Origin of the sequence: Lactiplantibacillus sp. 30.2.29 (assembly GCF_018991255.1) — a bacterium.
Taxonomy (GTDB): domain Bacteria; phylum Bacillota; class Bacilli; order Lactobacillales; family Lactobacillaceae; genus Lactiplantibacillus; species Lactiplantibacillus pentosus.
Genome location: NZ_JAGYGU010000025.1, coordinates 1 through 44,032 on the forward strand (window position 1 = coordinate 1; position 44,032 = coordinate 44,032).

Genomic DNA, 44,032 nt, shown 5'->3' on the forward strand with positions numbered 1-44,032 from the left:
CGACGAAAAAAGCACGACCAGCCTAGCCAGTCATGCTTCACACTTACCTAATTAATGATTTAATTCGAACGCTTGATTATGAGTCGCGTCTACACTAGCAGCATCACTAGCCGCTTGTTCTTCGGCCATCAAACGAGCCCGTTCATGCTTGTTGTACCAAGGTGAGACCGTGAAGGCTAAGATATCGTTGATCAAATAAATTGAACTGTTGATAAACATCGCCAACGTTGCGGAACCTTGACGGAACGAAATGAACCAGAGTACCATCTGAGCTAGCCCTGAAGCAATCCACCAGAAGTACTGGTTGTTGTAACGGAGGAAGCAGATGACCCCTGCCGTCAAACAAATGGCGAAACTGATGGCATCGACCCACGGCCGCGGATCATCAGTCAACGCACCAATGAGGTAGCCAGAGATGGCGTAAACGACGAGGGTTGCAACAATTGCGACGACCCAAGTCTTACCGGTGAATTTCCGAATCTTGGACACCATGTTCACGTTCCAGTTAGCACTCAGTAACACTGGGATATCGAGCGTCACAACGTAGGCTAATTGTTCGCCGATACTTAAGTAGTTTTTGGCTGAAAAACCAACCACGATGAAGCAAGCTGCTGAAATAACACCCAATAATCCATTGACTGATTTGGCGGCGTTAATGGCTAACACGCAAAGAACACCCAAAGTTGTCCCAATAAATGTTAGAATAGACAATGCTGTGATTGGGGCACTGACCAAAGTCATCACTTGACATCCTAAGCTAAAATAGAATAAGTAGTAGTTCTGTTGTGGCCAACCCTTCAGTTGGTGTGATAAGAATTTAAAATAATTACTCAAAATCATGCTCCTCTTTCCGTTCATCATATGCGGTTGTAGGTGTCTAGTTGGCCAACCAGTCACGTCACACTACTACATGTAGTGTTTCCGTTCGAAACAACACAATATATTGTATCATTATCTCAGCCGATGAAAAGAGAAAAATTCCATTTTTATATTAGATTGTTCGCAACCAATCCGTTTCCGTCCCGCCAATTTGGCTTTTTTGGCGTGGCAATTTTTTTCGCTTTTTTTAGCGTTAAGTCACTGGAAACGCTATCATTAGCAAGTGCAGACAATGGCTTTTGTCGGACCACCTCGCTTGCAGTATACTGGAGGAGAACAATCTTTTAGCTTTACAATATAATTAATTTTTTGGAGGAACCTCATGATTACGCTTAAATCAGATCGTGAAATCCAAGGGATGCAAGCTGCCGGCGACATTATGGTGGGCTTGTTCCACGCCCTTGAAGATTACATCAAACCAGGTATCACGACTTGGGATGTCGATCACTTTGCTTACGAATACATCACCGCGCACGATGCGACCCCTGGTGAACTTAACTTTGAAGGCTACAAATACTCAACTTGTGTCAGCGTCAACGACATGATTTGCCACGGCTGCCCAAGTAAGGACATCTTAGTTAAGGACGGTGACTTACTAAAGGTCGATACGGTTATTAACTACCACGGTTACCTCAGTGACTCTTGCCACGCCTTCGTTGCCGGGACCCCTGCACCAGAAGTTAAGAAGTTAATGGAAGTGACCCACAAAGCGCTATACCTGGGTATCGACCAAGCCGTTGTTGGCAACCGCATCGGTGATATTGGTTGGGCAATTCAAAACTACGCTGAAAACGAAATGGGTTACGGTGTCGTTCGCGAATACATCGGCCACGGCATTGGACCGACGATGCACGAAAAGCCCGACGTCCCTCACTATGGCGAAGTAGGTCACGGCACCCGTTTGAAAGCCGGCATGACCATTACGATCGAACCCATGGTCAACATTGGCGACTGGCGCTCCGGCGAAACTGCTGATGATGGCTGGACCGTTCGGACGTTAGACGGCAGCTTGAGTTGCCAATACGAACACACCTTGGTTGTCACGGATGACGGTCCTAAGATCTTATCTTCATTCGATAACGACTTCGACGCTAAGTATTTATGGCATAAATAATCATCACTTTATTAGATAAGAACACCACCCAAAGCCATTTTGGGTGGTGTTCTTATCTAATAAACTTCATTTACCTGTTAAGTGATATTAGACAACATTTTTAAACAATGTTGCGTGACCTAATGATTCGTTCATATCCCAAGTTAAATAAAATCAAAATTATGATATAAAACAACAAAACAGAGAGGCCAAAACCAAATGTTAATTGTGCATTGTCTGTTGTATACGATAATTGTTGATTCACAATTTGATAACTATTAAAGTAAGTTCCTGGCAAAAATTGTAGAATCCCATTCATAAAAGAAAAATTAGACGGGGCAACTGCCTGCAATAAGGAAAGGCCTGTCGCAATTAGTAAAGTTAGATTTTGATTTCTAGTTACATTAGCAAGGAGCTGAATCAGGGCCATAGTAACTACAATTGATAATAATTGTAAAACGATAACTTTAATCAGTAAAACACCAATGCTAACTGTACTCACGATTTTGTCTGCTTCTAATACGACTGGATAATTAAATTCGCCAATGCCATGGGTTAGTGCGGCTATGCCAAATACAAGTATTACAATCATCAGATAAGCGAAAGCTGCACCAATAATAGCCGTAGTTAACCTATTGCCGTCTAAAAAGGCCAACGACCGAGGAATCAATTTGTCCATATTTCTTTGTCCTTGATACTTCTCAATAAACAGTGGTGAAAACATGAAAATTAGGAATAGCAAAATAATCTCTGGAAAATATATATTCAAAAAGTCTCCCAAGAAATTAAATCCCTGCACCCCCAAGTCTTGTGTGTTTGGAAATGCATTATGCTTTACAGAATAAGCCAAAGTAATATTTTCGAGTTGCATCGCTTTAGCAGAATCCTGATCACCAGAAAGTCGACTAGTCTTGATATCTTCGTTATTTATAATAATCTTGTTTTTTGCTGCTTTGCTCCAATTACCATGATTATAATTTTTTACAATTTCAAGCTCTGCATTCAATCGTTTACGGAGCGCTGCAGGAACTTTCTCTTGTCTGTTTATAAATTTTTGCTTTTGAGTTTGATTATTAGTTATATCACTAGCAACAATGCTAGCCATAGACAATTTATTCGAAGCGTGGTCCGTTGCGATAAAAATGCCTACTGTCCCAACTACCAAAATGACTAACGGAACTATAAAGCTTTTTCGAAAGGTTACAGACTTTGCGTTAAACAGTAAGAACTTATGCCATGCGTTCATGTAAGGTTCCCCCAGTCAAATCAACAACTATATCCGCTAAACGGCTCACATCGTCGGTCTGATGTGTGACAAACAATATGGTCCTTTGGGCTTTCTTAGCGATTCTCAATTGTTCAAGTAAAACATTCAAGTTCTCGTTGTCCAGTCCATTATTTAACTCATCCATCATCCACAACTGAGTATCTGAGACTAAATATAGGCCAAGCACAAACAGCTGCCGCATGCCCAGAGAGTATTCTGAAATTTTTTTATTAATAAAATCATTTATTTTTAGTGCTGTTATAATTTCAGTTAAGTCCGCCTTACTCTCCCAAAGGCTCCAATACAAGTTATAATAATCCATTCCTGTCATATGAGGGATAAATTGATAGTCGTGGGGAATATAGAAAAAATCATCTGATTTTAATCTAAAAGTTATATCGCCATTATATGGCACTAAGTTAGCTATCGTATTGAGCAAAGTTGTTTTCCCTGCCCCATTCCTTGCAGTAATCAGATAAAATAAATGATCTTCAAAGACGTAAGAAACATCTCTTAATATTTGTTGCTCGTGAAACGAGACCTGCACATTTTTCAAGGTAATCATCAAGATTCCTCCGCGCATTTTTGAGACGTCGTTTATCCAACCGCTAATTGAATGCCACATTTTTTAATGCTTTATCTCTCGCCAGTAAGTATCATTGTGACCAATATCGGTATTATCAAGACATCCGCCATATGAGCCCATAGCCCATGAATATCATTGGTCCCATCTAGCATAAACTCAACTTGAATCACGCTATTGTCAATCACATAATTATCTTACAATATAAAATGTATTATAGCACTGTAAAACTTGACAGCCACAAAATCAACTTGTATAGTTATCATCAACCAAACCAGAGGAGGATCAGACATGACTCAATTAACTAGCAATGCTTTGAATAACTGTTGTTGCCGAACCGCGCGCTTATTGCGATGTTCGGCCTGTTAAGCATTGACTTTTTGAGGAGTGTCATCCTAAAAATCAATGTCCAGCATGGCTGGATATTGAACTGGGCGCGACGAATTCATTTGAATTCTCGCGCCCTTTTTGTCGTTTTTGGCACCCCCGCCAACAAACCTACTGGGAGGAATTTTCATGCTCGTACACCATATCCAAGAACTAATCGGTCACACCCCATTAATTGAACTACCCATCGCCGTTCCTAACGACAGCCATATTTATGCCAAACTCGAGATGTTCAACCCGGGCGGCAGCATCAAAGATCGGTTGGGCGATTACTTGATTCAAGATGGCTTGCAAAGTGGCAAAATCAACGCCACGACCACCATCATTGAGCCCACAGCTGGCAATACCGGAATTGGGTTAGCCCTAGCTGCTCAACATCACCAACTCAAAACAATTCTAGTCGTTCCGGAAAAATTCAGTATGGAAAAACAGGTTTTGATGCAAGCACTCGGCGCCGAAATCGTCCACACGCCTAGTGAACAAGGGATTCAAGGCGCCATCAAGAAAGCAACTGAACTGGCTGTCAGCATTCCAAATAGTTACGTCCCGATGCAATTCAAGAATCCTGCTAATCCCGCGGCCTACTACCACAGTCTGGCGCCGGAGATTCTCGCTGATATGCCGCACCCGGTCACTGCCTTTGTCGCTGGTGCCGGTAGTGGTGGCACGTTCGCTGGCGTCGCGGCCTATCTTCAGGCACACGACGCTGCGACTCAGGCCGTGGTTGTTGAACCAGAGGGCTCGATTCTAAATGGTGGCCCCGCGCACGCTCACCGGACTGAAGGGATTGGTGTCGAATTCATTCCGCCATTCTTCGAGCAAGTCCGAATCGACCAGACGTTGACCATCGCGGACGACGATGCCTTTGCGGCCGTTCGCCAGTTAGCCCGCAAACACGGCTTATTCGTCGGTAGCTCGAGTGGTGCGGCGCTGGTTGCGAGCCTGAAATTAGCTGAAACTTTGCCACACAACAGCCATATCGTCACTATTTTCCCAGACAGCAGCGAACGCTATCTCAGTCAAAAAATTTATTCGAAATGAGGCCTTTTAAAATGAAATTTGAAACGCAATTAATCCATGGTGGTATCAGTGAAGACGCAACGACCGGCGCGACCTCCGTGCCAATCTACATGGCGTCGACCTTCCGTCAAACTAAGATTGGTCAAAATCAATACGAATACTCCCGGACGGGTAATCCGACCCGAGCAGCCGTCGAAGCACTGATTGCGACCCTGGAACACGGCACTGCCGGCTTCGCGTTTGCATCCGGTTCAGCGGCCATCAACACGGTCTTCTCCCTGTTTTCCGCTGGCGACCACATTATTGTGGGCAATGATGTCTACGGTGGGACTTTCCGGCTGATCGATGCCGTCTTAAAACACTTTGGCATGACATTTACCGCCGTCGACACCCGCGATTTAGCCGCAGTATCAGCCGCGATTACCCCGGATACCAAAGCGATTTATTTAGAAACACCGACTAATCCGCTGCTACACATCACGGACATTGCCGCCATCGCGACGCTTGCGCACCAGCACGGGTTACTCAGCATCATCGACAACACCTTTGCTTCGCCATACGTGCAAAAGCCCCTTGATTTGGGCGTCGACATCGTCTTGCACAGCGCATCCAAATATCTTGGCGGCCATAGCGATGTCATCGGCGGACTGGTAGTCACAAAGGATGCGGCATTGGGTGATAAGATTGGCTACCTCCAAAACGCCATCGGCAGTATCCTCGCGCCCCAAGAAAGTTGGTTACTCCAACGTGGCATGAAGACCTTGGCCCTACGTATGCAGGCACACCTGGCCAACGCCGAAAAAATCTTCGCGGCACTCAAAGCAAATCCCGCCGTGGCGAAGATTTACTACCCTGGCGACCCAGACAATCCCGATTATGAAATCGCGAAGAAACAAATGAATGGGTTTGGCGCCATGATTTCATTTGAACTCCAGCCCGGGATGAACCCTCAGACATTCGTGGAACACCTGCAAGTGATCACCTTAGCTGAAAGTCTTGGCGCCCTTGAAAGTTTGATTGAGATTCCGGCCCTGATGACTCACGGCGCAATTCCACGTCCAATTCGGCTACAAAATGGCATTCAAGACGAACTCATTCGGTTGTCCGTGGGCGTTGAAGCCATCGACGATTTATTAGCTGATTTAGACCGTGGATTTGCCAGCGTCGAAGCGGGGTAATGCGATGTGGCAGACAGCACGTGCAATTCTAAAACGCGACCCCGCGGCCACTAATCTCCGCACGGTCCTACTCACCTATCCCGGCTTACACGCGCTCGCTTGGCATCGCCTAGCCCACTACTGCGAGCGGCACCATTGGTCGTTACTGGCTGCCCTCATTAGCCAACACGCGGCGCATCGGACGGGTATTTTGATTCATCCGGCTGCTCAGATTGGCCAGCGCGTCTTCATTGATCACGGCATCGGTACCGTCATCGGGGCAACAGCCGTCATCGAAGACGATGTCACCCTACTGCACGGCGTGACGCTCGGCGCACGCCAGGCTGGGCAAACTGGGCAGCGTCATCCGCATATTGGGGCCGGTGCCTTCATCGGTGCCAACGCCCAAATCTTAGGTCCAATCTCGATTGGCGCCCACAGTAAGGTCGGTGCTGGCGCAATCGTCTTGACCAACGTCCCAGCTTACGCCACAGCAGTCGGTAATCCCGCTAGAATCATCAATGCACAACTCCACGCTTATCATCAGGCCGTACAGTGACAGCTAATTTTAGGAACTGACGAATTAGAACTGACGAATTAGAACTGACGAATTAGAACTGACGAATTAGAACTGACGAATTAGAACTGACGAATTAGAACTGACGAAAAGGCGATTCAGCTTATCCTGAATCGCCTTTTCGCGTACAATCTTCACGATACAAAACTACTCACCTGAGTCTCAGTACAAGTCCGTCCGGCAGCCCAATCTGAGGTTAACCTTCAGTCACTGGTCCGTGACGCTAACCGTGCAGCTGACAAGGCTCAACAGACCCGCAATACCCGTGCCGACCTGAATCTGGCATCCAGCAAACCGCTATGGTCCCGTAGCGAATCAAATCAGCCGCAGTTATCTGAATCAGCAACTCCCCTAGTCAGCGGCGACAAACGCAAATTTCGCCCAAGGGCCAACAGCGTCTAACAGAACGAGTTGGTCTGGCGCAATCGTCGCGACTAAGTTCTTGCGCTGATCTTGATGGGGTTGTAACACGATTTGAAGTTCATTTTGATACTTGCCAAATTGGTCGTTTCCGATGACGACATCACCGCGTTGAAACGTGTGCCGGTCCTCATTGACTGGATTGGCGTCATGATACCGTTTGCGGACCGCTGTCGACCGAATGGTTAGGTCATTAATATCCCCGCGCCGTTCATGCAAGTTATCCAGTAAAATCTGTCGTTCCACCGGATGGCTCGCCGCGGTGGGTGTACCGTAAACGTCAAGTGGTAGCGGTTCAGTCGTCCCAACTGTTGCAAGTCCGTCTGTGAAGCGTAGGCGTTCCCAATAATGGCACTGTCGATCAGTCCGGTCGAAAATAAATGCTGGACCTGCACTGCCAGTGGCCAGTCACGATGCATTTCTAAGGTCGGTAAGCCGTCATTGATGTCCCACGGTCCGATGGTCGCTCCCGGTGCTGTAACGAAAGCTGCTGTCTCAATGCCCGCACGTTTGAACCGCTGGGAACACGCAATGAAGAAATCAAGGGGCAGACCAGTTCCGCGCTGCGGATAAAAGTTATGGCAACCATAAAGAAACGGCTGATTCGCACCGTACGTCAAAATATTAGGTAAGTACTCGACGTCGTTACTCATGTTCAGCTCCAAATCGAGTCCTGGTGGGTTGTAAGACATCAAGGCTTCTTCATGCCCATCAAAGCCCGCATCTAGTCGCAGCGCGTCCGCTCCCAGTGACGCAAAATAACTCAAATCCTGATACGATACGCCTAGCTGGTCAAAGATATTGGGCGCGACATCGAGCGTCGTCTTGAAGCCGAGCTGGTGCGCGTGCTGAATCAGCCGTTGATATTTTTCCGTAACACGTGTTTTACCGTCTTGTACTTCCAGCATGCTAACGAACAAACGTGTAAAACCAGCCTGTGCGGCAATGTCTAAGTAAGCGCGATCCTGCTCAAAATCACTGTGGTCTGGATATAGCGAAATTCCTAAAGTCCGTTTCGTCATTCACGTTTCCCCCGTTCTAGCGCCTCAAAGGCTTGCAAGTAGCGATTCGCAATCACAGTAGCCAAGTAAATCGTCGTGACGACCGTTATCATCACTGGCAGGTGCCACCAAGCGACCAGCCCAACCACGACCAGTAGACTCGCTAATGCCCGCCAGACAATGTGCCGGTGTCGCAAGTAACCCGGAATCAACCCCCGATTGACCAGCCATTCGCTAACAATCAGTGGCGTAGCTAACATCAATAATCCCAACACGTGCATGAACCCCCTATTCTTTGCTCAATTGCTGTTTTTCAAACACTTTGAAGAATGGATAGTAGATGATTAGGTCAATCACAAAATTGACACAGGATAAAATCAGCGCCGGCACGCTCCAGTTAGTACTGACAAACGCGCCAAGCGGTCCCGGAACGGTAAATGGCAGTCGCGCCATCATCATCGGCACTACGCCGGTAATCGTTAAGACGTAGCTCAACGTACCCGTGATGAGTGGACCAACAATAAAAGGAATCCCTAAGATCGGGTTCATCACGATTGGCGCCCCAAATACAATCGGTTCATTAATATTGAATAGGCCGGGCAACAGGGATAGTTTGCCCAAGTCGCGCAGATAGGTCGATTTGGAGAAGATGAACAACACCACCAGGGCCAAGGTTCCCCCGGCACCCCCAATCCAAATGAACCACTGTAAAAATTGCTCGGTAAAAATCGTGGATAAGTTATGCGCGCTCGTCCCGCTCGTAAATTCACTCATATTTTGGGCAATCGACATTTCCCAAAACGGCCGAATGACCGGGTCCATGATTGCTGCCCCGTGAATCCCAAGGGTCCAAAAACCGGTAATCAGGAAAATCGTCAGTAAGCCACCAAATAAGCTATTACCGACTAACACCCCTTTTAAAGGCATCAATAGTGAACTTAAGAATGAAGAAATATTGAAATCAAAGACATAGCGAATGACCCAAAACAGTATCAAAATCACCGCGGCAGGCACCAGCGCGACAAACGAATTCGAGACTTCTGGTGGGACACCTTCTGGCATTTTGATCGTAATATTGCGGTTTTTCAAATAGCGAAAGATTTCGACGGTCAATAGGCCGGTAATAATTGACCCAAAGAGGGACGACGCGCTCAGGTTCGCAATGTTGATATAACGACCAGTACTGATGACATCGCTCACATTTTTGGTCACGTGCACTGGAACCGCTGTCGACACGAGGAAGGCGAGAATCGCCAAAATTCCGTTAGTTAACTTATCTAACTGATAACTTTCAGCTAGTGACGACGCAATCCCAAACGTTGCGTATAGTGCTAAAATCCCGACCGTATAGCGAAATGGCACGTCGAGAATTTCTGCATAGGGTGCTAAAAAATTAGCCACTGCTTCAATCGGCATATTGTTCAGAATGGTGAAGAACGACCCAACGATCGTTAGCGGTAGCGTGGAAATAATTCCTTTCCGAATCGCTGTCATATGGCGCTGGGTCCCCACTTTATTCGCCACTGGCAGTACTTTGGCATTCAGTAAATTGATAAAGTTATCCATATCGTTCCTATTAGCCAACTATGGTGAACGCAAAATGCGTCACGCTATTTTGCGTCAAGAAAGATTGCATCCTCTCTTTTAATCATTTATACCCATCAAGTTGATTGACGAAACCACTCCAACGGTCCTCACCGTGACACGGATTGCTCCCCTTCAATCCGCCACCATATCACTTTCTTATGGATTGTTTGGCATCCGCCCCGGCAACGTTGCGACCACGACATTGCAGAATTTACAGGACCTCCTTTTGTCACACATCATATCATGTGACCGTTACCGCGTAAAAGATAGTGAAGCCTAAATTGTACACCAGTCTGATGGGTCACTAAATCGACCAAAGATCCGGCGATCAGTCGCTTCTGCCATCATTGATGACGCCCCAAAAAAGCTCCCGATAATCAGCGATCGATTATCGGGAGCCTAATATTAGTCATTTTCTGTAATCAGCAGTGACCGTCTTTCAATGTTAAATCCGGCTTTAACTAGTCCACGAACTTAGCAGCAAATTCGCTAAATTGCTTCCCGGCACCAGCTAAGAACTTTTGAGTGCCTTCATTCGTGATTTGGCCGTTTTCATCCGCCAACTTGTCGGTGTTACCAATGTATAATTCCGGTTGTTGCATCGTTGGCATGTCTAAGAAGACTAAGGATTGACGCAAAACATGGTGTGCCAAAACGCCGGAGATGCCGGAAATTGATTGTGAAGCAACCAAGGCTGGCTTGCCACCCCAAACACTTTGACCCCATGGACGTGACGCAACATCCAACGCATTCTTCAATGCTGCGGGGATGCTACGGTTGTGTTCTGGTGTGACAAAGATGAAGGCGTCTTGAGCAGCCACGGCTTCACGGAATTCCGTGTATTCTGCAGGTGAATCTGCATCGTAGTCTTGGTTGTACAGTGGTAATTTAGCGATGTTGAGATAAGTTACTTCTGCATCAGCTGGTAAGCCAGCAACGATTGCATCCGCAACCCCTTTAGAATAAGAATTTTTACGAATAGAACCTACGATTACACCATATTTAGTCATTATCAAACAATCCTTTCAAAAGTAATTTCTTCATTTCACTTACTAATAGTAAGTATATCAAGTTGATTCAAAAGTGCAACCTTTTTCACCCATTAATTTTAACAGTCAGACCCATCATTCGTCACAAATGTTGATATATCAATATTTATCAGCATTAAAAAAAGCGGCCCACAACGGTCTGACCCGGTGAGTCGCACTAATCAACATGTTTGGCGTTATCCTTCTAAGAAATCTTGATAGTCATTATCGACCTGCGTCACGTAAGCGGCCGCCCATTTCGCCATGGCTTCATCAAATTTGGTCGAGTGACCAACGTAGCCGCGAATCATGGCTGCCGTCGGACTTTGGGCATGGGCTTTCGCCAGAATCATGGCACAAGTGTTGGCATAGGCCTGGAATTGGCCCCAATCCAACGTTGGAATGTCGATTGACTCCTTCATGTCCCGGAACTGACGCACATAGAAGCTCTTGTCTCCCACTTGGAAATAACCTAAAAACGCATCCGACGTCGCTTGCAAGATTCGCTGGGAGCTCACGATCCGTTGTCCTTCCGTCAATTCCATCGCTGCCGTCAATGCTGGCCGTGACCGACTACCGACTTGCCGCGTGGGCAGCGCTTCCTTGATTTGAAGGACCAAATGGCTGCCGTCCGTACTCGTCAATAAGACTAAGTAGCACAAGGAACCGAAGCTACCGACCCCGACACTATGCCGAATGATGTCCGTCACTTCGTATTGTGAGAGCAACAAGGCGACATCCGTTCGCACATTCAACAAATAATCCTGAATCCCCACTTTCAAATCATGGGTCGTCTGACGATCAACATGGACCGAGCGCGGCGCATTCTCCTTAAATTGGCGTTCACCACGGCTATTGGTCACGGTAAACTTCCGAACGACTTGCTCGGAATTCCGTTTTTGAGCCTTTTTGACCAGCCCCGCAATCAAGTCAGCGGTATCTTCTGGTGCCCCACCAAAATTCAGGACGGCTTGCACTTCATTGTCGCGATAAAAGCGGTCGAGCGTCGTCTGGTCAAACATCCGTTGAAGTGCGTCTCGGTAACTCGCACTTGCGGCTTGAACCAGCTTTTCAACTTTTTTGGGTTTAAAATTGGAATCGCGAGCCGCGAGAAAAATGCTCACGAGTAAGCGCCATAAATCCCATTCCCAGGGATGGACGCCAGCTTCATCGAAGTCATTCAGGTCAAAGACCAAGCGGCGTTCCGGTGAGGCGTAGAAGCCAAAATTACCGAGATGGGCATCGCCACAAACGACGGCCGGAATCTCGGTCGACGCCTGGTAGTCCAAGTCATAATCCATTAATTCCACGGACCCCCGAAAAAAGGCAAAGGCCGACGCCGACATGCGTTCACGCCGTAACGGCAGCAGTTCAGGAACTAGCATCTCACGCACGTGGCGGAGGTAGTCACCAGCGTTCCGTTTTACTGGAGTGAAAACACCTAATTGTTCAAATGACGTGACTTGGCGCCGGGCCTTCCCAAGCGCAATCAATTCGGCGACCGTGTGATGTTGCCGAATATGTGTTAAATCAAGTGGTGGCATGGTATCAAATCCTTTTAAAATTGTTTTAATTGTAAGTCGTCATTCGACGTCGCAATATGTTATTATTGCGGTGGTCGCGTCCTAATTATTAAACAGCTTATCTTAATTTACAAGCGATTTTCATCATAAAACGGTGATTCTAGTTGACGTGTTCCCTAAAGTCACCTACAATTTAAAGTATAAATGATACCGCTTTCAAAAAGCGAGGAGGTCACGTATTATGGCAAATTCTGAAAAAACACTAGTCCTAGTTAAACCCGATGGTGTCAGTGAAGGACACATCGGTGAGGTCATCACTCGGTTAGAACGTAAAGGTTATCAAATTGCCGCCTTGAAGGTGATTAAAGCGACTGCTGAACAACTCCAACAACATTACAGCGAAAAAGTCGGCAAACCATACTTTAAGGAAATCGAGACCTATATGATGGAAGGCCCAATGGTAGCCATTATTGTGAGTGGCTCCGGCGTCGTCAAAGCCGTCCACCGGCTTGCTGGGAGCACCCGGCCAGCTGAAGCGCAACCCGGCACCATTCGGGGTGACTACGCTCATGAATATCCAGATGGTATCTTGAGAAACATCATTCATACCTCAGATAGCCGTGAAAACGCCCATCACGAAATCGCCATTTGGTTCCCTGAACTGGCGGTTAAGGCGCGTAAAGCTGAAGCCAAAGTGAAGGCTTAACTCGCGCACCAATCAAGTTAGACTGATAAGATCAAAACCCGCGTCCAGCACCACTCGGACGCGGTTTTTTTGTTTGCTGATGGCGACCAACTGCCGCTACGTTAGTAAAGCTTCCGAAGCTAACCGGTAAAGTAACCCAACTAACCGTCCCAATCCGTCGAAATCTTCGCACTAATTGTTCGTACTGGTTATGATTAAACCAATCAACTAATTGGTTTGGGGGAATCATTATGAATTTAGTCGTTGGACCATACGTAAGGCGGCCACGTGCCACCAAGACAGCCACTATCAATACGAGTAAGTTTTCGATGTTCAACTCACTACGGCGCATCGACGAATGTCTGGCACTTATCAAACGAACCGGTACACCGGGCCTGACCGATTCCACTGCAACACTCGGATTGAATCTGACCCATTTGATGGGCTTAAATGTCATCGTGACTAGCAATCATCGGAGCTTCACAATTATTGTCCAGGGCCGGCAGAATACCTTTACTTTGACTGGCTGCATCATTGAAGACACCTTCCACAACATGGCACACCCGCTGCGGACGGATTACCTTATTTCATTGAACCGGCAACTCATCACTAATAGCGATGACTTGATTGAGCAATTGTATGACCACTATTAATCAGCACCACCTCATCAATTAGGGACAAGCAACCGCCGCTCAGCTCTTTCTGAGTCCGGCATGGCTTGTCCCTATTTTTGTGTGTAGCACTTTCAGAGTGCGAGGTTCAGACGGGTTGGGATTGAGGATTAGCCTAGCTAGAACGTTAAGCGGTGACTTTCTGCTTGGCGTTCTGGCGTAGCCAACCGGAAGTCCCAGTCTGACCGAACACGTTTCGGCAATACCACATCGGACGTGGAATATTAATATTTGAGAGGCGGACTGTCTACTTGACACTAAAGACGATTGAGGCATGCCAGTTTGGATTGTTATTCGTCAGCCGGTGCTCTCCTTATTCCGCCTTCCGGGGCCGGCTGACAACGCTGGAACAGGGCGGACATCGATTTGAACTCACGCAGAAGTTCGCTGCGTAATTTCAAATACGAGTCTTCTTCTAGCCCGGGAACCCCACCCGGACAAGAAGAACTTCGCCCTTGAGCATTGTCAGCCAGCCCCTCCAGTCGGGAAGCCGTTCGAATGGCGGATGAACGGCCACCTATCTGGGTACAATTGGACATTGAATTTTGAAAGACTGATCTTTCAGGCAAAGGCCTAATCAGTATCGATAATAATTTATGGTATTTAAATGCTAGGAAGATTATTCATCAACTTCAATAGCAACTAATCTCGAACCCAGTCAATAGAATTGCCTTTCGTTTAACGTGCAGCCTTTGCTATTTTAGGTGATTAGACAAAATCCATATAACGTTTCGGCAACGCTGCTGTTTCACCAACACAAGTCTGCCAACATGCAACTAGTGGGCCAAGTTTTACAGTTAGATGTCAGATAGCTGTTTACTTAAGTGTCAACGGCCAGCTCCTCAAAGGTTGGGTCCGCACATGTCCGCCTTTCGAATACCATCTCCGGCTGGAAGGCGTTTCTGACAATGCTCAGCGATGAAATTCCACTTAGCAAGCGTTTTTGGCTTGGTTAGTGGAAGACCAGTATTTAAGACGTGGTTTGTCGGCTTAAATCTGTGTCCATCGCGTTCCAGCGTTGTCAGAAATGCCTGGAAGCCGACATAGGACGACCCTATCACTGCAGATTTACGCTGACTCGAACCGTTTCCAGCGCTCCTAAGCTGGCCGCCTTTGAACTTAAGAACTATCATACTTTTAACTATGGTTCATAACAAATCAAATCGCCTAATGCACATTAGACCGTCTAAATAATGAGTTGTACGACCTTGAGTAGTGTCGTGCGGTGTTTTGGGCTTGCCTGCGTATTGACGCGCACTGCTTGGGATTTCGCTGGGCTTGATTCCATGGGGGTAATCATCACCGTATTATCCGCATTGTGGGCATAGGTCACGCGATTATTCATGTCTTGGTGGTCGTCGCTATAGACTTGAATCATCGGCTTATTGTAGACAGCGCTACGCGGGTTTTCGGGCTGGATACGTTGCCCGGCCGCAATCTGTCGAATATGTAATGGTATGTCTTCGTCAATGACCCGGGGGCCTTTCACATGCAACCAGACTTGGGCCGCTTCAACCTTGGTGGCAGAAAAGTCACTCAGTTGGCGTGGACGAACGATTTTAAGATGATTCGCTTCACGATGGCGTGACTGGCGCTGTTGACTGATGCGCTGGCCGCTGGCAACTTGCCGATTATATTGTACTTGTTCCCACACTAATGCGACCCCAAATAAGACGATTCCCAGGCGTAATGCCCATATTAATTTCTTCATGTTAACCCCTCTCGTCGCCGTTTTCATTCCTACTAACTTAGCATAGCTCAACGAATTATATGGGCCGCCTCACTGACCGTTTAATTATTAACAACGTCGCTCCCGTTAGCTCGCGGTTAAGCGACCACCCTCACGCTAAACTATTAACGATTCCTAACTTGACAGACTTTGAAAATTATCATGAAAATTAGTTTCTCAATCCCGACTTTCTTAATAGGATTACAAATGAATTGATGACTGTGTTACGCTGGTATTAGCGAGGTGTGTTCACTTGATTAGCCAGTCGTGTCGATTCGGTTATTGCCAGCGCGCAACCATCGTTTTTTAGCAATTGTGTCATTCAATCGAGCTGGTGAGCCGAATGCACCGGCATCTTACAAGTTACGTTAAGTCGTGTACCGACTCCGAATGCCCCCGACACAGCTACCGATTACCCACACCCCGCAAACGACAACGTTTAACCACGAGGAGGAACAAGATGACTACGTTCAAGAATCCCTTAATCTTCATGCCCTATCTACTCGCTATTCTAGGCATCCTATCGATGCTGATCAATCCAGTTGTGACCATCGTCATTTCAATTCTGATGTGGTTGGTTTCAATCATCATTCCGTGGCACCATCGCGAACAGCCGGTACTCAAATATCAATTAGCGCCAGTCTGCCTGGCTGCATTGTTGCTCGAACAGTGGGCCTTCTACCCAGTCGTTAGACCGCTGTGGCACACGCTGTTAATCGACCTTGCCATTCTGGGCGTCGGAAGTTTCGCCATCTGGATGCTGTACCAAACTCGCAATGATTCTAAACATTAAGTGGTACACCCCAGCTCAACTCATGCAGGCACGTGCCGAAGTTCAACTGAGCTAGCAGTCTGAACCTGAGCTGACTAACTAGGCCGTGTCCCAAATGACGTCCTAATGACGCTATTCACTAAATACCAGTATCGCTGGTCACTAAAAAATCGCCGTAAGCACTTAGCTTACCGCGATTTTTTAGGTAATTATTCGGCACACGACGCTGGCTTCATCCTAATCCGCAGTGACTTCCGCCAGCTTCTGATCCAAATATTTTTTCAGAGCTGCTTGTGGATGAAACCCGACTACTTTTTCAGCGGGCTTGCCATTTTTAAAAATCACGAGTGCGGGAATACTCATAATTTCAAACTTTTCGGCAATTTCTTGATGCTGGTCCACGTCTAATGACGCAAACTTGATTTGCCCGTCATACGCGTCGTCGAGCGCTTCAAGCACCGGCTCCTGCATCTTGCACGGGCCACACCAATCAGCCCAGAAATCAACCACGGTCAGCGCCGTATCGGCCGCCACGGTCTCAAAGGTCGTCTTATCTACTGGTTCAATCATATCGTAATCCTCATTTCCATTGATTTCCGTTCTATCATAGCATGTTTTGCACCTTCGAGCGGTGTTCGCGGTCTGAATCCCGAACATGGGTCACAATTTCCCTGTATATCAGTGTTTTTTACGATTAAAATTCGATATAATAGCGTTATGGAAACGATATAGGCTAAAGGAGGAATTTTTGTGTCCACACAAACACTCAGTCCTGAGCAGGACTCAGAATTAGTCGCATCGGTCGCCGCTGAACAACTCGGCATCAAGGCAGTGACGTTGCGCAAGTACAGTACCATGGTTGAAAAACAATTAAACGACGAGAACCGCTTCCGCCCGGCCGATAATAGTCATCGGTTATACAGCCCCGCGGATCTAAAAACGTTCCAAGCTGCCATCGATTTGGCAGAACAAGGTACGACGCTCGCAACGGCGCTGGGACGCGCTTTTGGAACTAAGCAAGCTGAACCGGCCACAACAGAAAAGGCTCCCAAGGCTCCGGCTGCAGCTGCTGAACAGGCTGAATCCGTTGCTGAAAAGGCCACTAAGCCTGAGACGGCCACCACATCCGTTACCGATGACAAACGGGTTCCGACCGCGCGACCATCCGGCCCAACCAACACGGAATTGTATAAGCAACAGGAAATCATCATTCGCCGCCTGGACTCATTGAGCGACCGTTTGAACCAGGTCATGGCCCAGTTGGACCAACAGTCCCAGCAAGCTGCCAAACCCTGGTGGCACTTCTGGGAACGCTAATCTCGTTGGATGGGACGTTAGGCTAGGTGCATTTATGCCTCAGCTCGCATCATCAGTGCGTCTGAACAGCGTGCATTATTTTCGAAACGACTTCAACCAACACACGCCACGACGCCTATCCGTAAGTCTGCGCGGCCACTGACTACCATTAGCTACATTAGCAGTGGCCGCAACCAACAACTGACAACAACTCAAGCCGCGAGCACAAAAGGACGTGCATCCCATCACAGGGTGCACGTCCTTTTAGGCTCCTAATCACTATGGCGGTTTGTGATTAGGCCCTTTTTAAATTACTTTACAGCAGCCAAATGCTTTTCGTAAGCTGCTTTGATTTCATTGATTAAATCTTCATCCTTCAAGTCGGTCGTTTCACGGATGACTTGTTCGATTGGTTCATCCTTCAACAATTGTTGTAGCTTGACGCTTTCGCTGTCATTTGGATAGTTGAAGAAGAACATTTCGCCAACCGTGTCAACCAAGGCGCTGTAGTCGCGACCGCGGTCTTTTAATTCACGGATTGGACGAATAAAGCGTTCGTTGAAGCCTAGCTTGCGGATTGGTGTCCGGCCGACCCGTTCGATATCATCTGAGATATATGGGTTTTCAAACCGGCTCAAAATCTTCTTTTGATAAGCATGGTGGACTTCAGGATCAAAGCCCCACTTTTGAATCAGCAGGTCCCCAGTCTCACCTAAGACGTGCTTAGCTTGGTCCACAACACTGTTATCCTTGACCGCTTCACCGATCGTCTTGTAGCCCTTCATGTTACCAGTGTAGGCAACCGTAGCGTGACCAGTGTTAACGGAGAAGAGTTTCCGTTCAATATATGGTTCCAAGTCGTCCGCGTAATCAACACCCTTTAATTGGATCTTAGGGTTCTTCATTTGTGACTTGTCGATGACCCATTCCTTGAATGGTTCAACAGAAACGAACAATGGATCGTCGTGCTTTTGAAGTGGCACGATCCGGTCGACCGCTGCATTTGGAAAGCCGGCATTTTGATCGGCCCACGCTTGTTCGTCAGCATTCAATGATTCGTAGACGGACTTCTTCAATGATTGGCTCCCACCAATCATGTTTTCACACGCAATAATGTCGATTGGCGTGGTGTTGTTATTGGCTTGCCGTAACTTTAACCCGTCGGCAATCAATGGTGCGATGAACTTCAGAATCTTAGGTCCAATCGCAGTCGTGACCATATCGGCTTGGGCAATTTCTTCAGCAACCGCCTTAGGATCCTTACCGTTGTTAATGCCTTTAACATCGTGAACTTCAATGTGTTCTTGGCCTTCTGCAGCCAATTCAATGGTGTAACCATTCCGTTTGTTCAATTCGTCAATCAAAGTATCATTAACATCAACGAAAGTAATCTTAAACCCGTTGTCTGCCAAGGTTTCGCCAATGAAGCCCCGACCAATGTTCCCTGCGCCAAAATGTACGTCTAACATGCTAATCAACTTCCTTTAATAGATTTATGATTTCATCTTCAGATTGAGCGTCCGCTAACTTGGCAACGTTGGCTACGTCGCTGCAGTATATCGCAATCTGAGATAAGAGGTTCAAGTGTTCGCCGTTCAAACCCGCGATACCGAAGATGACCGTTACAGTCTTATCATCGTCGTCATCGTCTGGATTTCCCCAGCTCACACCCATTGGTACTTGGACCACTGAGATCCCGGTCTTTTTAATGTACTTCATGCCATCTTCAGTACCATGGGGGATGGCAATGAAATTACCCATATAAACGGAAACATCTTGATTACGTGCCTGCATGGCATCGATGTATTCCGGTTCCACACAACCGCCATCGACCAATAGTTGACCGGCTAAGCGGATGCCTTCTTCTTGCGTTGCGACTTGTTGGTTCAACGCAATCATTTTCTTATCTAAAGCTTCCATTATTTTCACCTACGCTATTTCGTTAGTTCGTTCAAAAATGCTGTACTAATTAACTGATAAAGTTGCTGGCGGTCACCGGTCATAAAGGTCTGCGTGTTCTTGCGGCTTTCGATGACCAGCGCACTCAGCTTACCCATCAGCCGATTTTCAAAATCACTGATATTAGCGGGGCCGAGCATTAACACGATCCGCTGTAACCGAATGGATTGGTTATCCATGCTCTTAAAAGGTAACGGTTGGTCGAGTTCGAAGATCGCACAATAGGGTGCGGTGACTTCCTGACTCAATGTGTGCACGAGCGCCAAATTCGTATTCGGAATGCCCACTGGCGCTAGTCCTAAACGGTGTAACAACCGCCCCGCTACCTCTAAGGGGTCATGAATCAGATTGGGATCAATATGCCGCGTGATTTTGACCAAGGTCTCCGCAATCGTCTCATCGTCATTTCGAATCGGCGTGATGGTGAAGCGGTCTAGGATTTGCTTGGCGACCGTCATTTGTTGGTAGACGGTATCAAAATCAAGCGTGGTGGTCGTTGGTTCATCGGTTGGAGACTCGACCACCTTGGTACTTGGAAAATACTGATGAATATATTCCCGCAAGGCCGTGACTTCGTTCTCCAACAAGAGCGGACTGACCACCCGGTAGTTCAACTTGAATCCTGGTAGACTCGTCGTCGAGAGGATCATGTCGAAATCTTGCAGATGAATCTGCCCTAAGCTACCGATACGAGCGACCTCAATCGACGTAATCTCTGGGACTAACCGGGCCAAACGCGTCTTCAAGATGCGGGCGGTCGTCATCCCATTGGGACATAGCACCAAGACTTTGAGCGATTGATGGCTCAACTGTTGCTCATAGGTGCTGGCAAAGTGAATCAGCAAGTACGTCAGCTCATCAGTCGTGAAGTTCTGGTCGGTAAAGACTTGGAAAAAGCCGCGGACCACCGCTGAATACAACTTCGGATATTGCTCCCGAACTTCTTGGAGTTCAGAGCTCGGTGGTACCGGTCCGCTGACCCCGTTGCGTTGCAAAGCAATCTGCATGTGCGCCGTGAGGTTATTCAGCAAGCGGTCATCCGTCCCAAACGACCAATCGAAGTTCGTCGCAACCGCATCAATGAATTGTTTGACCTGATACGTGAGTTGCAAATCGTAATTCGATAATGAGGCGTCCTGGTCGATGCGGAAGGTCAGTCCCTTGATCTGCTGGGCCAAAAAGTCAATTTCTGCACCCGTGACCAACGCTTTGATCTGCTCTGGTAACTGCGTCATAATCGCCAACGCGATCCGCTGATACTTCAAGAAATCATCGCGGTTGATGCCCCGCAAGTACGTCACCCGCTGCTGATGTTGCAGGCGCATGATGCCCGTCGTCAAGGTGATGATCAACTGTTGGAGCTGACCATCGGGGACCGACGCAAAGTACTTCTTCTTCAATCCACGAACGGCTTGGTAGCACGTAATCAATGATTGCGCATCTAGTAAATTCAAGAAATACGACTGTTCATCACTCGATGAAACGGCAAGTCCCTGATTCAACTTCCCAATCGTTTTGAAAAACTCATAGTCGTTGATTTCATTATTTAAAATGGTGGCAAAGAGATTACGAATGCTGCCCTCGGTCCCGGCAACTTGGATGCCCCGTGACTTCAGTCGTTCAATAGATAATTCGTAGTCTGCAAACGGCGTCGTCAAGGCCGTTAAATCATTTGAGATCGTCGCCACACTCACATCAAAATCAAGCGCAAGTTCTTTTAATTTTACGGCATGATCCGTCATCAACAACCGACAAGCTAAGGCATTCTGGCGCGTCTGCGAATCAAACGCCGGCGCTAGTTTGCGTCCTGCCGCCAATTGGCCTTGAAATTCAGCCAATGCCGCTGGGGACCCAGTCAGCTGAAAATGATGTTTTTCATTCACAATCTTCAAATCAGCATTCGCTAACACTAATTCCAGATTGCTAAATTCCCGATAAATCGTGCGCCGACTACTGTTGAGACCGGTTTCAATCTGACTCATTGAAAGTCCGGTGGGATTCGCCAGCAACAACTGTAACAACTCGTCTTGACGTTGTGTGAACTTAACCATGGTGCCCACCTCATAATATAAATGGTATTAATATCATTTTATTTCAATTCTGATACCATCTTATCATACTTCGGTGAACTCAATAGGTCGTCAGTAATGAGGACTTGAACTTGTGTGTAGCGGGTCTTCAAGTTCTTGGCCGCTTCGGCACTGGAGACCACTAACAAGCTGTTGCTGTCCGTCAATTCATCGATTCCTAAGTTCTTAACACTAACATGTTTGTTGGCCTTCTTGACGCGGTCCTTCATTAAGGACGTTGCCATCGTCGCTGTTCCCAAATGACCGTCATGGTGAACGAAGACGATTTCGTCAACAACACTTAAATCTAAGTTAGCTGGCAATGCATCCGGCGTATCTGTAGTTGCTTGTGGTTCAGCTGCTGCAGATGCTGGGGCATCACTAACTTGGTCGCGCGCCTTCAAGTTAACAACGACTTGATCATATTTTGGACTGCTCAAGAAGTTATCAACGGCAAGGCGTAATGCATGGGGTGCTTTTTGAGCTGCCCGGTCAGCCAATTCGTTTTGCGTAATCACTAATAAACCTGGTTCGTCTTTCAAGTTGCTAATCGCCGTGTTCGTAACGGACATGTTGATTCCGGCCTTCTTGACCTTATCCCGTAAGAGCGAAGCGCCCATTGCGGATGAGCCCATTCCGGCATCGCAGGCGAAGATAATGTGGTCAACATCCTTATATGAAGCAATCACATCAGCAGGTTCAGCATCTGTTGCACTAGCAGTCGCCGTGTTACCACCCTTCATGTCGCTCATCTTACCTTGAGCAGCGGCCAAATCATCCGTATCCGTTGACTTGTCACGTTTCAAGATAATGGCGGCAACGATGAAGGAAGCTAAGGTGGCTAGGATCACGCCAACTGCTAAGCCAATATAGTTACCAAGATTCTTTGGAGACATAATGAATAACATTAAAATTGAACCAGGTGATGGCGTTGATTTTAGCCCAACATTTAAAAGACTAAACGTTGCAGTACCGGTAACCCCACCAGCAATAACGGCTAAGAACAATGCTGGCTTCATTAAAACGTATGGGAAGTAAATTTCATGAATCCCACCGAAGAAATGAATAATCATGGCACTAGGTGCAGATGCTTTAGCCGTCCCTTTACCAAACAAAGCAAAGGCTAACAGAATCCCAAGACCTGGACCTGGATCAGGTTCGAGCAAGAACAGAATTGACTTACCTGCACTAGCCGCCGCTTGAATCCCAAGTGGGGTCAAAATTCCTTGGTTAATCGCATTGTTCAAGAATAAAATCTTCGCTGGTTCAATGAAGACGTTCGCCAATGGCAACAGCTTCATTTGGATAATTCAGTTAACCCCGGCAGCCATTAATGCACTTGCACCGGCAACGACTGGCCCAATCGCGTAATAGCCTAAAATAGCTAATAACATCCCGATGATCCCAGCGGAGAAATTGTTAACTAACATTTCAAATCCGCTCTTGATCTTATCGGAAATGGCTTCATCCCATTTCTTGATAACCCAGCCGCCTAAAGGTCCCATAATCATGGCACCAATAAACATTGGAATATTTGACCCAACAATCACACCAATCGTGGCAATCGCACCAACGACCCCACCACGGTGACCGGCAATCATATTCCCACCGGTAAACGCGATTAATAATGGCAATAAATAATGAACCATTGGCTGAATCATTTTGGCCAAATCAGCATTTGGCCACCACCCACCAGCCATGAAGATGGCGGTGATTAAGCCCCAAGCAATGAAGGCACCGATGTTCGGCATAACCATGTTGCTCAGTGCACTCCCAAATTTTTGAACGCGAGCCTTGACGCCCACTTTTTTCTTTGCAACAGGAGCGCTTTGGGTTGCAGTTGTATTTACATTTTCACTCATCAGGTAAAGCTCCTTCCTTTTTCTTAACAACTTAATCATATCTATCGTGGTAAGCGGTTTCAAGAACATCTAGGTAGACCCGTGGCACAACAAACTGTGCCAGAATTAAACTCACTAATTCACAAAAATTGAATTTGGCACAGGTCCGATAAACGCCGACACAACGACAAGTAAAGTGTTTTTATTCGGAAGGACTTTTCGAACATGATTGCGGTTTCACAAGTTGATTTGAGGATTCATCACCCATTTCGGCGCATTCAAGACTCACCGTTTTCTCATTTTAAACGCTGGAAAATCAAATTGCCGTTGTAATCCCTGGTCAAGCTCCTATACTTATACTTAACTAAGGAGTGACTGATTAGAATGAAAAAAGACACAGATTGTACCGAAATATTAGTTGGGAAAGCTGCCAGCATGGATGGTTCGACCATCGTAGCACGTAACGAAGACGGCTATGGCCCAATTAATCCCATTAAGTTTATTGTCCACGAAGCCCACGACCAGACGAACGCCAGCTATACGTCCGTAACGACCGGGGTCACCGTACCGCTACCGGACCACGCTTACCGCTATACCGCGACGCCACAGGCCGACCAGCACGATGGCCGTTATGAAGAAGCGGGCATCAACGAATTCAACGTTGGCATGAGCGCAACGGAAACGACGGCGACCAATGCCCGCGTTCTCGGCTACGATCCACTGGTCCACGATGGTGTCGACGAAGAAGCCATGGTCACCCTGGTCTTGCCTTACATCAAAAGCGCTAAGGAAGGCGTCCAACGATTAGGCGCCCTCATTGAAAAATACGGCACTGGCGAAAGTAACAGTATCGCCTTCAACGACCATGACGATATTTGGCTATTGGAAACTGCCGGCGGTCATCATTGGGGCGCGGTGCGGATGCCAGAAGACACTTACGCTATCGTTCCTAATCAGACGGTTTTGCAGGAAATGGACCTCAACGACACCGCGAACTACTTAGCCGCTAGTGATTTAGCCGACTTTGTTAACCAGTATCATTTAAATCCCAATCCAGGCCACTTTAATTTCCGTGAGATCTTTGGCACGCAAAATGAGGCGGATGCTTACTACAACACCCCTCGGACTTGGTATGGGCAAAAATTATTCAACCCAGAAATCGCGCAAAATCCGACCGACCAAGATATGCCGTTGTTCCGGCACCCAAGTAAAAAACTAGCGATTGAAGACGTCCAATTCTTCCTGTCTTCACATTACAATGGGACCCCTTACGACCCATTTGGCACTTTTGCTTCGGGTGACCACCGCGAACAAACGCGGTACCGGTCAATTGCGATGGACCGCAACCAATGCTCGTCCATTCTCCAAATTCGCAATGACGTCCCTGCTGAGCAGGCGGCTATTCAATGGATCGCGATGGGCTTCTTCGCCTACGCACCTTATGTTCCATTCTTTACGAATATCAACGATACGCCGCTGGACTACCGTAACACGACTGGCACCGTCGACGTCGATAATGTGTACTGGCTGTCGAAGACCCTTTCCGTTCTAATCGAACCGCACTGGCATGAATTTGCTGAGACGGTCAATGCTTATCGCGACGGCTGCCAATCCTATGCACGGGGCCGGGTCGCCGCAACCGACGCCGCGCTCACTGGCGATGCCACGACATTTTTAACCCAGGCCAACGCTGAAACAGCTGGTGAAATTTCAAAGCGGACCCACGCTTTGTTCGACACGCTGGTTAAGCAAGGCTTATTGTTATCGAAGACGACCTGGGAAAAGGGACAGAACTTGTAAGGCGTACTGTTCGGATATCTCCGCCGTATGCTGACTTGTCATGGCCCTGTCACATTAGATTAGAAGCCAATTTAAAAACGACCTTCAATTTTGAAGGTCGTTTTAGTTTGTCGTCAGCTTTCAGTGTCTTTTATTCGGATTTCATTTATCATGTGCCGAACGATAACCATGTCGTTCCCGATAATCCCAACAAAAAAAGCAATCCAAGGCTCCCAAATTACTCAGGAATCTTAGATTGCATTCATGTCGTATGACGCCTAATCGCAATAACTGACATCACCCAAAAGAGGCGCTAGATTGGGCTTTACGATTGTTGCATGATTTGAATTTCCATTCCCCAAGGGGTCGTGATGTAGAAGAACCCCAACGGCCCCATCTCTCTGACCGTGACATTCGGTTGGTGTTCAAAATAGGCTTTTGCTTCCGATAAATCGCTGACCGTGATGGCGAGATGTGCGGCCCCAACGTCAGCGGGATTCAGTTGCGGATCAACTTGTCGTGGGGCGGACCACTGAACCAGTTCGATCTTACGACCACCATACTGTAGAAAGGCCGCACCTTCCATTACTGCACCCGTATGAACGCCAAAGTACCGTGTCAGACTGTCATCTGCTGGTTGCATCCGTCCGGGACGTTGCAGGACTTCAAACCCCAACACGTCCACGAAAAAATTAACTGCGGCGTCGATGTCTGGAACAACAAATCCCGAATGGTCAATTGTCCCTGTGAAAATAGTTGCTTTCGTCATCTGATCAGACCCTTTCATCTACATTCAACCTACATTCTCCTAATAACGATGGCGCTTATTGTGCTTGCTTAGTCGCATGCCGATAACCGAAGTAGAACTGCAGTAAGGCCAACAGCACATTTACCCAGTTCAATAGTTCAAACCAAATATGGAGGCCCGCAACTGGTGCGGCACCATAGAATGCCCAGAATCCCCAAACAACGGCAATCACGTTAATCCATGCAAACGTTTTTTGTAACCCTGGCTTATCCAGAGCAAACCACATCCAGATAACATTAATAACAAACCAAATTGCTAAAATCCAAAAAGTCCAAGTATACATTTCAATTACCTCTAATCTTTTAATTTAAAGGGAATAACGCCGGCTTCCTTTCAACAACATCATCATAGGAGATTCCAACCGAATTTACGACTGTCAAAATAAGAGCAGTTGTCCGCTTTCAAACAGTTTGGCTTCAAGTGTTCGAAAACGAACAAATTTTCATAAAATTATCGAATATGCTATGCTTAATTTATTACTACTAATTATGATCAATTAAGGGAGCTACCATGCCAAAAGATGTCCGTAGAATCAAAACCGAACGTGATATTCAAACTGCTTTCCTAGACTTGCTCAAAACTAAAAAATTTCGTCAAATTACGATTGCCGACATTTGTCAACAATCCTTAACGAGTCGCTCAACGTTTTATAGCCATTACCTCGACAAATATGATTTATTAGATAAAATGGTCGCCCATTACAGCACAATGTTCACACAAAAAGTTCGGCCACACTTTCAATTGATTATTGATGGTAACTTTGATGAACTCATGCAAAGTATTTGGGTGCTCTTAGATGAAAATCAACAAGCGATTCATATTTTATTTACCGTCCATGAGCCAGAAGCTGATCTAAAAGTCAATTTTCAACGGATTCTACATAATGGCTGGAAGCATTACATTGAAGCACAGTCACTAACTCAGGTGACGCCAATTGACCTGATTGCGGATATGGCAGCTAATTTGCAGATGACACTGTTGGAGTGGGTTATCCAACACGGTTCAGAACAGTTACCAAACGTCATTAGCTCTTTTAACGCACTCATCCAGACGATTCGGCCTCAAATTATCAAGAACAATGCGCTAGAATCGCCATCTAAAAAGGCGTAGGTAACGGTCACATGCCACCGCGCACTACTTTATTAATTACCCCGGTCGAGCCCAATCTCAAGAGCCAAACCTTCACTAACTATTTTCGGCGCCGTCTTTGAAAGACTGAAGCCCCTTCAAAATGTCGTCACAAACTCGATTAGCGTTTGTGACGACATTTTTTGAGTTGACGTATTAAGAGGCCATGATAGGGTCGTTAGACTGATTGACGATTACTCACTGAAAACTTTGTGAAAACAGGTTGTTAAGGGAGACGATTAGCGGGACGATGTAAGCGGTTGCTTAAGCAAAATGATATTTTTAGGAGGATTTTTTCATATGAAAACAAAAGTATTAAGCCTTTTACTTACAGTAGGCGCAGGCAGTCTGTTCTTGTTTACGCCTACCTTGAATTCACAAGCTGCTACTTGGCCAAAGACGGCTTTTCCATCTGGAATTCCGACACCACACGGATCTGGTGGACTTTACCACGGTTCGTGTCCAGCAGGCGATCATGGCGCTTATGCAGGTGGTGGCAATCTGTATTGTCATCGCTAATCAGGTCTGTGCTCAGATATTCTAAATTGTTAGAAATGATTTAAGCACGTTCTAAAATGTTAGTGACTAACTGAAGGTGCTACGCCACCAACCATTTACGTCAGTCATGCGCCTAGACTGTCATTTTTGGCCGGTAATTGACTTTTGATAAGGATTTGAATGATATGACTTTAAGTTTGACGCGGTATTTCAAAATCAGCTTGTTGGGATTAGTAATTTTACTGGCGGGTTGTCACCATCAGCCCACCACCACAGATAATCTCGAAGCCCCGGCAGTTATTTCGGAGATGAGTAAACATGGCATTATTGAGCAACCCAAGCAGTGGTCAGCGTTAGTAAAACAGACGAATCACGGAAAAAACGTCAAGACCGTGCGTGAATTAAGTGCAATTTTGCAACAAGGAAATCGGCATTCGTTTGCGACAGATTCTCCAAAAGAATTGGAACAACTTAATTATCCCTCAATTTCAAATGTCAGCGAGTATCAAGTGCTGAATGTGCCAACGTTCTTTTCGGCCGATAGTAAAAAAACCAACAAGTATCAGCAACAACTGCGCAACCTACTGAAAACCGTTAGTCATCAGCAAACGATTATTTTAAATTTTGCGCACAATCAAGGTGGGGACTATTACCCCATGATTGCCGGATTAGCCGCAATCATCCCTAAAGGTGTCCTGTGGTCTGAAGTTGACAATGCTGACCATGGCAAGCAAGTCGTGATGACGGCCACACAAATTCACGGTGGCTTGCTTGGCAACAGCTATCGCTTTCCAGCCAGTCATGCGGCCATTCACAAGCAAGTCGTGGTCATCACGGATTCTCGAACAGGTAGCGCGGCTGAGATGACAATCATGGCTTTGAAACGAAATCCGCAAGTGACTACGATTGGCGTCCCAACAGCTGGTTATACCAGCGTCAATAAAGGGCGCGTCGCAAAATCGAAAAAGACCGCCGCCATTCTGACCATTGGGACGATTACTAGCCCTGTCAAGATTGGCAATCAACGGCATTTTAATAACGAACCGCTTAAGCCGGATCTCACAACAATGTATGCCCCGATTTCTCCTGCTAAGGGTGAACAGTATCAGAAGCAACAACCCCTAGATACAGATTTTTGGCATGAATTAGAAAAACACTTATCCGAATGAGGCAATCAACACCCGTCAAGAAATGTTTAATACCAGTCTTTGACGGGTATTTAGGTTACGATTGATTTAAAATTAGCCTACTAGTCGCCACTTCAATTACGGTGACCAATCAACAAAAAACAGCTTCACTGCGACTAACTACCGCGGTGAAGTTGTTTAAAAATCATCCATCCCATTCGTCAATTCAACGCGTGCTAACACGCATCGTTGCAAATGGCTTTTAAATTCAGTTTAGTACTTCTTGCTTAACTTGCTTGCGGCCGCTTCGTCAATAATAACGGTAACGTCTGGGTGGTTTTGCAAGATACTTGCTGGTAAGTCAACCGTGTCTGGGCCTTCAATCATGCCCTTAACGGCATCCGCCTTGTTTTCACCGAATGCTTCAAGCAATAAGTGCTTGCTCTTCATGATGGAAGCTAAGCCCATTGAGAAGGCTTGCTTAGGCACATCATTTTCGCTAGCGAAGAACCGCGCGTTGGCTTCGATCGTTGATTCAGTCAAGTCAACCACGTGCGTCGTAATGTCGCGAGGGGTCCCTGGTTCGTTAAAACCAATGTGACCGTTACGGCCGATTCCTAAGATTTGTAAGTCGATTGGGTGTTCGTCAATTACTTTGTCGTAACGCTTAACTTCAGCTTCTGGGTCTGAAGCTAAACCGTTTGGCAAGAATGATTCCTTAAATGGCTTGTCATTGAACAAATGAGTTTGCATGAAGTATTTATAACTTTGGTCGTTGTCTGGTGCAATCCCAACGTATTCATCCAAGTTAACGGATGTGCAGTCACTGAAATCTAAATCACTATTTACGATTTCTTTGTAAGTTGTAACGGGTGTCGAACCAGTTGCCAACCCAAATACTTTCGCACCATTATCTAAAGCATTCTTAAATACTTTGTAGCCTTCCTTACCGCCGGCAGCTTGATCCTTTACTACGATAACTTTCATAATTAACTGACTCCCTCTTTGTTTGGTATAGTCCAATTGTATATTGGTCTAGACTAAAATACAAGGGATTTGTTTAAAAAATCCAATTTAATTTTCTTGCAATCGTTACCATCTTTAAGCTATCAGTCTAAACTACCTTAATAATTTAATTGTATTTTCTGATAACTTTGCCTATACTTAACTTGTTCGTAACTCCGTGGAACGTGAGAAATTCCACGACTAGCCAAGGCTGCAAAGTCATTGGCTATTTTTTTTGGCGTCATCGTTGTCGTCAACGTTTGCCAGTTGTCCAAACCAATCAATTCCGGTTGTCAGTCACCTGACCTGCGTTTATACTAAGGACAAATGGAACATATATTTTACATTGGAGGAAAATTCGTGGACAATCACGTCAAAGCATTTCGTTTAGCGGCGGGGCTTTCTCAAAAAGAACTCGCCAACCTTACTGGCATCACCCGGCAGACTTTAAGCCTGATTGAAAAAGGCACTTATAATCCCTCATTGAAGCTCTGTCTCAACCTCTGTTATGCACTCCACCAAACACTGGATACCGTCTTTTGGATCGACCCAAGTTAGGAGGTCTCAATCATGAAGAAGATTCGCGACGAACGTTTAATTTTACAAAATTTCAAGAACATCCGCACAACGTTATTAGTTGAAAATAGTGTCATTTTACTGCTTTTACTATGGCAAGGCTGGCAAAAAAGCGACCTCTTGCACGCCTTCACGTACGACAATCCGTTGTTCCTCGTCCTCATGATTGCCGTGTTCACTATGATTGTGCTGTCCCTCAACGTGAGCACCCCAATAGAAGACAAACCGAAACGGTCATGGCGCTACCTCGGCGTAAGCGCACTCATTGAACTAGTTGGCTTCTCCATTGGCTTTTACCTTCTGACTGCCGGTCATCATCCGTTCATCAGCCTGCTCGCAGGAGTTGTTCTGACCGCGATTACTAGCGGCATCATGCTATACAGCAATCACTTACGCAGCCGCGGTGAACAGTAGCGATTGCCTGGCCGGTACCAATTCAGTTACTTTTGCGATAAACTATTCCCAGAAATTTAACGGATACGAGGTCTTAGCGATGGAACCAACTTTTAACAAAATGACTGCGGCCGGCTACCATGCGATTGAACAAGAAATCGAGGATTTGAAACAGCAACGGCCCGAACGAATCAAGATTCTCGCCGCGGCCGCTGCATTGGGCGACCGCTCTGAGAACGCTGAATATAGTAGCGCCAAACGCGACTTGGGCCGCTTAGAAAGTCGCCTACGTTTTCTCAACAAACAGTTACAGTATGCCCAAATCGTCCAACCCGCCGACAACGACCAACTGGATATTGGCAAGTTCGTCACCATCGAATTTCTAGACGACCATGACCAAATCACCTATCAACTCGTCGGCAAACAGGAAGCCAATCTCGAACAACAAAAAATCTCATTCACATCGCCCATTGGCCAGGCGCTCGCCAATCATACCGTGGGCGACGTGGTCACTGTGAACGCGCCGAACGGGGCTTATCAGGTTAAGGTGATCGCGGTTAAGCGCGCGTAATAAAATAGTTATATCAATCGATTGGGTCCTTCTTTTCATTTTTCGGAGATCAAAAATACACTTACCGAAGCGTATACGTGTTAGAATAAAGACGGTAAAAAAGCCGGTACGCTAATACCGACTTGAATCAAGGCCCGCTCTAAGAGCAGTTGGCTTTAAAATTTAGATAACCAAAAAACAGTCACCTAATACCTGCCAAAGTTTTGCCAAAGTTTTGGGGTGGCTATTTTTCGTTTCTAGCGTTCCATATCTGATACATCACTAGTGTGAGGCTCAAAATGATCTGCAAAAAAGCAAGCCAAACAGGTAAAGTGACCACGCCTGAAAAACTTGATGACCATGGCCAAATCACCTATCAACTCGTCGGTAAACGAGAAGCCAATCTTGAACAACCAAGGATTTCATTCACATCGGCCAGGCGCTCGCCAATCATACCGTTGGTGACGTGTTTACTTTGAGTGCGCCGAACTGGGATTATCAGGTTAAGATGATTGCGATTAAGCGCGCGTAATAAAGTAGTTATATCAATCGATTGGGCGCTTATTTTGATTTTTTTGAATCAAAAATATACTTCCCGAAACATATACGTGTTAAAATAAAGACAGTAAAAAAGCCGGTACGCGAATACCGACTTGAAACAAGGCCCGCTCTAAGAGCAGTTGGCTTTAACATTTGAACAACTAAAAAACAGTCACCCAGTTACTTGCCAAAGTTTTGGGGTGGCTATTTTTTGTTTCTGGCGTTCCATACCTGATACATCGCTAGTGCGATGCTCAAAATGATCTGCAAAAATGCAAACCAAACAGGTAAAGTGACCACGGCTGAAAACCTTGATGACCATGACCAAATCACCTATCAACTCGTCGGCAAACAAGAAGCCAATCTCGAACAACCAAAGATTTCATTCACATCGCCCATCGGCCAGGCGCTCGCCAATCATACCATTGGCGACGTGTTTACTGTGAGTGCGCCGAACGGGGATTATCAAGTTAAGGCGATCGCGGTTAAATGCGCGTAAACATAGGCTAAATTTTACTTAGTATGCTTGTAGTAATTGTACTAGCCTTTTATTAATCACCACCAAGGCCTCTGATACTAATAGGCCTCGTTATTCACAAATAAAGCCAGAGATTTCTTATTGCTTACACGATGAGAAATCTCTGGCTTTATCTTTTATTGTTTGGCAAACGAACAATAAAAGAGCTTATGTCAACAGTACATAAACTCAATTTAATAGTCATAAGAATCAGTAATAACAATATTTTAAGCAAGATGCATATTGAAGCAACGTAGACCGTAACCAGAGAAACATGGGCGAGCTTCTCATAACGAGATGCAATCTTACGAAAGTTTGTCATTTTACTTTGTCGGAATGGTATAGATTCCTGCTTTATCTTCAATATACTGGCGAAGTTTCGCAGCACCATAGGCTTTATCCGCGATAATATTTGATTGAGAAATATCGAAGCCTTCCAACAACTCGCTAGCAACTTGGCTGGCATGTACTTGACCACCCGTTAAGCGAAAACCCAGAGGATTTCCTAATCTGTCAACGAGTGCGTGAATCTTAGTCGTTCAATTACCTCAACTTAGTCCAATAGCTTGATTATCGTCCACACATTCGGCGTTTTTTCCCAATAGACTTCCGATGAACTCGAACAATTGTTGAATCCAAGCTCAAGTTTTCTATATCGAAATCGTCAATCAATCCGAGAAAATCCTGTTCGAATAATCCTAAACGTACCCAAGCCTGGAAGCGACTATACACATTTTCCAAGGGGCGTAGCGTTTCCAAGGCCACCGCGCATGAGCCTGAGGATAGCGTTGAGAGTGGTACGGTTGTCTAAACTTGATGGACAGCCAGTCCGGTATGGCGGGAAGTATCCTTTGATTCGTTTGCACTGACCATCTTCCAGTTGGTATCGTTTAGGTGTTGTCATCGAAAAGCCTCGATTAGTTATTCCTCAAATTACACCTGAATTTTTAGTTTCCAGACAGTCCTTAATCTTACGAATGAAAATTAACACCAATGCAAGTTTTGTTGCTGTTATCTATCGAATTATTTCTATATTGCTCTACCAAGGATTAATCAACGAAATAGGATTCAATATAAACTACAGTTTGTAGGAAGTTCTGTGAATTTGCCCAGAATAAGGGGCCAAAGCTCAGTCAACTAATCTCATACAACTATTCAAATTTAAAGCAACACACTACCTTTTCCACCAATGTTGAGTACGACTGTTTTCTATATTTTCTAGTTTAATGATTCGATCAGTAAGCTGCCTAATTTGGTCTTCTAAGTGCAATATTCTCTGTTGATCATTTTTTTCGCCAAATCCGGGATTGAAACTGATTTTTAGTGCATCCGATAATGCAAAACCACTTTTTGTTAGAGTAATACTCCTACTAAATCGAGTAATATCTGATGCAGTATATACTCTATTTTTATTAATCTTATTTCTAAATTTCAATTTATCATTTAATTCTTTTTCTACAATCAAACTATATTTTCGTAACGTTACCGCCTTAATTCCTAACTTCATTGCTGCCTGTACCGCACTAATTCCTTGCTTTTTCTGAGTCGAGTCTCCCATAACATCCTCCCCTATATCACGCTCTACATGTAACGATATCATAACGATTTATTAAACAAACAAAAGTTAACTAAGTGTTTCAGAAACAGATGGTTCCTTATTTAAACAGCGGTTTCGGCCCATTGTATTACTCGGAGGTCAAAAGCAATGAAAAAAATACAATCGCCAACTAGCCGTAACACTTTCAGTCATTTTATTATGTGTTTTGAGTTTCACGTTTAATGCACATGCAATGACACACACATATTCTGTATCAGAATCTAACTATTCTTGGAGTGCTTCATATAAGGTCAAAGTCGTGAAAAATAAAATTGTTCGGGTAAGCAATATTAAATTACATGCATTTGCCGGAAAAATTGTAGGTTACTCTACTTCACATACCGACAAAAAAGCTACTCTTACAATTGTAAGATCTTACAAAATCATTCGAACACGAATACACCTAATCGCTACTTTTTCCCATGGGAGTCTGCATGTAAAGACAACTTAGGACACATTAACATGCAAATGAAAATTGGTAAAAAATAGATCATATATTGACATTGCACAGTTCACAAAACTGTAAATAAAAACTATAGTGGCGGCAACATATATCCATATATATAGCCGATTAAATTTATTGTTTCTTAACGCAATATAGACAGTTATCAGAATTCCCATTAGTGGGACAATACCACTCACTAACACTAGAATCATTAATTCCATACTTTCATCTTGCGCATTGTATAAATTTCGCTTTAAAAATGGACTTGCTTTTTTTAAATCATTAATGTGCTCGTTATTATGGGATAGTCCTTTTTGAATGTCAACATCTTCACTTAGCAAAGTATCAACCGGTACTGAATAGAGTTTTCCAAGTCGCACCAAATTATCAATATCAGGATAGGTCCGTTGATTCTCCCATCGAGATACAGCCTGCCGTGAAACATTCAATGCTCTTGCAACATCGTCTTGAGAAAGTTGCGCATTATGACGATACTTTTTCAATTGTTCTGAAATCACTTTTGACACTCCAATCTAATCACAAAAGGATCTGATAATAATACAAAAATTAGCAACACCAAAACAGAAGGAAAATAATTATTATGGCAAAAAAACATCATGCTTTAAAAAAGGTGTCAATCATTTTTATCGTTACGTTACTCTGTTCCACTTTTTTGAATTCTTATGTTCATATTCATGCAGATAATGAATCAACAAATGAAACTATTGAACGATTAGTGAACGGGGATACACCTCATCAAAAAATTGCTATCACAAATGATCAAGAAGAACAAATCTCTAGTCTAATCAAGAAAGAAGCTGAGGTTCAAACAACAAACGATACTACCACCCTTACATTAACAGATGATCAACTAACAAGCATTTTGAAGCAAACTCTGTCCGCTGATGACTTTAGCTCCGTTCAAGCCGCAACTCATCACAAAGGCGTTTCAAAAATCGTCTGGCATGGTGCAGCAAAAAAAGGTAATGTTAACATTTACTTATCGAAAAGTATGTTAAACTTCTTACGTGGTGCTGCTATCGGTGTTGGTGTAACTACGATTATCGCTTTGTCAGGAGGATTTGCAGGAGCGGGGACAATTGCAACCATAGTTATTCGGAAAGTCATTAGTACCAGCATCAAGTCAAGTACAAAAGGATTCAAGTACGGCAGAAAATACTCCATTCGTTCTTGGAAATATAAAGGATGGTCATATCAATGAAACTAAACTTCTCCTTCAAAAACAATGCGCATGAATGGCTTGGCATTATAAGTCTATTATTGTTTCTAGCTGAGCCCTGGGTTGCCATCATAAACATGACTTATGGAATTGCTCTCGCAGGTACCGGTATTATTGGAATATCAACTTATCTAGAATCACTAAGTTATTTTAATGGCGCCCTTTCCAAAAAGATACTTCTCCTATTCACGATTCTCATTGCATTTATTCTCGAAGCTATCTATACTTTTATGATATTCATGCTTTTCAAAAAATAATCCAATCAATTGAGCTGTTCCGAATAAAACTCAGAGTTTTCTTGAAGTGCCTCACTATTGTCAAACTAATTAGTTTAGCAATGGTGAGGCACTTTCTTTCAGAATTGTTGTTCCTGCCTTTTCATAGAAAATTTTACAATTCGATTTTAAATTTTGTCAATATATAAACTGAAATCTTCAACTCATAATAGACGCAGCACAGCTTTCAATTCGTTTTATATTTCAAAACACAGAAGCTCTATCAACTATTTTAATTAAAACTCCTGATAAACTGCCGGATCTTGGTCATTCAAGCGACCATCTGCTCGACTCAGGCCATTAATCGTTGCCATATCAGCGTCACCGATTTCAAAGTCAAACACGTCGATGTTCCCTGCTTGACGACTCGGTGTCGACGACTTCGGAATTGGTAGCGTGCCGAGTTGTAACTCCCAGCGTAAAATTAGTTGGCCAACATTTTTATGGTAGCGCGCCGCAATCGCTTTGAGTGTCTCATTTTGTAGCATCTCACTCGCGCGGCCAAGGGGACTCCAGTCCTGCGTTAAGATACCGTGCGCTTGGTCATAGTCCCGTTGTGCTTGTTGGTTGAAATACGGGTGTAATTCGACCTGATTGATGACAGGTAAGACCCCAGTCTCCTTATCCAACCGGTCTAAATGTTCCGGTAAGAAATTCGAGACCCCAATCGAACGAATCAAACCTAACTTTTGGGCGTCAATCAATGCCTGCCAAGCTTCAACGTAATGGTCTTCCTTCGGGTTGGGCCAGTGAATCAAATACAGATCATAATAATCGAGCCCGGCTCGATACAATGATTCTTGAATCGTATTGATGGCTTGCGTGTACGTGTGATGCCGCCCCGGTAGTTTGGACGAAATCAGCAACTCCGAGCGTGGCACGGATGAGCGACGAACCGCCTCACCCACGGCCCCTTCGTTTTCATAATTGAAGGCCGTATCTAGTAGTCGATAGCCGCGGTCGATTGCAGAACCAATCACCTGCACCCCGTGCGCACCATTCAGTTTATAAGTCCCAAAACCAATCTTCGGGACCGTCAATCCATCACGTAGCGTATAAGTTTCCAACTCAATCCACTTCTTTCTTCAAAATTTTCAAAACAAAACCATACTAATCTTCAGAACGGTCTGCCAAAGCATCGCGAATCGCAGCCTCAAACGTTGCTGGACGAGTCGTCGGCGCATACCGTTCGAGGACGCGACCATCGCGGCCAATCAAGAACTTGGTAAAGTTCCACTTGATGCGCCCATGTCCCGCCGCTTGTTTCAAATAAGTAAACAACGGGTCCGCCTGGTCACCATTGACCATCACGCGCTTCGTCATTGGGAAGGTGACGCCATAGTGCCGTTGACAATAGTCGTGAGTCTCCTCATCATCAGCCTTTTCTTGATGGAATTGGTTAGACGGCAGGCCAAGCACCACTAATCCTTCTTGATGATACTTCTGATAGAGTTCTTCTAATCCTTTAAATTGTGGCGCCAAGCCACAGTTACTAGCCGTATTCACGATCAACAACACTTGCCCACGATATTGCGACAAGTCGAGTGTCTCACCACTCATTTCCGTTTCTGTAAAGTCATACACTGATTCAGCCATCAACATCCCTCCTAAGAATATTAATCAATTGCCGTGCTTTAACCCTAGTAAACCACAAAATTGTGATTTTTCATCGTACTTTGCTTTGGTTTCTGGAAATTTGATTGCACTCAACGTGATTATCCGTTACACTGAACGTATCATTCATAGCAACTGGGGTGCCATTGCGGCTGAGATAATACCCATTGAACCTGAATCTGGACAATGCCAGCGCAGGGAACAATGCTTTATTTGGGGAACCATCAATTCAGACTTAGCCGCCTGCCACTGTTACTTGTGGTGGGCGTTTTTTTGTCGCTTAGATGCGTGAATGACAAACTATTTTGGGAGGATTTAACAATGAAATGGGTTAAATCATGGTACTTGAACGACATTATTTTGCTGGCCCTTATCGGGATTTTCTTTGGGGCGATTTTTATGGGGACCAACTTTGTTTATAACGTGCTGAGTGCAGCACTGACACCATTTGGGCTCAGCGGTCTCGCCAACGAGCTGCTTTTGGGCTTATGGTGCATGCCAGGGATGCTGGCGGGCTACCTGATTCGTTTAAAGGGTTCCGCCACCTTAGGCGAACTGCTCGCAGCAACGGTCGAAATGTTCTTTGGCGGCCAATGGGGTATCACGACCTTGATCTCGGGGATCGTTCAAGGGTTCGGTGCCGAACTCGGCTACATCGCAACCGGCTACAAACACTACGATTGGTTAGGATTAACGGCTGCGGCCACCACGACTACGCTGGTGACGTTTGGCTGGGATCTGGCTCGTAATGGCTATTTCAAACTACAACTCTGGCTACTGATCTTATACTTAGTCGTGCGCTTCATCTCAATGTTCGTCTTCGGTGGTCTATTGACCAAGGCAATTACTGACTTACTTGACCGTAGCCACGTTCTCAAATCGACACATTAATCTCGCACTTTGGTATGGAGGAATCAAGAATGGCTCGTATCGCGCTGAACAACTTAACATATTCATATCCACAGGCGCCGACACCCATTCTGGAACACGTTAATTTAACGTTACCGTCACAACAGTTCACCTTATTAACGGGGCCGTCGGGAACTGGCAAGTCAACACTGCTTCAATTGATGGCGGGGGGCTTATCGCTAGCCGACGCGTCCGGCAGTATCACGTTTGACGGTCAATCATTAAACGACCTGCCCGCTAATCAGCGCGCGCGGCACGTCGCGATGATGTTTCAAAATCCAAATCAACAGTTTGCCATGGACACGGTCGAGCACGAGTTGATTTTTGCATTGGAGAACCTACAAGTGCCCCGCTCACAGATGATGGCACGATTGCGGCACGCACTGGCCTTCGTGAGGATTGAGCACCTACAACCGCGGCTCTTGAACCAGCTATCGGGTGGTGAAAAACAAAAGGTTGCCCTCGCCGTTATCGTGGCGATGGATAGCGATGTGATCTTGCTCGACGAACCCTTTGCCAGCGTGGACCCGGAAGCCCGCGCCGGACTACTCGAACGACTCGTTGAATTGCGCGACCAACACGGCAAAACGATTATTCTAGCTGACCACGACTTAGCGGGTTATGATCAGCTCGTAGACCAAGTGGTGCGGCTGACGAATCACCAGTTAGTCCCCGTTGCCCAGTCCGAATGGCCACAACTATTTGCCGCTTTCACTGACCAACCTCAGCGGGCGTGGACGGCACCGGAGCCAGTGACCAAGCCGTGCTTTCAGTTAGATCAGGTGACCCTTGCAGCGGGTGACCGAGAACTGCTTGCACCAACGACGCGTCAACTCCTCGCCCACCATAACACGCTGATTACGGGTCCCAATGGCAGTGGCAAGTCGACACTCTTTGAAGCCCTCGTCCGCTTGCATTCATACGGTGGCGAGATTCGCTACAACGGTACGCCCATTGCAAAATTAAAACGCAAACGCTATGCGCGGCACGTTGCCTTACTGTTTCAAGATGCCGAAACTCAGTTTTTAAACATCACGGTCGCTGAAGAATTGGCGCAAAGTCAGCGTTACGCGTACGGTGATTACTTTACGCCCAAACGAATTCAAGCCGCGCTCACCCAACTCAACTTAGCTGGACGTGACGACCAAATTATTTATACGCTGAGTGAGGGGCAGAAAAAGAAATTACAGATTTTATTAATGTTGATCATGCAATCACCAGTGCTCTTAATGGATGAACCGTTGAAAGGCTTGGACTTGCGCTCTGTCAACGCACTGGTGACACTGCTGACGGAGACGCAGGCCGCAATTCAACAAACATTGATCATTATCAGTCATCAATTGACCGGACTATTGCCGTTGATCGACTATCAGCTGCATTTTGAAAATCATCAGTTAGATTGGGTGGTGCGACCGTGAATCCAAGTATGAAATTATTATTATTACTGATTATCGCGTTAGAAATTTCATTCACGACCATCGTTAGTCTCAACGTCGCACTGGTGATCCTAGCCATCATTTATTTGCTGGCACACCGGACCCGACTGCGGACGCTCGGCTGGTTAGTCCTATTACCACTGTTGCCGGCGATTGGCTTGTGGAGCACCCAATATATTAACGGTAGCGGCGACCGAACATTGATGGCCTGGGTACTGTTCACTAGAATTTACGCCTTCGTCTTTACTGGTGCGACGTTTACGCTCACGACCGACGTCCTACAGCTGACCGATTCGTTGGAACAAAATTGGCACCTGCCGGCCAAATTTGCCTATGGCGTCTTGGCTGCTTACAACTTGGTACCACGAATCCGCCACGAAGTTCAGGTGATTCGGGCGGCGGGACTGATGCGTGGCCAAGTGCTCTCCTTCTGGTCACCGCAGCTCTACTTCAAAGCCATTTTAATCTCGATCAACTGGTCGCAAAATCTGGCACAGGCGATGCGTTCGCACGGATTCGTTGAGGACGCCCCCCGGACCCACTACCGCCAGATTCCACTCACTAAGGTGGACTGGGGCATCGTGATTACGGGCGTCATTTTATTACAAATCGGCGTCTTCGTGATTCCGTGGACTTAACTATCATCTAAAGGCCGCCCAACTAGCGTTATGACTAGTTGGGCGGCCTTTGATCATGCTTTTAATTGATCGATTTGGTGCTTTAACGCTTGAATTTCGGCGGTCGTTGCCGCAGGGTCCATCATCATCTGGTCATATTTGAATTGCAGAACGGCAATATCCGCTTCCGCAGGTTTGGGGGCTACGGCGACCTGAGCAAAATCAAGCAGTTGCTGATTGGTCAATTGTAGCGTCCGCGTCGCCACGGCATCCCGAAATGACTGGTCATGTGAGACGAACAGAACGGTGCCCGGATAGTCTTGCAGATAGGCTGCCAACGCTTCAAGTGCGTCGACATCCAGGTAGTTAGTCGGTTCATCGAGCATCAGCACGTTATATTGTCCGACTAAGATGGCGACTAACTGGAATTTTACCAGTTCACCACCACTCAATGCGGCCACTTGTTGCTGATAAAAACGGGCTGGCAAGCCGAGTGCGCCCATGACGTTACGAATCGTTTGGTCCGGTAATTGGCTCGCTCGCCGGACCGTCTCCCAGACAGAACGCTCGCCATCCAGCATCGTCATATCTTGATTGAAGACGCCGACTTTAGCGGCCGGCGCTAATGTTAGCCCAGAGACTCGTCGGGACAGTATCGCCTGTAATAAGGTCGTCTTGCCACTGCCATTGGGTCCCACGATTGCGACCCGTTCATGAGGCAGCACTTGAAAATCAGCGTGCGTCAGCAACGTTTTGCCATATTGCTTCAACGTCACGTTAAGACCCGTCACGACGGTCTTCCCCGTAAAGCTTGGAAAGTCAGTCGCCACCAATTTAAACCCACGTTGCGTCAATGGTTTGGCGACTTGCGGTTCGTGTGCCCCCCGTGCGACCATTCGCTTCGCCGTCCGCTCCATCTTGGCCGCCGTCGCTTCTCGCAAGGATTTCGTTTTAGACCGCTCAGCCGCTGACATCCGCCGATTGCCCTTTCGAATCCGCTGGGCCTTTTCATTACGCTGTTGTTGAGCCGCCAACAAGTCACGTTGATGACGCATCTGACGCTGATAGGCCACTTCCTGCGTCTGCCGTTGTTGGTCGCGAACTTCACGATAATGGGCATAATTACCCGCGTAGGCTTGAACCCGTTGGTCTTCAAATGCCCACGTCAGATTGGTTACCGCATTCAACAAGTGGCGGTCATGCGAAATCAACATCAACAGGCCCTGAAACCCTTGTAGTTGCGCAATCAGCCACTGTTGATGCGCCTCATCCAAGTTTGACGACGGCTCATCTAAAATCAAGATTGCGGGTCGGGCACTCAAGGCTTGGCGGATTCTGGACATCATTGCTTGGCCGCCACTCTGATTGAGTGTCGGAGCCAGTTGTGGCACATAACTGACGGGCGCATCCGTCACCAGTTGTCCACGGTAATCGGCATCTACTCCAGTGATCAAATGGGCAAGCGTAGATTTTCCCGTCCCATTGCGACCGACGACCCCAATCTTATCACCGGTGGTCGCCACCAAGTGGTCAATCGTAAATAGTGCCCGTCCCGCCACATTTTTTTGAATCTTCGTTAAATTAATCATTGTCATTGATCAACATCCCCTTTACTGCAGGGATTAATTGTCCTTCATGATTTGCGGACACAAAAAAAACGCCCTCAAATCATGAGACCGCTGACCATCGATTCAGTCAGCACCTCTAATTAATCCCAAAACGGACAGTCCACCCCTTCATATCGGGTTGGTGACTGTTCAGTTACTAGAATTAATTAGTTGCGCATCGGCTGAATACCTCGTATTTTCATAAGTTACTTTGTAGATTAGCATGTTTATTTTTATTTTGCAAGGTCCGACTGACGGATTGTCTTCAGGTCCAACTTTCAGTAAACTAGAGTTACTTTCAGAAAGCGGGTGTCAATATTGAAAAAAATCATCGCCATCGCCGCCTTTGCCGTTCTAGGCGGCGGGTTGCGAGAAGCACTCAGCCTCCTTGTGACCTGGCCACAACATTTCTGGATCACGTGCCTCATCAATATCGTCGGCGCCTTTGTTCTGAGTCTGATTACGACGCTGCTACCAGCCCGTTTACCAGTCTCTGAGGCCATTATTACGGGTATGAGCGTTGGGTTGATTGGCAGCTTCACTACCTTTTCGACCTTCACCTTTGAAACGCTACAGAGCTATCAAACGGGCCATAGCGTTTCGGCATTGCTGTCTATTGTTGTCAGCATCGGACTGGGGCTACTGGCTGGACTAGCCGGAAACTTGCTCAGTGAACACTGGTTACCGGAGGATGAGGCGTAATGTTTAGTTTAGTCTTATTAGCTGGCGGTGGGGCGGCACTCGGGGCACTCGGCCGCTACGGCATCATGCAGTTGGCGCGGCCTCTCAATCAGCGGTGGACCTTACCAGTCGCCACACTTTTTATCAACCTGACTGGCGCCTTCCTGCTGGGGTGGATTCTGACAAGCCCACTATCTGGACACTGGCAAGTCTTCTTAGGTACTGGCATCATGGGCGGCTACACCACGTTCTCAACAATGATCAACGAAATCGTCTTACTCAGTCGCCACCAGCATCGGCGCGTCGCCGGGCTATACTTAGCCCTTAGCTTGATTGGCGGCTTATTACTCGTCTACTTAGGCACTCGCTGTTAATCTTCGCATAAGTGTTCTTTAGCATTAAAGCTGATTGAATCATGCTATTTTCTAAGTTCAAGTGCCGCCAGCTGAAAACCGCTGGAAACAGTGCGAATTAGCGTAAACGTGCTGTTGTAGCGACGTCCTACGCCGGCTTCCAGGCATTCTGGGCAATGGCCGGAAACGTGGTGGACACAGATTTAAGCCGACAACCCACGTCTTAAATACTGGTCTTTCACCACTGTGCCTTGCCCAGAATACCTTCCAGCCGGGATGGTATTCGAAAGGCGGATGTGTGCGGACTCAACTTTTATTGGACTGGACATTGATTCTTAGTAAACAGTTGTTTTAGTAATCAACTTTGAGGTTGGTTTCGATAATTTTTAAGCCGGTTTACTCGCATTTTAATTCTAAAAGCCGTCAATACTTGCAAAAGCTGTATAGTCGCCCGAGAAATTGAAGGCCTGAATTGAGGGCAATTGGCGCTGTTATCGTCTAATTATGAGGCGAGTTTCCATTGAAGTGAATGATTATCTGCAGGCAATTTACCGATATATAAATTATGCAAATCATTAACGATACCAATTCAAAGTTCATCTGAAGGATAGCCACTTAATATTCAGTGGTCAGTTGCACCAAGATAGGTGGCCGTTCATCCGCCATTCGAGCGGGTTACCGACTGTCCGGCCCGCCGGACAATGCTCAAGGGCGAAATTCTTCTTGTCCGGGAGGTTTTCCCGGGCTAGAAGAAGACTCGTATTTGAAATTGCGCAGTGGGTTTCTGCGTGAG

Annotated in this window: 42 protein-coding genes, 4 pseudogenes and 1 riboswitch; of the genes and pseudogenes, 23 read left to right on the forward strand and 23 right to left on the reverse strand. The window is 46.1% G+C overall.

Translation table 11 applies throughout. The features are described from left to right. Positions 1-51 precede the first annotated feature (51 nt). Positions 52-840: a nicotinamide riboside transporter PnuC gene (gene pnuC, locus KGF65_RS12790; RefSeq protein ID WP_050337875.1), complete on the reverse strand. Its 789-nt coding sequence runs from the start codon at positions 838-840 to the stop codon at positions 52-54. 361 nt (positions 841-1,201) lie between these two features. On the opposite strand from pnuC, the gene map reads away from it, so the two are divergent. After that, entirely contained in the window at positions 1,202-1,993 is a 792-nt protein-coding gene (map, locus tag KGF65_RS12795; protein ID WP_101872694.1) for a type I methionyl aminopeptidase, read from the forward strand. A 100-nt stretch (positions 1,994-2,093) separates the two neighbouring features. Here the strand turns inward: map and KGF65_RS12800 are convergent, their stop codons facing one another. Continuing rightward, positions 2,094-3,218 carry a hypothetical protein gene (locus KGF65_RS12800; RefSeq protein WP_105923950.1) on the reverse strand — a complete coding sequence of 375 codons (1,125 nt, stop codon included), beginning with the start codon at positions 3,216-3,218 and terminating at the stop codon, positions 2,094-2,096. Next, positions 3,202-3,804 carry an ATP-binding cassette domain-containing protein gene (locus tag KGF65_RS12805; RefSeq protein WP_216748442.1) on the reverse strand — a complete coding sequence of 201 codons (603 nt, stop codon included), beginning with the start codon at positions 3,802-3,804 and terminating at the stop codon, positions 3,202-3,204. Before KGF65_RS12805 ends, KGF65_RS12800 begins: the two co-directional genes overlap by 17 nt. A 534-nt stretch (positions 3,805-4,338) precedes the next feature. Between KGF65_RS12805 and KGF65_RS12810 the strand changes: the two genes are divergently transcribed. From KGF65_RS12810 to epsC, 3 genes are read left to right on the forward strand one after another with little or no spacing between them, the layout of a single operon-like run. Then, a complete protein-coding gene (locus KGF65_RS12810; protein WP_050337877.1) occupies positions 4,339-5,250 on the forward strand; it encodes a PLP-dependent cysteine synthase family protein in 912 nt (303 codons plus the stop codon). 11 nt (positions 5,251-5,261) lie between these two features. Then, positions 5,262-6,407, forward strand: a complete 1,146-nt coding sequence (locus tag KGF65_RS12815) for a PLP-dependent aspartate aminotransferase family protein (RefSeq protein WP_050337878.1) — start codon at positions 5,262-5,264, stop codon at positions 6,405-6,407. Positions 6,408-6,411: 4 nt separating this feature from the next. Continuing rightward, entirely contained in the window at positions 6,412-6,945 is a 534-nt protein-coding gene (gene epsC, locus KGF65_RS12820) for a serine O-acetyltransferase EpsC (protein ID WP_101872690.1), read from the forward strand. A gap of 369 nt (positions 6,946-7,314) precedes the next feature. On the opposite strand, the pseudogene KGF65_RS12825 reads toward epsC, so the two are convergent. The 5 genes and pseudogenes from KGF65_RS12825 to KGF65_RS12845 all read right to left on the reverse strand — a co-directional run bounded on the left by KGF65_RS12825 (position 7,315) and on the right by KGF65_RS12845 (position 12,543). Beyond that, positions 7,315-8,405: pseudogene (locus KGF65_RS12825) on the reverse strand (DUF871 domain-containing protein). Next, positions 8,402-8,659 carry a hypothetical protein gene (locus tag KGF65_RS12830; protein ID WP_101872688.1) on the reverse strand — a complete coding sequence of 86 codons (258 nt, stop codon included), beginning with the start codon at positions 8,657-8,659 and terminating at the stop codon, positions 8,402-8,404. The pseudogene KGF65_RS12825 and the gene KGF65_RS12830 overlap by 4 nt, the downstream one beginning before the upstream one ends. 13 nt (positions 8,660-8,672) lie before the next feature. Then, entirely contained in the window at positions 8,673-9,950 is a 1,278-nt protein-coding gene (locus tag KGF65_RS12835) for a PTS sugar transporter subunit IIC (RefSeq protein ID WP_105922139.1), read from the reverse strand. A gap of 482 nt (positions 9,951-10,432) precedes the next feature. Further along, positions 10,433-10,981 carry an NADPH-dependent FMN reductase gene (locus KGF65_RS12840; RefSeq protein ID WP_050337883.1) on the reverse strand — a complete coding sequence of 183 codons (549 nt, stop codon included), beginning with the start codon at positions 10,979-10,981 and terminating at the stop codon, positions 10,433-10,435. Positions 10,982-11,196: 215 nt separating this feature from the next. Further along, positions 11,197-12,543 carry a DUF2252 domain-containing protein gene (locus KGF65_RS12845; protein ID WP_216748441.1) on the reverse strand — a complete coding sequence of 449 codons (1,347 nt, stop codon included), beginning with the start codon at positions 12,541-12,543 and terminating at the stop codon, positions 11,197-11,199. A gap of 220 nt (positions 12,544-12,763) precedes the next feature. On the opposite strand from KGF65_RS12845, the gene ndk reads away from it, so the two are divergent. Next, positions 12,764-13,228, forward strand: a complete 465-nt coding sequence (gene ndk / locus KGF65_RS12850) for a nucleoside-diphosphate kinase (RefSeq protein ID WP_003637477.1) — start codon at positions 12,764-12,766, stop codon at positions 13,226-13,228. Positions 13,229-13,458: 230 nt separating this feature from the next. Next, positions 13,459-13,860, forward strand: coding sequence for a hypothetical protein (locus tag KGF65_RS12855; RefSeq protein WP_050337885.1), 402 nt, complete (start codon positions 13,459-13,461; stop codon positions 13,858-13,860). 1,204 nt (positions 13,861-15,064) lie between these two features. Here KGF65_RS12855 and KGF65_RS12860 read toward each other — a convergent pair. Next, the gene (locus KGF65_RS12860) at positions 15,065-15,589 is read right to left on the reverse strand and encodes a hypothetical protein (protein WP_101872686.1); all 525 of its coding nucleotides are present in this window, start codon (positions 15,587-15,589) and stop codon (positions 15,065-15,067) included. A gap of 478 nt (positions 15,590-16,067) precedes the next feature. On the opposite strand from KGF65_RS12860, the gene KGF65_RS12865 reads away from it, so the two are divergent. Next, the gene (locus KGF65_RS12865) at positions 16,068-16,400 is read left to right on the forward strand and encodes a hypothetical protein (protein WP_101872685.1); all 333 of its coding nucleotides are present in this window, start codon (positions 16,068-16,070) and stop codon (positions 16,398-16,400) included. Positions 16,401-16,616: 216 nt separating this feature from the next. Here KGF65_RS12865 and trxA read toward each other — a convergent pair whose 3' ends face one another. Beyond that, positions 16,617-16,949, reverse strand: a complete 333-nt coding sequence (gene trxA / locus KGF65_RS12870) for a thioredoxin (protein WP_050337889.1) — start codon at positions 16,947-16,949, stop codon at positions 16,617-16,619. A 180-nt stretch (positions 16,950-17,129) separates the two neighbouring features. On the opposite strand from trxA, the gene KGF65_RS12875 reads away from it, so the two are divergent. Next, positions 17,130-17,696, forward strand: a complete 567-nt coding sequence (locus tag KGF65_RS12875) for a MerR family transcriptional regulator (protein ID WP_088770210.1) — start codon at positions 17,130-17,132, stop codon at positions 17,694-17,696. Positions 17,697-17,986: 290 nt separating this feature from the next. On the opposite strand, the gene KGF65_RS12880 is transcribed toward KGF65_RS12875, so the two are convergent. The 4 genes and pseudogenes from KGF65_RS12880 to KGF65_RS12895 all read right to left on the reverse strand — a co-directional run bounded on the left by KGF65_RS12880 (position 17,987) and on the right by KGF65_RS12895 (position 23,565). After that, complete coding sequence (locus KGF65_RS12880) at positions 17,987-19,144, reverse strand: mannitol-1-phosphate 5-dehydrogenase (protein ID WP_003637471.1); 1,158 nt, start codon at positions 19,142-19,144, stop codon at positions 17,987-17,989. 1 nt (position 19,145) lies between these two features. Continuing rightward, positions 19,146-19,595 carry a PTS sugar transporter subunit IIA gene (locus KGF65_RS12885; RefSeq protein WP_003637470.1) on the reverse strand — a complete coding sequence of 150 codons (450 nt, stop codon included), beginning with the start codon at positions 19,593-19,595 and terminating at the stop codon, positions 19,146-19,148. A gap of 14 nt (positions 19,596-19,609) precedes the next feature. Next, a complete protein-coding gene (locus tag KGF65_RS12890; protein WP_050337891.1) occupies positions 19,610-21,685 on the reverse strand; it encodes a BglG family transcription antiterminator in 2,076 nt (691 codons plus the stop codon). A gap of 38 nt (positions 21,686-21,723) precedes the next feature. Further along, positions 21,724-23,565: pseudogene (locus tag KGF65_RS12895) on the reverse strand (PTS mannitol-specific transporter subunit IIBC). A gap of 363 nt (positions 23,566-23,928) precedes the next feature. Here KGF65_RS12895 and KGF65_RS12900 point away from each other — a divergent pair. Beyond that, on the forward strand, positions 23,929-25,344 hold the full coding sequence (locus tag KGF65_RS12900) for a C69 family dipeptidase (RefSeq protein WP_101872681.1): 1,416 nt from the start codon (positions 23,929-23,931) through the stop codon (positions 25,342-25,344). A gap of 304 nt (positions 25,345-25,648) precedes the next feature. On the opposite strand, the gene KGF65_RS12905 is transcribed toward KGF65_RS12900, so the two are convergent. Both KGF65_RS12905 and KGF65_RS12910 read right to left on the reverse strand, forming a co-directional pair. After that, entirely contained in the window at positions 25,649-26,092 is a 444-nt protein-coding gene (locus tag KGF65_RS12905) for a VOC family protein (RefSeq protein WP_225083509.1), read from the reverse strand. A gap of 55 nt (positions 26,093-26,147) precedes the next feature. Beyond that, complete coding sequence (locus KGF65_RS12910; protein WP_003637465.1) at positions 26,148-26,414, reverse strand: hypothetical protein; 267 nt, start codon at positions 26,412-26,414, stop codon at positions 26,148-26,150. 227 nt (positions 26,415-26,641) lie between these two features. Here KGF65_RS12910 and KGF65_RS12915 point away from each other — a divergent pair, with 227 nt between their 5' ends. The 3 genes from KGF65_RS12915 (at position 26,642) to KGF65_RS12925 (ending at position 28,926) form a co-directional block, all read left to right on the forward strand. Next, entirely contained in the window at positions 26,642-27,241 is a 600-nt protein-coding gene (locus tag KGF65_RS12915) for a TetR/AcrR family transcriptional regulator (RefSeq protein WP_050337898.1), read from the forward strand. A 318-nt stretch (positions 27,242-27,559) separates the two neighbouring features. Beyond that, positions 27,560-27,778 carry a hypothetical protein gene (locus KGF65_RS12920; RefSeq protein WP_216748440.1) on the forward strand — a complete coding sequence of 73 codons (219 nt, stop codon included), beginning with the start codon at positions 27,560-27,562 and terminating at the stop codon, positions 27,776-27,778. A gap of 164 nt (positions 27,779-27,942) precedes the next feature. Next, on the forward strand, positions 27,943-28,926 hold the full coding sequence (locus KGF65_RS12925; protein ID WP_105923623.1) for a S41 family peptidase: 984 nt from the start codon (positions 27,943-27,945) through the stop codon (positions 28,924-28,926). A 231-nt stretch (positions 28,927-29,157) separates the two neighbouring features. Here KGF65_RS12925 and KGF65_RS12930 read toward each other — a convergent pair whose 3' ends face one another. Further along, a complete protein-coding gene (locus tag KGF65_RS12930) occupies positions 29,158-29,871 on the reverse strand; it encodes a glucosamine-6-phosphate deaminase (RefSeq protein WP_003637462.1) in 714 nt (237 codons plus the stop codon). Positions 29,872-30,216: 345 nt separating this feature from the next. Between KGF65_RS12930 and KGF65_RS12935 the strand changes: the two genes are divergently transcribed. The 4 genes and pseudogenes from KGF65_RS12935 to KGF65_RS12955 all read left to right on the forward strand — a co-directional run. After that, positions 30,217-30,447, forward strand: coding sequence for a helix-turn-helix transcriptional regulator (locus tag KGF65_RS12935; protein WP_050337900.1), 231 nt, complete (start codon positions 30,217-30,219; stop codon positions 30,445-30,447). Positions 30,448-30,459: 12 nt separating this feature from the next. Beyond that, complete coding sequence (locus KGF65_RS12940) at positions 30,460-30,879, forward strand: hypothetical protein (RefSeq protein WP_101872678.1); 420 nt, start codon at positions 30,460-30,462, stop codon at positions 30,877-30,879. A 79-nt stretch (positions 30,880-30,958) separates the two neighbouring features. After that, on the forward strand, positions 30,959-31,429 hold the full coding sequence (gene greA, locus KGF65_RS12945) for a transcription elongation factor GreA (protein ID WP_003637459.1): 471 nt from the start codon (positions 30,959-30,961) through the stop codon (positions 31,427-31,429). Between the two features lie 805 nt (positions 31,430-32,234). Continuing rightward, positions 32,235-32,447: pseudogene (locus KGF65_RS12955) on the forward strand (GreA/GreB family elongation factor); the annotation flags it as partial. A 244-nt stretch (positions 32,448-32,691) separates the two neighbouring features. On the opposite strand, the pseudogene KGF65_RS12960 reads toward KGF65_RS12955, so the two are convergent. Together KGF65_RS12960 and KGF65_RS12965 are read right to left on the reverse strand one after the other, a co-directional pair. Then, positions 32,692-33,369 (reverse strand): annotated as a pseudogene (locus KGF65_RS12960) (IS5 family transposase); the annotation flags it as partial. A 270-nt stretch (positions 33,370-33,639) separates the two neighbouring features. Then, on the reverse strand, positions 33,640-34,023 hold the full coding sequence (locus tag KGF65_RS12965) for a hypothetical protein (RefSeq protein WP_101872675.1): 384 nt from the start codon (positions 34,021-34,023) through the stop codon (positions 33,640-33,642). Positions 34,024-34,255: 232 nt separating this feature from the next. Between KGF65_RS12965 and KGF65_RS17445 the strand changes: the two genes are divergently transcribed. Continuing rightward, positions 34,256-34,513: a DUF5626 family protein gene (locus KGF65_RS17445; RefSeq protein WP_216748439.1), complete on the forward strand. Its 258-nt coding sequence runs from the start codon at positions 34,256-34,258 to the stop codon at positions 34,511-34,513. Here KGF65_RS17445 and KGF65_RS12975 read toward each other — a convergent pair. Beyond that, the gene (locus KGF65_RS12975; protein WP_158296949.1) at positions 34,510-35,025 is read right to left on the reverse strand and encodes a helix-turn-helix domain-containing protein; all 516 of its coding nucleotides are present in this window, start codon (positions 35,023-35,025) and stop codon (positions 34,510-34,512) included. The two genes, KGF65_RS17445 and KGF65_RS12975, sit on opposite strands and share 4 nt — an antisense overlap. An 83-nt stretch (positions 35,026-35,108) precedes the next feature. Here KGF65_RS12975 and KGF65_RS12980 point away from each other — a divergent pair, with 83 nt between their 5' ends. Beyond that, positions 35,109-35,729, forward strand: coding sequence for a hypothetical protein (locus KGF65_RS12980; protein ID WP_105923790.1), 621 nt, complete (start codon positions 35,109-35,111; stop codon positions 35,727-35,729). Positions 35,730-36,258: 529 nt separating this feature from the next. Here the strand turns inward: KGF65_RS12980 and KGF65_RS12985 are convergent. After that, positions 36,259-37,089, reverse strand: a complete 831-nt coding sequence (locus KGF65_RS12985) for an aldo/keto reductase (RefSeq protein WP_101872671.1) — start codon at positions 37,087-37,089, stop codon at positions 36,259-36,261. A 43-nt stretch (positions 37,090-37,132) separates the two neighbouring features. Further along, entirely contained in the window at positions 37,133-37,618 is a 486-nt protein-coding gene (locus KGF65_RS12990) for a glutathione peroxidase (RefSeq protein ID WP_021336862.1), read from the reverse strand. A 144-nt stretch (positions 37,619-37,762) separates the two neighbouring features. Then, positions 37,763-37,856: riboswitch (TPP riboswitch) on the forward strand. A gap of 101 nt (positions 37,857-37,957) precedes the next feature. Here KGF65_RS12990 and KGF65_RS12995 point away from each other — a divergent pair. From KGF65_RS12995 to KGF65_RS13005, 3 genes are read left to right on the forward strand one after another with little or no spacing between them, the layout of a single operon-like run. Beyond that, positions 37,958-38,527 carry an ECF transporter S component gene (locus KGF65_RS12995; RefSeq protein ID WP_050337903.1) on the forward strand — a complete coding sequence of 190 codons (570 nt, stop codon included), beginning with the start codon at positions 37,958-37,960 and terminating at the stop codon, positions 38,525-38,527. 29 nt (positions 38,528-38,556) lie between these two features. Further along, positions 38,557-39,963 (forward strand): ABC transporter ATP-binding protein, encoded by a 1,407-nt coding sequence (locus KGF65_RS13000; RefSeq protein WP_216748438.1) that lies wholly within the window; start codon positions 38,557-38,559, stop codon positions 39,961-39,963. After that, the gene (locus tag KGF65_RS13005) at positions 39,960-40,619 is read left to right on the forward strand and encodes an energy-coupling factor transporter transmembrane protein EcfT (protein ID WP_101872669.1); all 660 of its coding nucleotides are present in this window, start codon (positions 39,960-39,962) and stop codon (positions 40,617-40,619) included. The genes KGF65_RS13000 and KGF65_RS13005 overlap by 4 nt, the downstream gene beginning before the upstream one ends. A 53-nt stretch (positions 40,620-40,672) precedes the next feature. On the opposite strand, the gene KGF65_RS13010 is transcribed toward KGF65_RS13005, so the two are convergent. Next, positions 40,673-42,193, reverse strand: coding sequence for an ATP-binding cassette domain-containing protein (locus tag KGF65_RS13010; RefSeq protein WP_216748437.1), 1,521 nt, complete (start codon positions 42,191-42,193; stop codon positions 40,673-40,675). Between the two features lie 330 nt (positions 42,194-42,523). Here KGF65_RS13010 and KGF65_RS13015 point away from each other — a divergent pair, with 330 nt between their 5' ends. Next, positions 42,524-42,907 (forward strand): CrcB family protein, encoded by a 384-nt coding sequence (locus KGF65_RS13015; RefSeq protein ID WP_101872667.1) that lies wholly within the window; start codon positions 42,524-42,526, stop codon positions 42,905-42,907. After that, positions 42,907-43,260, forward strand: coding sequence for a CrcB family protein (locus tag KGF65_RS13020; RefSeq protein ID WP_050337908.1), 354 nt, complete (start codon positions 42,907-42,909; stop codon positions 43,258-43,260). The genes KGF65_RS13015 and KGF65_RS13020 overlap by 1 nt, the downstream gene beginning before the upstream one ends. The last annotated feature ends 772 nt before the right edge of the window (positions 43,261-44,032 follow it).

Excerpts from the sequence above, each read along its gene's own strand:
- trxA (WP_050337889.1), bottom strand. The coding sequence starts at position 16,949 with ATGATTGAACCAGTAGATAAGACGACCTTTGAGACCGTGGCGGCCGAT.
- KGF65_RS12905 (WP_225083509.1), bottom strand. The coding sequence starts at position 26,092 with ATGACGAAAGCAACTATTTTCACAGGGACAATTGACCATTCGGGATTT.
- KGF65_RS12855 (WP_050337885.1), top strand. The coding sequence starts at position 13,459 with ATGAATTTAGTCGTTGGACCATACGTAAGGCGGCCACGTGCCACCAAG.
- KGF65_RS12805 (WP_216748442.1), bottom strand. The coding sequence starts at position 3,804 with ATGATTACCTTGAAAAATGTGCAGGTCTCGTTTCACGAGCAACAAATA.
- KGF65_RS12920 (WP_216748440.1), top strand. The coding sequence starts at position 27,560 with ATGAAAACAAAAGTATTAAGCCTTTTACTTACAGTAGGCGCAGGCAGT.
- KGF65_RS13010 (WP_216748437.1), bottom strand. The coding sequence starts at position 42,193 with ATGACAATGATTAATTTAACGAAGATTCAAAAAAATGTGGCGGGACGG.
- KGF65_RS12980 (WP_105923790.1), top strand. The coding sequence starts at position 35,109 with ATGGCAAAAAAACATCATGCTTTAAAAAAGGTGTCAATCATTTTTATC.
- KGF65_RS12935 (WP_050337900.1), top strand. The coding sequence starts at position 30,217 with ATGGAACATATATTTTACATTGGAGGAAAATTCGTGGACAATCACGTC.
- KGF65_RS12815 (WP_050337878.1), top strand. The coding sequence starts at position 5,262 with ATGAAATTTGAAACGCAATTAATCCATGGTGGTATCAGTGAAGACGCA.
- KGF65_RS12940 (WP_101872678.1), top strand. The coding sequence starts at position 30,460 with ATGAAGAAGATTCGCGACGAACGTTTAATTTTACAAAATTTCAAGAAC.
- ndk (WP_003637477.1), top strand. The coding sequence starts at position 12,764 with ATGGCAAATTCTGAAAAAACACTAGTCCTAGTTAAACCCGATGGTGTC.
- KGF65_RS12910 (WP_003637465.1), bottom strand. The coding sequence starts at position 26,414 with ATGTATACTTGGACTTTTTGGATTTTAGCAATTTGGTTTGTTATTAAT.
- KGF65_RS12885 (WP_003637470.1), bottom strand. The coding sequence starts at position 19,595 with ATGGAAGCTTTAGATAAGAAAATGATTGCGTTGAACCAACAAGTCGCA.
- map (WP_101872694.1), top strand. The coding sequence starts at position 1,202 with ATGATTACGCTTAAATCAGATCGTGAAATCCAAGGGATGCAAGCTGCC.
- KGF65_RS17445 (WP_216748439.1), top strand. The coding sequence starts at position 34,256 with ATGACACACACATATTCTGTATCAGAATCTAACTATTCTTGGAGTGCT.
- KGF65_RS12915 (WP_050337898.1), top strand. The coding sequence starts at position 26,642 with ATGCCAAAAGATGTCCGTAGAATCAAAACCGAACGTGATATTCAAACT.
- KGF65_RS12990 (WP_021336862.1), bottom strand. The coding sequence starts at position 37,618 with ATGGCTGAATCAGTGTATGACTTTACAGAAACGGAAATGAGTGGTGAG.
- KGF65_RS13020 (WP_050337908.1), top strand. The coding sequence starts at position 42,907 with ATGTTTAGTTTAGTCTTATTAGCTGGCGGTGGGGCGGCACTCGGGGCA.
- KGF65_RS12880 (WP_003637471.1), bottom strand. The coding sequence starts at position 19,144 with ATGTTAGACGTACATTTTGGCGCAGGGAACATTGGTCGGGGCTTCATT.
- KGF65_RS12845 (WP_216748441.1), bottom strand. The coding sequence starts at position 12,543 with ATGCCACCACTTGATTTAACACATATTCGGCAACATCACACGGTCGCC.
- KGF65_RS12925 (WP_105923623.1), top strand. The coding sequence starts at position 27,943 with ATGACTTTAAGTTTGACGCGGTATTTCAAAATCAGCTTGTTGGGATTA.
- KGF65_RS12835 (WP_105922139.1), bottom strand. The coding sequence starts at position 9,950 with ATGGATAACTTTATCAATTTACTGAATGCCAAAGTACTGCCAGTGGCG.
- KGF65_RS12995 (WP_050337903.1), top strand. The coding sequence starts at position 37,958 with ATGAAATGGGTTAAATCATGGTACTTGAACGACATTATTTTGCTGGCC.
- KGF65_RS12865 (WP_101872685.1), top strand. The coding sequence starts at position 16,068 with ATGACTACGTTCAAGAATCCCTTAATCTTCATGCCCTATCTACTCGCT.
- KGF65_RS12800 (WP_105923950.1), bottom strand. The coding sequence starts at position 3,218 with ATGAACGCATGGCATAAGTTCTTACTGTTTAACGCAAAGTCTGTAACC.
- KGF65_RS12930 (WP_003637462.1), bottom strand. The coding sequence starts at position 29,871 with ATGAAAGTTATCGTAGTAAAGGATCAAGCTGCCGGCGGTAAGGAAGGC.
- KGF65_RS12900 (WP_101872681.1), top strand. The coding sequence starts at position 23,929 with ATGAAAAAAGACACAGATTGTACCGAAATATTAGTTGGGAAAGCTGCC.
- epsC (WP_101872690.1), top strand. The coding sequence starts at position 6,412 with ATGTGGCAGACAGCACGTGCAATTCTAAAACGCGACCCCGCGGCCACT.
- greA (WP_003637459.1), top strand. The coding sequence starts at position 30,959 with ATGGAACCAACTTTTAACAAAATGACTGCGGCCGGCTACCATGCGATT.
- KGF65_RS13000 (WP_216748438.1), top strand. The coding sequence starts at position 38,557 with ATGGCTCGTATCGCGCTGAACAACTTAACATATTCATATCCACAGGCG.
- KGF65_RS12965 (WP_101872675.1), bottom strand. The coding sequence starts at position 34,023 with ATGGGAGACTCGACTCAGAAAAAGCAAGGAATTAGTGCGGTACAGGCA.
- KGF65_RS12840 (WP_050337883.1), bottom strand. The coding sequence starts at position 10,981 with ATGACTAAATATGGTGTAATCGTAGGTTCTATTCGTAAAAATTCTTAT.
- KGF65_RS12810 (WP_050337877.1), top strand. The coding sequence starts at position 4,339 with ATGCTCGTACACCATATCCAAGAACTAATCGGTCACACCCCATTAATT.
- KGF65_RS12860 (WP_101872686.1), bottom strand. The coding sequence starts at position 15,589 with ATGAAGAAATTAATATGGGCATTACGCCTGGGAATCGTCTTATTTGGG.
- KGF65_RS12890 (WP_050337891.1), bottom strand. The coding sequence starts at position 21,685 with ATGGTTAAGTTCACACAACGTCAAGACGAGTTGTTACAGTTGTTGCTG.
- pnuC (WP_050337875.1), bottom strand. The coding sequence starts at position 840 with ATGATTTTGAGTAATTATTTTAAATTCTTATCACACCAACTGAAGGGT.